This window comes from Exiguobacterium sp. LL15, assembly GCF_024436095.1.
Lineage (GTDB): Bacteria > Bacillota > Bacilli > Exiguobacteriales > Exiguobacteriaceae > Exiguobacterium_A > Exiguobacterium_A indicum.
Genome location: NZ_JANFNX010000001.1, coordinates 203064 through 260734, shown reverse-complemented (window position 1 = coordinate 260734; position 57671 = coordinate 203064). Strand labels below are relative to the sequence as shown.

Annotated in this window: 49 protein-coding genes and 2 riboswitches (1 of these 51 only partly in view); of the genes, 17 read left to right on the top strand and 32 right to left on the bottom strand. The window is 48.2% G+C overall.

Annotated features, from left to right (window positions below):
• On the bottom strand, positions 1-1545 hold the 5' portion of the coding sequence (locus NOM72_RS01200) for an alpha-glucosidase (protein ID WP_174316572.1). It extends 66 nt beyond the left edge of the window; only the first 1545 of its 1611 coding nucleotides appear in the window; the start codon lies at positions 1543-1545; the stop codon falls past the left edge of the window.
• A gap of 148 nt (positions 1546-1693) precedes the next feature.
• On the opposite strand from NOM72_RS01200, the gene NOM72_RS01195 reads away from it, so the two are divergent.
• The 4 genes from NOM72_RS01195 (at position 1694) to NOM72_RS01180 (ending at position 5645) form a co-directional block, all read left to right on the top strand.
• Entirely contained in the window at positions 1694-2881 is a 1188-nt protein-coding gene (locus NOM72_RS01195; RefSeq protein ID WP_058264623.1) for an aminotransferase class I/II-fold pyridoxal phosphate-dependent enzyme, read from the top strand.
• Positions 2882-2943: 62 nt separating this feature from the next.
• A riboswitch (SAM riboswitch) is annotated at positions 2944-3049 on the top strand.
• Between the two features lie 84 nt (positions 3050-3133).
• A complete protein-coding gene (locus tag NOM72_RS01190) occupies positions 3134-4147 on the top strand; it encodes a methionine ABC transporter ATP-binding protein (RefSeq protein ID WP_255997435.1) in 1014 nt (337 codons plus the stop codon).
• On the top strand, positions 4137-4802 hold the full coding sequence (locus NOM72_RS01185; RefSeq protein ID WP_023469366.1) for a methionine ABC transporter permease: 666 nt from the start codon (positions 4137-4139) through the stop codon (positions 4800-4802). Before NOM72_RS01190 ends, NOM72_RS01185 begins: the two co-directional genes overlap by 11 nt.
• 27 nt (positions 4803-4829) lie before the next feature.
• The gene (locus tag NOM72_RS01180) at positions 4830-5645 is read left to right on the top strand and encodes a MetQ/NlpA family ABC transporter substrate-binding protein (protein ID WP_214859349.1); all 816 of its coding nucleotides are present in this window, start codon (positions 4830-4832) and stop codon (positions 5643-5645) included.
• Positions 5646-5704: 59 nt separating this feature from the next.
• Here the strand turns inward: NOM72_RS01180 and NOM72_RS01175 are convergent, their stop codons facing one another.
• Complete coding sequence (locus NOM72_RS01175; protein ID WP_255997432.1) at positions 5705-6205, bottom strand: GNAT family N-acetyltransferase; 501 nt, start codon at positions 6203-6205, stop codon at positions 5705-5707.
• Positions 6206-6290: 85 nt separating this feature from the next.
• Positions 6291-7169, bottom strand: a complete 879-nt coding sequence (locus NOM72_RS01170) for a CAP domain-containing protein (RefSeq protein ID WP_023469369.1) — start codon at positions 7167-7169, stop codon at positions 6291-6293.
• 348 nt (positions 7170-7517) lie between these two features.
• On the opposite strand from NOM72_RS01170, the gene NOM72_RS01165 reads away from it, so the two are divergent.
• Complete coding sequence (locus NOM72_RS01165) at positions 7518-7874, top strand: hypothetical protein (protein ID WP_255997430.1); 357 nt, start codon at positions 7518-7520, stop codon at positions 7872-7874.
• A gap of 12 nt (positions 7875-7886) precedes the next feature.
• On the opposite strand, the gene NOM72_RS01160 is transcribed toward NOM72_RS01165, so the two are convergent.
• Positions 7887-10637 (bottom strand): chitobiase/beta-hexosaminidase C-terminal domain-containing protein, encoded by a 2751-nt coding sequence (locus NOM72_RS01160; protein WP_255997428.1) that lies wholly within the window; start codon positions 10635-10637, stop codon positions 7887-7889.
• Between the two features lie 129 nt (positions 10638-10766).
• Positions 10767-10946 (bottom strand): DUF2188 domain-containing protein, encoded by a 180-nt coding sequence (locus NOM72_RS01155; RefSeq protein ID WP_035396111.1) that lies wholly within the window; start codon positions 10944-10946, stop codon positions 10767-10769.
• Positions 10947-11546: 600 nt separating this feature from the next.
• Here NOM72_RS01155 and NOM72_RS01150 point away from each other — a divergent pair.
• Positions 11547-13577, top strand: a complete 2031-nt coding sequence (locus NOM72_RS01150) for a thioredoxin domain-containing protein (protein WP_255997425.1) — start codon at positions 11547-11549, stop codon at positions 13575-13577.
• Positions 13578-13777: 200 nt separating this feature from the next.
• Positions 13778-17149 (top strand): SH3 domain-containing protein, encoded by a 3372-nt coding sequence (locus tag NOM72_RS01145; protein WP_255997423.1) that lies wholly within the window; start codon positions 13778-13780, stop codon positions 17147-17149.
• A 316-nt stretch (positions 17150-17465) separates the two neighbouring features.
• Here the strand turns inward: NOM72_RS01145 and NOM72_RS01140 are convergent, their stop codons facing one another.
• The 5 genes from NOM72_RS01140 to NOM72_RS01120 form a co-directional block, all read right to left on the bottom strand.
• Positions 17466-18554, bottom strand: coding sequence for a universal stress protein (locus NOM72_RS01140; RefSeq protein WP_255997421.1), 1089 nt, complete (start codon positions 18552-18554; stop codon positions 17466-17468).
• Entirely contained in the window at positions 18551-19072 is a 522-nt protein-coding gene (gene kdpC / locus NOM72_RS01135) for a K(+)-transporting ATPase subunit C (protein WP_023469375.1), read from the bottom strand. The genes NOM72_RS01140 and kdpC overlap by 4 nt, the downstream gene beginning before the upstream one ends.
• 14 nt (positions 19073-19086) lie before the next feature.
• Positions 19087-21156: a potassium-transporting ATPase subunit KdpB gene (gene kdpB, locus NOM72_RS01130; RefSeq protein WP_255997418.1), complete on the bottom strand. Its 2070-nt coding sequence runs from the start codon at positions 21154-21156 to the stop codon at positions 19087-19089.
• 17 nt (positions 21157-21173) lie between these two features.
• On the bottom strand, positions 21174-22814 hold the full coding sequence (gene kdpA / locus NOM72_RS01125; RefSeq protein WP_255997416.1) for a potassium-transporting ATPase subunit KdpA: 1641 nt from the start codon (positions 22812-22814) through the stop codon (positions 21174-21176).
• A 325-nt stretch (positions 22815-23139) separates the two neighbouring features.
• A riboswitch (cyclic di-AMP (ydaO/yuaA leader) is annotated at positions 23140-23293 on the bottom strand.
• A gap of 241 nt (positions 23294-23534) precedes the next feature.
• Complete coding sequence (locus NOM72_RS01120) at positions 23535-23729, bottom strand: hypothetical protein (RefSeq protein WP_023469379.1); 195 nt, start codon at positions 23727-23729, stop codon at positions 23535-23537.
• A 170-nt stretch (positions 23730-23899) separates the two neighbouring features.
• Here NOM72_RS01120 and NOM72_RS01115 point away from each other — a divergent pair, with 170 nt between their 5' ends.
• Entirely contained in the window at positions 23900-24379 is a 480-nt protein-coding gene (locus tag NOM72_RS01115; RefSeq protein ID WP_214859334.1) for a glutathione peroxidase, read from the top strand.
• A 46-nt stretch (positions 24380-24425) separates the two neighbouring features.
• Here the strand turns inward: NOM72_RS01115 and NOM72_RS01110 are convergent, their stop codons facing one another.
• Both NOM72_RS01110 and NOM72_RS01105 read right to left on the bottom strand, forming a co-directional pair.
• Positions 24426-24995, bottom strand: a complete 570-nt coding sequence (locus NOM72_RS01110; protein ID WP_023469381.1) for a hypothetical protein — start codon at positions 24993-24995, stop codon at positions 24426-24428.
• A gap of 63 nt (positions 24996-25058) precedes the next feature.
• Entirely contained in the window at positions 25059-26129 is a 1071-nt protein-coding gene (locus tag NOM72_RS01105) for a glycerate kinase (RefSeq protein ID WP_255997411.1), read from the bottom strand.
• Between the two features lie 121 nt (positions 26130-26250).
• On the opposite strand from NOM72_RS01105, the gene NOM72_RS01100 reads away from it, so the two are divergent.
• The 3 genes from NOM72_RS01100 to NOM72_RS01090 all read left to right on the top strand — a co-directional run bounded on the left by NOM72_RS01100 (position 26251) and on the right by NOM72_RS01090 (position 31207).
• Positions 26251-29760: a CDP-glycerol glycerophosphotransferase family protein gene (locus NOM72_RS01100; protein WP_255997409.1), complete on the top strand. Its 3510-nt coding sequence runs from the start codon at positions 26251-26253 to the stop codon at positions 29758-29760.
• A gap of 152 nt (positions 29761-29912) precedes the next feature.
• Positions 29913-30596: a hypothetical protein gene (locus NOM72_RS01095; protein ID WP_035396091.1), complete on the top strand. Its 684-nt coding sequence runs from the start codon at positions 29913-29915 to the stop codon at positions 30594-30596.
• Positions 30593-31207 carry a hypothetical protein gene (locus NOM72_RS01090; RefSeq protein WP_152995325.1) on the top strand — a complete coding sequence of 205 codons (615 nt, stop codon included), beginning with the start codon at positions 30593-30595 and terminating at the stop codon, positions 31205-31207. The genes NOM72_RS01095 and NOM72_RS01090 overlap by 4 nt, the downstream gene beginning before the upstream one ends.
• 74 nt (positions 31208-31281) lie before the next feature.
• Here the strand turns inward: NOM72_RS01090 and NOM72_RS01085 are convergent, their stop codons facing one another.
• Positions 31282-32187 carry a Gfo/Idh/MocA family protein gene (locus tag NOM72_RS01085; RefSeq protein ID WP_023469386.1) on the bottom strand — a complete coding sequence of 302 codons (906 nt, stop codon included), beginning with the start codon at positions 32185-32187 and terminating at the stop codon, positions 31282-31284.
• A gap of 163 nt (positions 32188-32350) precedes the next feature.
• Here NOM72_RS01085 and NOM72_RS01080 point away from each other — a divergent pair, with 163 nt between their 5' ends.
• Together NOM72_RS01080 and NOM72_RS01075 are read left to right on the top strand one after the other, a co-directional pair.
• Positions 32351-33562, top strand: a complete 1212-nt coding sequence (locus NOM72_RS01080) for an SH3 domain-containing protein (protein WP_235147599.1) — start codon at positions 32351-32353, stop codon at positions 33560-33562.
• 146 nt (positions 33563-33708) lie between these two features.
• On the top strand, positions 33709-34314 hold the full coding sequence (locus NOM72_RS01075) for an AmiS/UreI family transporter (protein ID WP_255997408.1): 606 nt from the start codon (positions 33709-33711) through the stop codon (positions 34312-34314).
• Between the two features lie 234 nt (positions 34315-34548).
• Here the strand turns inward: NOM72_RS01075 and NOM72_RS01070 are convergent, their stop codons facing one another.
• From NOM72_RS01070 to NOM72_RS01010, 13 genes are read right to left on the bottom strand one after another with little or no spacing between them, the layout of a single operon-like run.
• A complete protein-coding gene (locus NOM72_RS01070) occupies positions 34549-35445 on the bottom strand; it encodes an LCP family glycopolymer transferase (RefSeq protein WP_023469389.1) in 897 nt (298 codons plus the stop codon).
• A gap of 29 nt (positions 35446-35474) precedes the next feature.
• Positions 35475-36245 (bottom strand): hypothetical protein, encoded by a 771-nt coding sequence (locus NOM72_RS01065; protein WP_023469390.1) that lies wholly within the window; start codon positions 36243-36245, stop codon positions 35475-35477.
• Positions 36242-37393, bottom strand: coding sequence for an aminotransferase class I/II-fold pyridoxal phosphate-dependent enzyme (locus NOM72_RS01060; RefSeq protein WP_023469391.1), 1152 nt, complete (start codon positions 37391-37393; stop codon positions 36242-36244). Before NOM72_RS01060 ends, NOM72_RS01065 begins: the two co-directional genes overlap by 4 nt.
• On the bottom strand, positions 37390-38463 hold the full coding sequence (locus tag NOM72_RS01055) for a lipid II:glycine glycyltransferase FemX (protein WP_055969121.1): 1074 nt from the start codon (positions 38461-38463) through the stop codon (positions 37390-37392). The genes NOM72_RS01060 and NOM72_RS01055 overlap by 4 nt, the downstream gene beginning before the upstream one ends.
• A complete protein-coding gene (locus NOM72_RS01050; RefSeq protein ID WP_023469393.1) occupies positions 38444-39064 on the bottom strand; it encodes a sugar transferase in 621 nt (206 codons plus the stop codon). The genes NOM72_RS01055 and NOM72_RS01050 overlap by 20 nt, the downstream gene beginning before the upstream one ends.
• A gap of 15 nt (positions 39065-39079) precedes the next feature.
• Entirely contained in the window at positions 39080-40189 is a 1110-nt protein-coding gene (locus NOM72_RS01045; RefSeq protein WP_255997407.1) for a glycosyltransferase family 4 protein, read from the bottom strand.
• Positions 40177-41520, bottom strand: coding sequence for a nucleotide sugar dehydrogenase (locus tag NOM72_RS01040; protein WP_023469395.1), 1344 nt, complete (start codon positions 41518-41520; stop codon positions 40177-40179). The genes NOM72_RS01045 and NOM72_RS01040 overlap by 13 nt, the downstream gene beginning before the upstream one ends.
• Before the next feature lie 12 nt (positions 41521-41532).
• A complete protein-coding gene (locus NOM72_RS01035) occupies positions 41533-42882 on the bottom strand; it encodes a phenylacetate--CoA ligase family protein (RefSeq protein WP_023469396.1) in 1350 nt (449 codons plus the stop codon).
• Positions 42872-43906, bottom strand: a complete 1035-nt coding sequence (locus NOM72_RS01030) for an NAD-dependent epimerase (RefSeq protein WP_035396066.1) — start codon at positions 43904-43906, stop codon at positions 42872-42874. Before NOM72_RS01030 ends, NOM72_RS01035 begins: the two co-directional genes overlap by 11 nt.
• Positions 43896-45182, bottom strand: a complete 1287-nt coding sequence (locus NOM72_RS01025; protein WP_174316585.1) for a phospholipid carrier-dependent glycosyltransferase — start codon at positions 45180-45182, stop codon at positions 43896-43898. Before NOM72_RS01025 ends, NOM72_RS01030 begins: the two co-directional genes overlap by 11 nt.
• 12 nt (positions 45183-45194) lie before the next feature.
• Complete coding sequence (locus tag NOM72_RS01020; protein WP_174316586.1) at positions 45195-46454, bottom strand: oligosaccharide flippase family protein; 1260 nt, start codon at positions 46452-46454, stop codon at positions 45195-45197.
• A 15-nt stretch (positions 46455-46469) separates the two neighbouring features.
• A complete protein-coding gene (locus NOM72_RS01015; protein WP_023469400.1) occupies positions 46470-48335 on the bottom strand; it encodes a polysaccharide biosynthesis protein in 1866 nt (621 codons plus the stop codon).
• A 21-nt stretch (positions 48336-48356) separates the two neighbouring features.
• On the bottom strand, positions 48357-48992 hold the full coding sequence (locus NOM72_RS01010; RefSeq protein WP_235147600.1) for a YveK family protein: 636 nt from the start codon (positions 48990-48992) through the stop codon (positions 48357-48359).
• A 338-nt stretch (positions 48993-49330) separates the two neighbouring features.
• Here NOM72_RS01010 and NOM72_RS01005 point away from each other — a divergent pair, with 338 nt between their 5' ends.
• Positions 49331-50599: an O-antigen ligase family protein gene (locus tag NOM72_RS01005; RefSeq protein ID WP_023469402.1), complete on the top strand. Its 1269-nt coding sequence runs from the start codon at positions 49331-49333 to the stop codon at positions 50597-50599.
• 28 nt (positions 50600-50627) lie between these two features.
• A complete protein-coding gene (locus tag NOM72_RS01000) occupies positions 50628-51386 on the top strand; it encodes a homing endonuclease associated repeat-containing protein (RefSeq protein WP_023469403.1) in 759 nt (252 codons plus the stop codon).
• Positions 51387-51446: 60 nt separating this feature from the next.
• Here the strand turns inward: NOM72_RS01000 and NOM72_RS00995 are convergent, their stop codons facing one another.
• Together NOM72_RS00995 and NOM72_RS00990 are read right to left on the bottom strand one after the other, a co-directional pair.
• Positions 51447-52442, bottom strand: coding sequence for an ATP-grasp domain-containing protein (locus NOM72_RS00995; protein WP_055969141.1), 996 nt, complete (start codon positions 52440-52442; stop codon positions 51447-51449).
• Between the two features lie 16 nt (positions 52443-52458).
• Positions 52459-52983, bottom strand: coding sequence for a VanZ family protein (locus NOM72_RS00990; RefSeq protein ID WP_255997395.1), 525 nt, complete (start codon positions 52981-52983; stop codon positions 52459-52461).
• Positions 52984-53187: 204 nt separating this feature from the next.
• Between NOM72_RS00990 and NOM72_RS00985 the strand changes: the two genes are divergently transcribed.
• Positions 53188-53607: a helix-turn-helix domain-containing protein gene (locus NOM72_RS00985; protein WP_023469406.1), complete on the top strand. Its 420-nt coding sequence runs from the start codon at positions 53188-53190 to the stop codon at positions 53605-53607.
• 48 nt (positions 53608-53655) lie between these two features.
• On the opposite strand, the gene NOM72_RS00980 is transcribed toward NOM72_RS00985, so the two are convergent.
• The 3 genes from NOM72_RS00980 to NOM72_RS00970 all read right to left on the bottom strand — a co-directional run bounded on the left by NOM72_RS00980 (position 53656) and on the right by NOM72_RS00970 (position 56035).
• Positions 53656-53967 carry a hypothetical protein gene (locus NOM72_RS00980; RefSeq protein WP_023469407.1) on the bottom strand — a complete coding sequence of 104 codons (312 nt, stop codon included), beginning with the start codon at positions 53965-53967 and terminating at the stop codon, positions 53656-53658.
• A 141-nt stretch (positions 53968-54108) separates the two neighbouring features.
• Positions 54109-54846: a class I SAM-dependent methyltransferase gene (locus NOM72_RS00975; RefSeq protein WP_035396050.1), complete on the bottom strand. Its 738-nt coding sequence runs from the start codon at positions 54844-54846 to the stop codon at positions 54109-54111.
• The gene (locus NOM72_RS00970) at positions 54839-56035 is read right to left on the bottom strand and encodes a hypothetical protein (protein WP_255997392.1); all 1197 of its coding nucleotides are present in this window, start codon (positions 56033-56035) and stop codon (positions 54839-54841) included. The genes NOM72_RS00975 and NOM72_RS00970 overlap by 8 nt, the downstream gene beginning before the upstream one ends.
• A 371-nt stretch (positions 56036-56406) precedes the next feature.
• On the opposite strand from NOM72_RS00970, the gene NOM72_RS00965 reads away from it, so the two are divergent.
• Positions 56407-57300 carry a helix-turn-helix domain-containing protein gene (locus NOM72_RS00965; protein ID WP_035396046.1) on the top strand — a complete coding sequence of 298 codons (894 nt, stop codon included), beginning with the start codon at positions 56407-56409 and terminating at the stop codon, positions 57298-57300.
• Here NOM72_RS00965 and NOM72_RS00960 read toward each other — a convergent pair.
• A partial coding sequence (locus NOM72_RS00960; RefSeq protein WP_255997390.1) for a hypothetical protein occupies positions 57301-57671 on the bottom strand: 371 nt, incomplete at its 5' end. It abuts the gene before it with no gap.

The following is a 57671-nucleotide window of genomic DNA, read 5'->3' as shown; positions in this document are numbered from 1 at the left end:
ATCCGGATAGTTTGATATGAGCAACTTTTCCTGTGGTAAGACGAGGGCGGTCTGCATCGGTTCATCATGTACGTTGAGGACGATCCGCCAGACTTCTCCCTCTAATTCCCGCTCATAGATATAGAGATACGGATCATGAAGCGCTAAGTCTCGGTATGTACCGTAGACCATAATCGGATGATCCTTTCGCATCTGAATCAGCGACTTGTAAAAAGCAAGCACGGACGATGGATCTGCTTCTGCTTGCGCGACATTGATGTCCGTATAATTCGGATTGACCGCTAACCATGGTTTACCACTCGTAAAGCCAGCTGCATGTGTATCGTCCCACTGCATCGGTGTACGGGAATTATCGCGCGCAAGTAACTGCATCGATGAGAGCACGACCTCTGGGTCCTCTCCGCCAGCGACGCGCTCCGCGTATCGATTTCGAAAGGCGACGTCCTGATAAAGCGACGGATCCGAGAAGCGAATCCCCGTCATCCCGATCTCTTCTCCTTGATACACGTATGGAATGCCCGGTAACGTATGCAACATCAAACCGAGTAGTTTCGCACTCTCAACCCGGTATCGTTCACTGCCGAAGCGCGTCACTTGTCGTGTATGATCATGGTTGTTGAGGAACTGTGAATTGACACCTAATGGGTATAAGACGTCGTACCAGCGTTTTTGAATCTCCTTGAATCGTAAGAGATCCATCGCTTCCATGTCGTCCGCGATTTCGAAGTGAAACAGTGTCCGGAGTTCTTTTCGTTCGTCACTGACATATAACAGTCCATCTTCTGGACCGACGAACGGAATCTCACCAACTGTAAACAAGTCTTTACCAGCGAGAACATTCGCATGCATCTCCTGCAAGAAGTCATGCACACCTGGCTGATTCCCAAGGTACGAGAGATCAAACGGATTGGCGACATCCTCGAACGACCGTTTTTTGATCAAGTTGATGACATCCATCCGGAAGCCGTCGATCCCTTGAGCAATCCACCAGTTCATCATATCGTAGATTGCTTGCCTCACAGCTGGGTGCTCCCAGTTCAAGTCCGGTTGTTCTTTGGCGAAGGAATGAAAATAATACTGCCCGCGCTCTTCACTCCACGTCCACGGACTTGGCGCAAAGTACGAGCGCCAGTTGTTCGGAGGCGTCTCTTTCGTGCCGTCTTTCCAGATGTACCAGTCATCCTTATCGTTGATCCGCTCACATGACTGACGGAACCAGGCATGCTGGTCACTCGTATGGTTCACGACTAAATCGAGAATGATCTTTAATCCACGGGCATGAGCAGCCGTGATCAACTCCTGGAGATCTCCCATCGTTCCCGCTTTTTTCATGATCTCGTAATAATCGGCAATATCATAGCCGTTATCGACGTCCGGGGAACGATAACATGGATTCAGCCACACGACATCGACACCAAGTGAAGCGATGTAATCAAGCTTCTCGATGACACCTCTTAAATCACCGATCCCATCCCCGTTCGAATCTTTAAAGCTACGCCAGTAGACTTGATAGACGACTGCCTCTTTCCAGTTAGCTCGCTTCATCTTCCCACTCCTCTCCCTACTCTTTATTCCCGCTCCACTTATCTGTACCTGTTTATCCGACAATTTTTTTAAATTTCGAAAAAGTTCTTTTCTTTTGACTGAATATTCGTTATCCTTGACGACAATACCACGAAGGAGGCATTCATCCATGAAACATTTCGCTCCATCCATCGCCATTGATCGGCTTCCTGCTCCCGTCTTCGCTGAACTTGCGAACCGAATCGGTGCTGTAAAAGCTGCCGGACATGATGTCATCACACTCGGTCAAGGAACACCCGACCAAACGACGCCTGTACATATTCTCGATGCCTTAAAACAAGCCATCGACGAGCCAACGAACCTTCAATATCCACCATTTCGTGGACATGATTTTCTAAAACAAGCTGTCGCAAACTTTTACGCGACTGAATTCGGTGTCACGATCGATCCGGCAACGGAAGTCGCGATTCTCCTCGGCAGTAAAGCCGGAATCGTCGCCTTACCGCAGACGATCGTCAACCCTGGAGAAGGTGTCATCGTCCCGGATCCAGGATACCCGGATTACCTGTCTGGTGCAGCACTTGCTGGCGCTTACCCGATTACGCTTCCGTTGCTCGAGAAAAATGATTTCTTGCCGGATTATGACTTACTTGATACGACGGACGTTGAGCGTGCCCGGATGTTGTTCCTCAACTATCCGAGTAATCCGACGGGTGCGACCGCGACGGCAGAAGCCTTCGAACAGACAGTCGCTTTCGCCGATGCCCATGATATCTGTGTCGTTCATGACTTAGCATACGGCGGTATCAGTTTCGATGGTCCGACGCGAAGTTTCTTGCAGACGGAAGGTGCAAAAGACGTCGGGATCGAATTGTTCTCACTCTCGAAACGCTTCAACATGTCCGGCTTCCGGATTGCCTTTGCCATCGGAAATCCGTCCGTCATCTCAAGCATCGAAACGTACCAAGAACATCTCTACGTCAGTGCCTTCACACCGATTCAGCATGCGGCGACCGTCGCCCTCACGAGTGACCAGACGTGCGTCCGTGAGTTAAGTCGCTTGTATGAAACACGACGCGATGCGTTGTTCGCAAAACTCGATGCGATCGGTTGGAGTGGACCACGACCGGGCGGTTCCTTCTTCGTCTGGCTTCCTGTTCCGGAAGGTTATACGTCCCAAAGCTTCACCGATCATCTACTTGACGAAGCACATGTCGCTGTGACCCCTGGATCCTTCTTCGGCGAATACGGTGAAGGCTACGTCCGGATCAGCTTGATTGCTGACGTTGAACGTCTAGAAGAAGCCGTCGATCGAATCGGAACGCTCAACCTGTTCCGGACACCTGTTGCGGAATAATTCTGAAAAAACATTTGACAGATGGGAATCATTTCCGTTAAAGTAAGTCCCAACAGCATAACTACTTATCGAGAGCGACCGAGGGATTAGGCCCAACGACGTCCGGCAACCACCTGTAAGGAACGGTGCCACATCCTACAGAATGATTTTCATTCTGAGAGATAAGTTACGAAATCTTACACTTTCGTCGCTTTTTTCTGGTTGCTCCGCTACTAGGAAAAAGCGACTTTTTTTGTATGAGGAGATGAGCGGATGATTGAATTCAAACATATTACAAAACGGTTCGTTCGAGATCGGACCCCGATTTTTGCATTACGGGATGTCGATTTGACGATTCAAAAAGGAGAAATCTTCGGAATCATTGGCGAGTCTGGTGCCGGTAAAAGTACGTTGCTTCGCCTAATCAACGGGCTCGAGCATCCGACACAAGGAACCGTCAAGGTCGACGGTGTCTCGCTCGGCGGGATGTCAAAAACAGATTTGCGTCAACTTCGCTTGCGGACAGGAATGATCTTTCAGCATTTCCAATTGATCCAGTCGCGCAACGTCGCGGATAACATCGCTTTTGCGCTCAAGGCCGCTGGCGTCAAACGAGCAGATTTCCCGGAGCGGATTCGCGAACTCGTCTCGCTCGTCGGACTTGAAGGATTTGAGACGAACTTCCCGAGTCAATTAAGCGGTGGGCAGAAACAGCGCGTCGGGATTGCCCGGGCACTCGCAAACAATCCGACCGTCTTGTTATGTGATGAAGCGACATCCGCTCTTGACCCCGTTACGACACTACAGATCCTTGAACTGCTGAAGGATTTGAATGAACGACTCGGGTTGACGATCGTCCTCATCACGCATGAGATTGATGTCGTCAAACAGATTTGCCATCGTGTCGCGGTCATGTCGCAAGGTGAAGTCGTTGAAGTCGCCTCAACCTATGACTTGTTCAGTCAAGCTAAGCATCCGGTGACGCAACATTACGTCGATACGGCACTACAAATCGAATTGCCGGAACGCATCTTACAGGCAACCCCAGGCAAGATCATCCGCTTGCAGTTCACGGGCGAGAAGACCGGTGAGAGTACGTTATCAGAAGCGATCCGCCGTTACGATATCTCAGTCAGTATCTTGCACGGCAAGGTCGACTATATTCAAGACGTCGCCTTCGGTGTCCTCATTGTCAGCTTGACGGGATCATCCGATCAAATCGCTCCTGCCCTCGACTGGCTCGCGACGGAACTTCATGCACTCGAGGTGATTCAGGATGTGGCTTGATCGTATTCAAACGATGTTACCTGAACTCTTGAAGGCACTCGGCGAGACAGCATGGATGGTCGGAATTTCACTTGCTTTCGCATTGGTCGTCGGGATTCCGCTCGGAATTCTCTTGTTCGTCACCGACCGCGGATTATTTTTTCAAAACCTTGCCGTCCGCCGTGTTCTTGACTTCGTCGTCAACATCGTCCGGTCGCTACCGTTCATCATCTTGCTGGTTGCCCTCATTCCGTTGACGAAGTTCTTACTCGACAATACAATCGGTCCGACGGCAGCGTCCGTCAGCCTTAGTGTCGCAGCGATTCCGTTTCTCGCACGCCTTGTCGAAACATCACTCCGCGAGATTCCGCCTGGTTTGATTGAAGCAGCAGAAGCATGTGGGGCGAAACCCTTGCGGATCATCGTCAGTGTCCTCTTACCGGAAGCACTCCCTGGCATCATTCAGGGCATCACATTAACGACGATCAGCTTGATCGGCTTCTCAGCGATGGCTGGTATCGTCGGCGGCGGTGGTGTTGGTGACCTCGCGATCCGTTTCGGTTACTATCGCTACGATAATCTCATCATGATCGTGACGATCGTCGTGCTCATCGTCATCGTTCAAAGTATTCAAGCACTTGGCAATCAACTGGCGCGAAAAACAGATAAACGCTAATCATACATGCAAAGGGAGAGTGCAATCATGAAAAAACGATATGCCTTTTTAGCAACAGCCTTACTCGGTGCAGGAGTCCTCGCAGGATGTGGAGACAGCAGCGCTGATGAAAAAGACAAGACGATCAAGATCGGGGCGACGAGCGGTCCGTATAGCGACATGGTCAAACAAGCGATCCAGCCACAACTCGAAAAGAAAGGCTACAAAGTCGAAATCGTCGAGTTCAGCGATTACATTCAACCGAACATCGCCCTCGGTAGCGGCAATATCGACGCCAACTTGTTCCAACACTCGATCTATCTCAAGACGTTTTCTAAAGAAAAGAATCTCGACTTAAAAGGACTGATCACGGTTCCGACAGCACCGATGGGACTATACAGTAAAACAGCGAAGACACTTGACGACGTCAAGACAGGTGCTGAAGTCGCGACGCCGAATGATCCGACGAACCAAGCACGGGCACTGAACTTGCTTGCGGAACAAGGGTGGATTGAACTCAAGCCGGATGCTGATCCTCTGACCGTTTCAGAAAAAGATATCGTCAAGAATCCGAAGAAACTCGTCATCAAACCACTCGAAGCGGCTCAACTGCCACGCGCTGTCGAAAGTGTCGATATCTCAGCCGTTCCAGGGAACTTCGCACTTGCTGCGAAATTCGACTTACTTGATGCGTTAGCACTTGAGACGATGGACGAACAATACCGGAACCTCGTCGCTGTCCAAACGAAAGATGCGGACAAACAAGTCGCAAAAGACTTAAAAGCAGCCGTCGAATCGGACGCCTTCAATGAAGTTATCGAAAAATCATTCAAAGGCTTCAGCAAGCCTGAATGGGCAAACTGATACAAAAAATGACCGGAATTCAAGGAGAGATCATCTCTTTGAATTCCGGTCGTTTGGTGTTAGAACCGATACCACATCAGTTCTTCATCATGATAGGTATCATCGATTTTCAGCGCCCGTGGTTCAATCGCGTATGATTCAAAACCAAGCGACCGGTACAACGCTTTAGCAGCTTCGTTCGTCCGGACGACGGAGAGATGGACTTGCTCAATTACAGGATGCTGCTTTAATGTACGTAATGCCTCTTTTACAAGGTGTCGTCCGACCTGTTGTTTTCGGGCGCGTGGCGTGACGTACATCGCAAATACATTCGCTCGATGTCGCATCTTGAACGGCTCGGAGCAGACGATAGTGACGACACCGACGAGTTCATTTTCATGAAACGCACCAAACGTCATCGACTGTTCGCTTTCAAGACGAGTTGCGTACCGTTCGACGGATCGATCTTTTTCTGATTCATAATCAGAGCCAAATGCCTCAGGATGGTTTCGTAAGGCTTCTAATCGCAACGCTTTATAGAGTACTGCATCTTCTGGATTCAATCGACGGATTTCCAACATCCCTACCTCCTGCCTTTAGTGTAAAACACATCGCTTCATGAAAAAGAGGACGACATCGTGAAATATCGTCCTCCATTTTTCTATTTTAAGGTGTTCGGAAATTAATCGTGAAGTATGGCGCGTTACTCCGGAAAGCCACACCGATGTCAGCTTGTTTGTACTCTTTTTTCAAAATATTTTCTCGGTGCCCTTTTGAATTCATTAAGCCCCAATGTGATGCAAAGACATTCGGATAGCCCATTGATAGATTTTCACCAGCATAGCTGAACCTGATTCCTTCACGCTTCATCCGGTCGAACGGATCACGCCCTTGCGGATCCGTATGTGCGAAGAAATTATTCTTCGCCATATTTTCGCTATGACCGCGTGTCACTGGCTTCAGTGCCGTGTACGGAGCCAACGGATTTAACTTGTAGTCAGCCCGTTCCCAGTTCATCAATCGTAGCATCAGCTTCTCATCCGTCGTTCGTAACGCATTCGAAGCCGTACCATAGAAACCCTTTTTCTTCGCTTCGACGTCTTTCGGAATCGACAGTGTCGCTTTCACCTTATTCCCATCATGTTGGTCGAAGAAATAGGTGACGTAATTCCCCTTCTTCTCATAGACGGCTGCATGATCCAGGTTCAACATGTAGTTCGTGTTGCCTTTACGGTAGGACTTCACTGCGGTCCATCCTTTTTTCTTCAGCGATGATTCCGTATCCTTGTTCAAGACTGCCCCTTGCGTTGTTATACCATTTTTAAATCGGTACTTCCCGTATTCCTTACCGTCCTTCGTCAACGATACGAATTCTTCGCTGGACGTCCGCCTGACTTCCCAGTCGTAACCTGGATATTCACTGCTATATCGATCAATCAGCTTGCCGCCACTTTTCGGATAATCGGCTTCTGCCTGTTCCATTGGAATGTTCTCGTAGCCGAAAAAAGCTACTGCTGCTACTCCGACGATCAACCATTTTTTCATATCTTCGTTTCGCCTCCTTTAATCATTACCTTTATTTTAAAAGAAAATGATTCTTTCGAACAGTCATTGGCTCTTAATTGTCTAAATCACATTTTCCGTTCACAAATTAGACACGTTTTATGAGAACGTTCTCATGTTATTAAAATGCTTTCGTTAAGAGGATTCTTAAAAGTATTTAGTACATATACTAAACCATCTTTCCCTTTTCTTAAAATGTGTGAACATTCTTTTATTTCATCATTCGAGATTTTTGATTGCTCTCGGAATTCTTACTCGGTATCATTAGAATTCGTAAGCCAAACTTTCAATGCTTTTCCAAATAACATAATGAAATGAAGGAGTTGACCTATGGTTTTACTGTATTTCATTTATGAGTCCATCGCCTTTTTACCGATTCAGCAATATTTATTTTCTGGATGGATGATTCTCGTCGTGTTGACGGTTTCATTCAGTTTAGCGAATGCACACGAAGATGTACGATTGAATCAACGACTCGGTTTTGAGTTACTCGTTCCTGGTTCCGGTATGTTGCTTTCCAAACAATTCATTCCTGGTCTCGCCATTATCCTATTTTTGATCATGGTACACTTCACGTATATGTTCCGCGTCATTCCTCTTCCTGTCGCTTTAATCTCGACACTTTCGATTAGCACACTTTCTTTTCTTTCTCTCTTTTTCCCGTCACGCAAAAAAGCGGACCGTTAAGTCCGCTTTTCATCATTGATATTTCGTTGTTTCTTTCAAACGATAAAAATGAGAAAGTTCTAACCAAATCGTTTTCCCTTTTTTCGTCTTCACTTGAATATATGGTCGATCTTGCGATACACGCAGTGCGAGCAACTCACCTTGTTGCTCTCCAGTTGTTCCGCTCGCTTTTAACCAATGACGACCTAATTTCCATTCGAGGAAGATATGTTTTCCTTTTTGAACGGCACGCCATTTTCCGATTTCTGCGATGCCTTTGACCGGAACGGCTGTCTCTGCACCTTGAATCGAGATGATCGCCGGATCGTGGTCACTCGCGCTACCGTCTGCTTCCATATACTCCGAGTTGATGTTGACGATATCAGAAGACGTATAACGTTTTAAGTTGTTCGAGATCAAGATGTGATCGAGCACTTGAGCATTTCCGTTATAGACGTAAGAGTATCGCTCGGATTCTGGAAGATCATCGACTGTATTCCAGAGGTTTTTCCCTTTCAGGATATTTAGCGTTTCTGAGAACTGGAAGTCGTTCAAGTCACCGAGAACGACGACATTCGAGTCTTTGACTTCCGTTTTCAATTCAGAGACAAAATCTTGGACGATGTTCGCGATCGCATGACGCTGGACTTCACTCTTACGTACGACCGGTTGGTTCTTACCGAAGTCAGCTCCGTCGCCACCTTTTGAGTTGAAGTGGTTGACGATGACGTGATACGAATCACCGTTGAAGAGGAATTCCGCGACGAGTGGTTTTCGAGAACTGGCGAAGTTCGGATCCGTCGGCTGGATGCGACCCGGGTTTTTCGTCAGCTTGCCGTTCTCCACCGCAACAGCTTCCGTTGCACCACCTTTTTCACCTGGTGCGAGCGATACACGCGCCGGGTTGTAAAGGAATCCGACACGGATGTTTCCACCCGGCTGTCCACCGTCTTTCTTATCTTCAGGCGCGATGTCCGTATAGGCATAGCGGACACCTGTTTTTGCTTCGATTGCTGCAATCAATGTCTCGAATGATTTTGATGCGTCGACTGTTCCGCTATCCGTCGCACCATCATTATCCTGCATCTCTGTCAAACCGACGATGTCCGGCGTCTTCAGGAATGTCGCGATGCCTTCTGAGACACGATCGACTTTTCCAGCGTCTGCCGTTGAGGCGAAGTTCTCGACGTTGTACGAAGCAACCGTCAAGCGTGATTCCCCCGTCTTGATGTTCGTAGGTTGACGCTCCACTTCGCTCGTGACAAGTTTCGGAAGGTCCGCTGCTTTGGCGAGTACTTTATAGGCCGAATAGTTATAGCTCATGACGCCTTCGATTGTTCCATCGAATGTATCACCAGCTTTCGCACGGTACGACGAGCTGCCCATCTCGACAAAGAGACGTTCTGGGTTGACATTATCCTTCGTCAGGATTGGTGTGCCACGTTTTGTGTAGACCTTGTTTGCGTCTGTTTGTGTCCGAACTGGGATTGTTCGGTTTGCTTGCGGCCCTGTGACGATTGCGTTCGGTAAAGCGACACGCATACCTTCTAAGCTTTCGTATAAATCGATCGCATCTTCTTTTGGATCAAACTGCGCGAAGGAATCATTGTCGACGACTTGCGTCGGAATCAAGACCCCTTTATCACCAAGAACGATACTTGCTGGTAAGCCTTCATTAAGCGCCCCCTTCACGAGATTGACCGTACTGATTTCCGTGACAGCAAGGTCTGTATCTGCTTTATCGCTGTATCCGCCAAGTAACCACTCTTTGACATATCCTGTCGTCGCGATCTGTTGTCCAACAGCAGCACCATGGTTTTTCGCATAGACGAGAATCCCTTCCGATGTCCGGCTGTCGTTATCCGGATTCGGATCTTGCATGTAGAAGTTGTTCGCATCGACGACGTACGTGACGACACCTGTCGTCCGGACGAGTTGATCTGCGTAAGGCGACGTATGCGCAATACCTTGGATGTTGCTGATTTTCGTGATTGGTGGTGCGATATAGTACTTGAATGTCGAAACCGCTGACGTTTTACCGTCCTTGACGGCAACTGCTTGAATCGTCACTTCATCGTTGATTGTAATCGGTGACGTGTACACCGGACTGTCGACAGTTGGTGTCGTGCCATCGACCGTATAATGAATCGTTCCTTCACCTGACAATGTCACTTGATCTCCACGTTCAACTTCACCGACTGGAGAAGCTGTAGGTGCTGCAAGAACGTCGCCCGCTTCTGTCTGATGACTGCCGAGATTCGTCAGTGTATCGACCGGGAAGCTCGTCCACTGTGATGGTTCGTACGTTTTAGCACCAGACGTGACGCCGGCATTCCGGACGAGTGTCGTATCTTTTGCGAAATCCGTTGATGAACCGAGTGGTCCGATGATATCAAGAACAACATCACCCTTTTTCAGTGCGATGGGATCATTTCCGTTGAAGTTCAATGATCCCGTCGTCAATTGTGCTTTTGCTTTGATGTCCGCATTCGCACTCGAATTCGCGATGACGAACGTCTTCCCTGGATCCACTTTCCCCGATAGTGTGATTTTCGCTTCTGACGGTCCACCGTTCGTATATTGAACGAGTGTATAGTCTGCTAAATCAATGATTTGCCCCGACCCATTGTATAGCTCGATAGCCTTATTATTACTTGTTCCTTCTATGTATTCAGACAAGATGACGCCTTCGCCTTCTGCCCCGACAAGACCCGCTTGTGGAAGGATTCCTGCTGTTAATACTCCGGCCAATGCCCACTTTCCAAACGTACTGCCGTATTTCATGATGAGACCCCCTATTGAATTTTCTGACACTTCTTCATAATATCAGATTATATTCTCAATAGTGTATATTTTTCGTAAAAAAAGATACCATCCTTCGTAAATGAAATGAATGGTATCGCTTACAAATTTTTATTGTTCGTCTTTGTGACTTTCGTACCATTTTTCAGCTTGCGATGTCGCGATCGGAATGGCGCGTCCCTCTTCATAGCCGTCTTTTAATAACGCGTTCGCGATCTCGATCGCTTTTTTTCGAAGTGGCGGATCAAAGTTCTTGAATGACTCCGGATAGTCGTTCTCATTCCATGGCATGTCGTCACCCCCTTCTTTCAGCATTACCCGAAAAAAGGCACAAAAAAAACGCCTCATCAGCGTGTCGTTGTTTTTGGTTGTCATGAGAATCGAGGATTACAGGTGATCAAAACACCTGAAACGACGAAAGCCCTACCTCTCTTTCGTTGTTACGGCTCCTTGGCCGCGCCAGCTGAATCAAGCATTTTAGCAAGAATCGTGATGCGTCTGCAACGGACGCATGATACTGGGATTTTTAGAAATAGCTCGGGAATGAGCGGAAAAGTATCGATTGGAAGGTTTATCTTGCTGGGTCAACTTCTCCTCGTAGTATGAAGAAGGACAAAATAAAAGCGATGACTTATGTCTGACTCATTTGTCAGTAGCGGTCTAAAAATCCTGACCTGTCGATTTAATTGTATGATATGGATTGAAGATTCTCACATGAGTGATCATCCCCGATTCATGACTTATATTAATCTATCACACTTTCTTTTATAAAGTCAATCTTTCTTTTTAAAAATCGTTTTCTCCTGTCTCAGAATTGGAGTTGCACCTGCCGTAAAAGCCGAGTATCGTGAAGAGGACTTATTATTATAGAAGAAACGAGGGAAATCCATCATGTCGAATCGACTTATCCATGAAACGAGTCCCTACCTATTGCAACACGCTCATCAGCCTGTCGATTGGTACCCGTGGGGCGAAGACGCCTTCACTGCCGCTCGAGAAAGCGGCAAGCCGATCTTTTTATCGATTGGTTATTCGACGTGCCATTGGTGCCATGTGCTGTCTCATGAGAGCTTCGAAGATGAAGAAACGGCACGACTCTTGAACGAACGCTACATCGCAATCAAGGTCGACCGGGAAGAACGTCCTGACATCGACCATGTCTACATGACGGCGGCTCAAGTCATGAACGGACAAGGTGGCTGGCCACTGAGCGTCTTCATGACAGCGGACCAGCAACCATTTTACATCGGCACGTATTTTCCGAAGACGCCTCAGTTCAACCGCCCGAGTTTTCGTCAGGTGACGCTTCAGCTCAGCGAGCAATTCCGCCGTTCACCAGAAAAAATCGCACAAGTCGGTCAGAACATGTCGCAGACGCTTCGCGACGTATTGCAGCCTACGACGTCTACCCATACTTGGAATGAATCCATCATTCACGAGACCTTTGATCAAGCGATGCGCCAATTTGACCGTCAACACGGTGGATTCGGCGAGGCACCGAAGTTTCCGTCGCCTGCCCTGCTTCGTTTCTTGCTTGATTATTATCAATACGCGGAAGACGAGACGGCGCTCCAGATGGTCATGCGGTCACTGATTGCGATGCGTGACGGCGGGATGACGGATCAAGTCGGCTACGGTCTGTTCCGTTATACGGTCGATGCCAAATGGGAAATTCCTCATTTCGAGAAGATGCTGTACGACAATGCTTGGTTTGCAACCCTATGTATCGAGACGTACCAAGTGACCGGACAAATCCGCTTCCGGCGCTACGCGGAAGAAGTACTGACATTCGTAGAGCGTGAGTTGTCTGCACCGGACGGCACCTTCTACGCTGCACTGGATGCGGATAATGAAGGAGGCGAAGGACATTATTATACCTTCACGGCAGCTGAACTGACGGACTTACTCGGACCAGACGCACTGTTCCCGCGCTTCTACCATGCCTCCCAGTCCGGGAACTTCGAAGGAAGGAATGTCTTTTACCGGACAGGACAAACACTCGAGATGTTCGCACGTGAAATCCACTTGTCACCTGCTGAGACAGCAGCGCAACTCGAACGCGAGCGACAAATTCTTCTTCGTGCGCGAAGTGAACGCCCGCGACCATTTTGTGATGATAAGCGCCTGACATCGTGGAACGCGATGATGATCTCGACGTTCGCTAAAGCCGGTCGTGTCTTTGGTGAACCGCATTATACACGTGTCGCCACGCGTGCGATGACATCACTCGAGCGATTCGTCCGCACGGAGAATCAACTTGCTGTTCATTACCGAGATGGACAAGCGACCGGTCACGGTTTCCTCGATGACTATGCGTACTTGATCGATGCACATCTTGAACTATTCCAATCAACACGACGGGCGCTTCATCTAAAGGAAGCTTTAGCATTCGCAGATGTGCTGCAGGACCAGTTTCAAACAGCAGATGGTTATTTTTATCTGACTTCGTCACGCTCCGATGAGCTACTCGTTCGCCCACTCGATCTGTATGATGGCGTCACACCTGCTGGAAATAGTATTGCCTTAAACGCTTTCTTCACGCTTAGTCGTCTGACCGGGCGTCTCGTTTATCAGGAAAGTGCCGAACGGGCGCTCACAGCTTTAATCGAAGAAGTCGAGCAACAACCGACCGGATTTGCCTCCCTTGTCAGTACCTTCACCTACCGGCAGATGGAACCGAAGGAATTGATTATCTTGATTCCAGAAAACGTAGACATCCCGGTCGAAATCGAGCAACTGCAACAGTTACGCTTACCGGAAGTTGCGTTGTTAATTGGTACGAAGCGTGACCTTTTGCCGCACGTCTCTTTGCTCGCGGATTATCCAGAACCAGAAGAGCCAACGGCGTATCTCTGTCATGATTTTACTTGTGAACGCCCGACGACGAATTTAACAGAAATCCTCGCACGTCTCACTATCTGATCCTATTCCCTCTTGTTTAAACAAACAGGAGGGTTTTTCAAAAAACTAAATCCCTTTTTTCAAAAAAACCCAATATTTTCTTCATAAAAATCCGATATGGTCGATAGTAGGAATAGGCATAAGTACGTACACCTTAGACCAGACATCCTAGAAGCCGATTCCGTCCGCTTGGACGAATATCTACTAGGAGGAAAGATACTTTGAATACGACATCCATCTCGAAACCTTTGAAGGTGTTCGCGAGTCTTCTTATCGTGTTTAGCATCATTCTATCATCTCTACCGATAGTGAACGCAGCAACAACGAAAGTAACGGCTTATCGTCTATCGGCAGATACGGATCTGTATGATAAGACGACATCTTCACGGAAACGCTTGTTGACGATCAAGACCGGAACGGTCGTTTCATCCGCATATGATGCCGGAAGCTACAAAAAAGTAACATATGGCGGAAAAACGGGATATGTCGCTTCAAAATATTTAGTGTTGTATGAGAAAAAGCAAACGATCTCTGGACAACGCTATATCGTCTCTACGAATACGGCGATTAAAAATGCGGCACGCACGACAGCAACGACAATTGGTACCTTGCAAAGTAAAGATGTGTATTATACGACACAACGGATTACCGATCCATACGGCAAAACGTGGTATCGCCTGAACTACGCAGGAAAAACAGGATATGTCCTATCTGGTGCCACTCCTGTTTCCTATCAGAAGATTGCGAACGAAACATCACGTACGACGGATACCTACACGCTACATACTTATGCAGGAACGGGTTATCCAAAAGTCGAATCGATTCCAGTTGGGACAAACGTTGAAGTAGTCGGAAAAATCGACGGCTGGTATAGCGTTCGTCACGGCAAAAATAGTGGATACATGCACCGTGACGCTTTTTTACAAGTCTCTAAACAAAGTGTCAAAACGATTCCTACTACACGTGTTCTCTTGAAGAAATCCGTCGAAATCAAAGCATCTGCCTCTTCGACGAGTAAAACGATTGCTTCTTTAAAAACAGGCGATGCGTATTACACGACGACACTTGCAACGGATTCTCGAGGTAGCACGTGGCACAAAATTAAAAAAGACGGTCAAACCGGTTATCTTTTAGCGAATCAAGGAACGATCGTGAATTATGAAAGCCTGAAGAACGTCTCTTTCGTCACAACAGCTAAAACGACACTTCGCTCTTATGCAGGCAGTTCGTATGCAGGAATCAAGTCGATTCCGGCCGGTGCGAAACCGCTCGTCTCTGGTCGAATCGGTACATGGTATCGTGTCACGTACGATGGTGTAACAGGATATGCGTCGGCTTCGACGTTTAAGACAGCAGCCCTCGTCCAAACCATTTCAGGTACACGTTTCGCCGTCACATCATCCACCGATATCTTAGTCGCTCCTGAAGCAGATGCGTTTAAAATCGCTACGCTTCAAGAGGGTGATATCTATTACACGACACGTCTCGTCACACTTGGTTCTAAAAAATGGTATCAGATCAAAAAAGACGGAAAGACCGGTTACATCGCTTACGGAACAGGAGAAAAAGTCTCCTATCAAGCGGATGCCGTGACGATGAAAACAACCGACGCTACAGGATTAAAGTCTTATGCTGGCGTATCTTACGCTTCCATCAAGTCTATCCCAAGCGGTACGAAGGTATCCGTAACAGGGTCTATCAATGAGTGGTACCGTGTGACGTATGCAGGAAAAATCGGATATGTTCATCAGGATGATTTGAACGAATATATCGTAACGTCTACGATCTCAGCAGCGCGTTATGTATTAAATACATCCATCGACGTCAAAACGACGTATCAGGCGGATGCCGATACATGGAAGACGCTAAAAAGCGGAGATGTCTATTACACGACGCGCCTTGTCACGAACGGTCACGGTCAGTCGTGGCATCGTATTTCAGTAGACGGGAAAACAGGATACATCCGAGCGAATCAAGGAAGTCCGATTTCATACCGTAAGATTTCAGCCCATCGCTATAAGACGGTACAAACGACTTCTCTGAAGTCATATGCTGGTCCGACATACAGCGAAGTCTCATCGCTTACGAAAGGAACAGTCGTACAAGTGAATGGTTCAATCGGGACATGGATGAACGTAAGTGTTAATGGAAAAACAGGGTATATCGATGGCGCTCTTTTAACACCTTATACAGAAACGAAAAAGATTAGTGGCGCTCGTTTCCTCGCGAACGAGAACTTAATCATTCGAAATTCACCTTTAGAAGAAGCAACAGCACTTACGACACTAGCTAAAGGAAACGTCTACTACACGACTTCACTGATTACGTCACATACGAATAAACAGTGGCATAAAGTAACGATCAATGGAAAAACAGGGTATGTCGATACGAACGCATCTACAAGTAAGATTGACTATGTATCGAAAGATTCGTTATACGTCCGAGCTACAAGTCCTACTCCACTTCGCTCGTATGTCGGAAGTTCCTATCAAGTCGTGACGACGATTCCTTCGAACGTCGTCGTCAACGTCACCGGACAAATCGGCCAATGGTATAAGATTTCCTATCAAGGTAAATCAGGCTATGCGTATAATGGAACACTTGTAACGACATCTTCAAAACTAAATGTCTACAACTCCATTGCGACACCGTATACATTTGATAACTTCATCAGCACTCAAATGAAGTTAAATCCTTCACCTCAAACCGATTTGTATAAAAATAAGATGATGTATGTCAGCTCGATGTATGTTCGATTCGGTGGATCAGAAGACCCAGTCAATGGTACACTCGCGACCGTATCGTCAACGACACCACTCAACATCCGATCGGGTGCGGCGACGGATAGCCATATTTATGGACAATTCCAGCCGAAACAGATGATTAAGGTCTATCAACGAATCGGTGATTTCTATACGACGTATCCGCGTGTTTACACGTCTTCCACTGGATACTGGACACTCGGTTGGTTGAATGCACTCGAGTCCGATGTCCGGAACGTCGCTGACCCATTAAAAGTCAGCCGCTCTTCAAAGGAATTCTTCCAATTCCTTGATTTATCGAAGACGACAGGCGCATCTGCCGCAACATTAGATAAGATCATCAGTACAAAAGGCATCTTTGGTAAATGTACGACTGGAAGCTGTGGACAAGCATTCATCGACGCTGGTACAGCCTTTTCCGTCAACGAAATCTACTTGATCTCCCACGCGCTACTTGAGACAGGAAATGGAACGTCAACTTTAGCGAATGGAGTCATGTGGAATGGAAAAATGGTCTACAACATGTACGGCATCGGTGCTATCGATTCAGATCCAATCAACGGTGGAGCAAGGACAGCTTACGAAAAAGGATGGTTCACACCGGAAGCAGCCATCATGGGTGGAGCCGAATTTATTGGAACCCAATATATTCACCATGCATACAATCAAAACACACTCTATAAAATGCGCTGGAACCCAATGAATCCTGGTCGTCATCAATATGCGACAGACATGGGATGGGCAGCGAAACAAACGACTCGCATCTATGATTTATATCAACAAATGGATAGCTATACAGCTGTCTTCGATATTCCAGTCTTCGCTCGTTGAGGAAACGATGAAGCCGAGTCTTTAAATCATTGAAATGATTCCAACAAAAAAAGGAAAGACCGTTCTGGTGACTTCACTGGAACGGTCTTTCCTTTTTGATTGATGTAGAACGAAAAATGTCATCCTCCACTCCTACAGGATCAGAAAGCGCACGCGGCGCTTTCGTCAGGGTTAGGTAAGACCCGGCAGACCGCATCAAATGCAGGGATGCCGCGGCTTACCTCCCGCCCTGAGGACAGGGAGAATGACCGACTCGTTCGTCTTGTGAAACGACAAACTTCGAAGAGAACCCCTGCATTTACGCGGAAGGGCTCCCCTAGCGTTCCATGTCATCGGCAACGATTTGGATATCGATCCCACGGACATGACGCATGATTTCATTGATGATCGACCCGCGCCGGACTTCCTGCCAACGGGTCCGTGCAGATTGACCGAGGACGATTTGAGTGATGCGATGATGCTTGGCAGCTGCCGTGATCGCTTGGGCGATCGAGCGCTCGCCTTGGATTCGGATTAGAACTTCTGCTCCGAACAAGGAGCCGCTCTCGCGTACCATCGCTAAGACTTCTTTCTGTTTCGCATTCAATTGATTTTCCGCTGCCGGTAAAATCGTTAGGACATACAGTTCTGCCTTCAATCGACTTGCCATGCGAAAGCCGCGATAGATCAACTTCCGCGCGTTGTCGTTGAGTTGGATACAGACGAGAATTCGTTCTTGTAGCGACGCCGGATCTTTTTCGATCAGCAAACGTGATTGATAGACTTGATCGTCGACTTCGTCCGCGACCTGACGCAGCGATAGCTCACGTAAGCTCGCAAGATTCTGAAGCGAGAAGAACGAATTCAAGCTCTGTTCAATCTTTTCTTTTTTGTAGATCTTTCCTTGCTCGAGTCGTTCCCGTAACGTCTGTGGCGTGACGTCGACGAGTAGAATCTCATCGGCTTCCCCGAGAAACGGATCCGGGATGCGTTCCCGCACTTCGACACCCGTCACTTCCTTGACTTTAAAGAGCAAGCTTTCGAAATGCTGGATGTTGACGGCCGAATAGACATTAATTCCTGCTTCAAGAAGTGCTGCGACATCTTGATAGCGTTTCTTTCGTACCGATCCTGGCGCATTCGTATGCGCCAGTTCATCGATCAGAACGATATCGGGGCGACGGGCAATGATCGCGTCCACGTTCACCTCGGGGAATGTCTTGTCCTTGTAGACGACTTCAAGTAGCGGGACTTGTTCGAGTTGCCCGACCATCTCCGCCGTCTCTTTTCGACCGTGCGTCTCAATCAGACCGATGACGACATCCTTGCCTTCAAGCATCAATGTTCGTGCATCGGCAAGCATCTTATACGTCTTTCCGACACCAGGAGCTGAGCCGATGTACAGCTTCAGCTTTCCTCGTGTCATGACTTACTCCGATCAAGGGCTAAGTTCAAACGCAGGACGTTGACGTAATCATGTGTTCCTGCTTCCTTCGTGATCAACTTCCGTACTTCTTCACGCGACAGGTCGCGCGCGGTTGCGATACGCTTCGCCTGAACCAAAGCATAATCGACTGAGATGTGCGGATCGAAGCCAGAACCGGATGTCACGAGGGCATCGTCCGGAAGCGAAGCGCCGTCCACTTGGTTCTGTTTCTGTAATTCCGCCATCTTCGTGCCAAGCTCCGGGTTCGACGCTGCTAGGTTATCCCCAGCAGACGCTCCCGCTAATTGATCGACCGCTGATGGACGTCCGTGAAAATACTGTTTCGACGTGAACGGCTGGGCAATCAATTCCGATCCGATGAATTTTCCGTTTTCTTGTACTAAAGAACCTTCAGCTTTATCCGGTACGAGTAGTTGACCAAACAGGGTCAATAAAGCGGGAAAGACGATCCCGCATAACGCCGTGACGAAGACCGTCACACGAATGGCTTGTTTCATGATTCGTTTTCTCCTTAGAGGATGCTTGCAAGCAAGACATCGATGATTTTAATCCCAATGAATGGAACGACGACACCGCCAAGACCGTAGATCAGTAAGTTACGACCGAGTAATTGATCCGCCGTCATCGGTTTATAGGTAACTCCTCGCATCGCAAGCGGAATCAACATCGGAATGATGATCGCATTGAAGATCAAGGCAGACAAGATCGCGCTCGTCGGGGAATCAAGACGCATGATATTGAGTACTTCCATCTGCGGGATTGCGACCATGAACATTGCCGGGATGATCGCAAAATATTTCGCGACATCGTTTGCGATCGAGAACGTCGTCAACGCTCCTCGTGTCATCAAGAGCTGTTTCCCGATTTCGACGACTTCGATGATCTTCGTTGGGTTCGAATCAAGATCGATCATGTTCGCCGCTTCTTTTGCGGCTTGCGTTCCGCTGTTCATCGCGAGTCCGACATCGGCTTGAGCGAGTGCCGGTGCATCATTCGTTCCGTCTCCTGTCATTGCTACGAGGTGACCGGCTGCTTGTTCCTGCTGGATGACACGAATTTTATCTTCCGGCTTACATTCCGCGACGAAATCATCAACGCCTGCTTCGCGGGCGATCGTTGCTGCCGTCAACGGGTTGTCACCCGTACACATGACCGTCTTGATCCCCATCTCACGCAACCGATCGAATCGTTCACGCATGCCCGGTTTCACCGTATCCTTCAAATAGATGACGCCAAGGATCGTTGCGTCGATCGCTACGACAAGTGGTGTTCCACCAAGACGAGAAACTGCATCTACTTTCTCTTGCAAATCATTCGGAATGGTTCCACCTTGTTCCTTGACCCATTCTTGAATCGCTTGCCCCGCCCCTTTCCGTACGCGGCGACCATCTCTTAAGTCGAGTCCGGACATCCGTGTCTCTGCGCGGAACGGTACGATCTCTGCTCCATCTAACCAGTGTTGTTCCACCGGCATCGCGCGAAGTTCAGCGAGTTCAAGAACGGAACGTCCTTCTGGTGTCTCATCAGCGAGTGAGGCGAGGATTGCCCCCTCGAACGCCTGCTCAGCAGTGCGTCCACCGACTGGCGTGATCTCCGACGCCATCCGGTTACCGAACGTGATCGTCCCTGTTTTGTCCAGGATGATCGTCTGGATATCGCCTGCTGCTTCGACCGCTTTCCCGCTCATCGCGATGACGTTGAAGCGGGTAACACGGTCCATTCCGGCGATTCCGATTGCTGACAGTAAGCCACCGATCGTCGTCGGGATCAAACAGACGAGTAAGGCGATCAAGATCGGACCTGACAGATCAAATCCAAGGTAGTTCGTAAAGACAGGTAGTGTCATGACGACAAGTAAGAAAATCAATGTCAAGCTCGTCAAGAGCGTTGATAACGCGAGTTCGTTCGGTGTCTTTTGACGACTTGCGCCTTCAACGAGGGCAATCATCTGATCGAGGAATGACTCACCTGGATTACTTGTGATCCGGACTTCGATCTCGTCACTGACGACGAGTGTGCCGCCGATGACCGATGAGAAATCACCGCCTGCTTCTTTGATGACGGGTGCGGATTCACCGGTGATCGCCGATTCATCAATCGAAGCAAGTCCTTTGATGATTTCACCGTCACCCGGTACATACTCTCCTGCTCGGACGAATACGATATCGCCCTTCCGAAGTGTCGCGGACGAAACGCTTTGAATCAGTTGTCCGACACGTTTACGTGCCATGACATCCGCTTTTGACGCTTTCAGTGAGTCCGCCTGGGCTTTCCCGCGTCCTTCCGCGATCGATTCCGCGAAGTTCGCGAACAAGACCGTTAAAAAGAGGATGATACTGACCGTCAAGTTAAAGCCACGCATCTCATCAATGAAGATCGTATAGCCGATTGCGAGCAAGCAGCCGATCCAGACGACGAACATGATCGGTTGTTTGACCATGTTGACGGGATTTAATTTTTTAAAGGCATCGATCGTCGCTTGACGCGCGATCGAGCCACTGATTGCTGATTTGGATTGGTGTTCCGGCTCCCCGTTCGGTTGGTGTTCCTCGGGCGTCGGACGCATGATTCGTTCCATCATATGCTTTTATCTCCTGTTCACATCGTCAGCCAATCCGCGACCGGTCCAAGTACGAGCACTGGCAAGAATGTCAATGCACCGACGAGTACGACCGTACCGAGGAAGACTGTTCCGAAGAGTGGTGTGTCTGTCTTAAACGAAAATTCATCTTGCGGAACCGATTGCTTCGCTTTAAGCGAACCTACGATTGCAAGCATCAAGATCAATGGGATGTAGCGTCCGAAGAACAACGCGAATGATGTCGAGACATTCCAGTAGACGTTTGCGTCGCCGAGTCCTTCAAAACCGGATCCGTTGTTCGCTGTCGCGGACGTGAACTCATACAAGACTTGCGACAGTCCGTGATAACCTGGGTTCGAGATGCCGGCGACGCCTGGTGCGACGTACATCGAGATCGCCGTTCCGACGAGAATCAGGAAGGGCGGCACGAGTAGCGCGATCGCGATCATCTTCACTTCGAACGTCTCGATTTTCTTCCCGAGGAACGTCGGTGTCCGACCGATCAAGAGACCTGTCAGGAAGACTGCGACGAAGGCATAAAGTAAGACGTTCAGGAATCCTGCACCTGCTCCACCGTAAACGACGTTGAGCATCATATTGCCGAGTTGGATCAATCCTGCGAGCGGATGCAGTGAGTCGTGCATCGCGTTGACCGCACCAGTTTCAGCTGCCGTCGTAATTGAACTGTAGAGCGCCGTTCCGATTTGACCAAATCGTAATTCCTGACCATGCGCTGTTGGATTCGCAAGTAAGCTCCCTGCCATCCCGACCGTCATCATGATGAAGAGAAGCGTCATGACACTAAGGAACAGTCGCCCTTGTTTCGCTGAACTGATGATTTTTCCGTAAGCGATCGGAAGTGACATCGGAATCAGTAGCATCAAGAACATCTGGATGAAGTTGACGAACTGGTTCGGGTTCTCGAATGGATGCGCTCCGTTGGCACCAAAGAAACCACCACCATTGTTTCCGAGCTGTTTGATGACTTCAAAAGCAGCGACTGGTCCGCGGTAGATCAACTGTTTTGCTCCTTCGAGCGTCGTGACGCTGACTGCTCCTCCAAATGTCTGAGGTACACCGAGTAGGATCATCGCTAAACCGAAGACGAACGAAATCGGTAAGAGAATTCGGAAGATGAAGCGGAAGAAGTCGGCATAGAAGTTACCGAGTGGTTTGTTCGCAAGACCACGAATGACAGCGATACAGACCGTGAATGCCATCGTCGGAGCGACGAACAACATCGTTCCGAGGACGAACGTTTGCGAGAGATACGAGAGTGCCTCACCCGAATAATGTTGTTGATCGGTATTCGTCATGAAGCTGATCGTCGTATGCAGCGCCGTAGACCAGTCGAGATTCACAGCATCGTTCGGATTTAAAGGTAGACTGCCTTGGAAGCGAAGTAACAAATATCCACCGATGAAAAATAATAGGTTAACGAGCAAGAGGCTCTTCGAATAGCCGACCCACGATTGATCGTGTTTCTTTTCATCGACACCGAGTAATAACAACAGTCGTCGTTCGACCTTACCGATTTTATCGACCCGACGCTCTGCGACAGGTGCGAAGTATACTCCGATGTAGCGACCAAGTAAGACCGCCGCACAAAGTGCGATGACGAGTAGGATCCAAAATTGGATCATGAATTGAGTCCACATGTTTTTCTTTTCTCCCTATGCGATTAGAATTTTTCTGGATACATCAGACAATAACCGAGATACAAGAAGACGAGGCAGCCCGTCGCCAGTAAAAACCATGTCATTTGCGGTCACCTGCTCTCCACTGGACGCGTTCGATCAGATGAATCATCCCGAACGTCGTGCCGAAGAAGAAGGCAAGCAGTAAGATACTCCACAGCTCTCCCATTATGAAATTACCCCCATATTATTCAATATTTTTACAATTAAACACGACAAAAAGGCGATGTGAGGCGAAAAACGGCCCCAGCATCGCCTTAATAACTTGGCATACTGAAAAAGAGTCGTTCCCTCCTAAAAACGCCTGCGAGGTTAGCTGTCGGATTCGGGCATACCTAGGAATTAGCCCTACCTTTCCCGTTCGGAAAGGATTCACCCCGTGTCACGGTTCGTGACGGTTGGGTCCCCCGCTTCAATCATGAATTCGGCGTACTTTGAGATCGAAGCATTAACATGTTAGTGTTCGTTGATGAGATGGATATTACTCCGATTTTTTAAGGTTGTAAATAGAAAAGTTGAAAAAAAAATAGTCTGATTTTTTAATGACTTACTTTTGAAAAATAGTGTTTTTCGTCCCTATGCTATAGAAGAAAAAAAACCGCAGAAATCGATTCCTTCATCTAAAATGGAGGAGCTCCATTTTAGCGAGAATCGTTCCGCGGTTTCATGAACAAACAATGATTATGATTGCTGATTCATTTTGGCATGGACCGTCAAAGGAGCTAGCATCGTCACCCATAGGGCAACCACTCCAGAAACAAGAATCACAATATCGCGTTCGAATCCAAGCGTCAGTAAGGTAATACAACTTCCGACGAGGACGAGACAAAGCGTCGCGATCATGACGAACCGCGATTGTTTCAACATTTTTCTCATGTGGCATCTCTCCTTTCCTTCCATATTCCTTTTCATCGTAACAAAGATTCGTCGAAAAAGCGTCGCTGACACCCGATTGTGATGTTTCTGTCATCTCGCAAGTAGCGATAGAAGACGACGGGAAAACGGATTTGTTACACTGGAGAAGTACTTAAAAAGGGGGAATCGATATGTTACAAGATCATTCATTTCAACGCGTCGACGGAACATCGTCATCCTTAAGTGACTACCCAGCTCAAGCATGGCTGATCGTCAATACAGCCAGCAAATGTGGCTTGACGCCACAGTTCGAAGGACTCGAGCAATTGCATCAAGATTACCGTTCACAAGGATTGACCGTACTTGGTTTCCCATGTAATCAGTTCGCGAACCAAGATCCGGGAACGGACGAGGAGATTCAGTCTTTCTGCCAAGTCAACTACGGCGTGACGTTCCCCGTCTTTTCAAAAATCGATGTCAACGGTGAGCAAGCACATCCGTTATTCGAAGAACTGAAAGCACAAGCACCAACGACGGACGGTGCAACAGACATCGAGTGGAATTTCACGAAATTCCTCGTGACCCGTGATGGAGAAGTGACGCGGTTCTCTCCAAAAACGAATCCAACTGATTTGACGGCAGCGATCGAACGATTGCTCGTTCAAGTCTAAAAAATAAGCTTCCCTCCTTCTATCTTGAAGGAACGGAAGCTTATTTTCATGTTGTCCCCGGCTCGAGATGACGACTGATCATCTCTTCCGCCAATCGTTTGACGTCATCGATATCGCGCATTTCCGTGAACGGATGCCCCCAGACGATCAGCTCTTCGATTTCTTCAATCGGTTGCGTCGTATAGCGTGTACCATCGGCAACGAACTCTTGCGCAATTGTGGATTCAAAGGCAGCATATTTTAGGAGCCACGGCTTTTCACTTAAGATCTTTTGCGCATGTTTCGCTTGCTTGAACGAAACATCGCCGACGAGGACGACCGGATCGAATCGTTCGTGGAGCGGATGCGTATATTGAACAGAGATCAGCAATCCATGTTGATTCGTTTTTTCTTGTTGCCGGACATACGTCCGTGTTAAAAAGTGCGGCACGAGTGACTCCGCACTCTCCTTTGTCTGATGGATGCTCAGACCATGCTCCGTTTGGACGACTTCCGGGAGAACCGGTTCGTATCCACGGTTTGCTAATTGTTGATCAAGCTCTTTAAATAATAGCAGGGTATGTTCGACCAATGCTCGAACTTGGCGAAACGATAATTGAATCGATTGATTGATCATACGATGACCTACCTTCTCTAAAAGTATGGCAATATACAGTTATTTACCCAAACTTTTCCGACTTCATCCCTGTTCCCGTAAAAGTTCTTTTAGCCAGATTGAGGTCTGCTCTGTTAAGCGAGCAAATGTCTGCTCTTTGTCTAACGTAACGGGTCGATCGACATGAATCGATCGACAATCCAGCGCACCGGGTATCTTTTCTTCGACGATACCCGCAAGAATAAGACATGGAACTTGAGCGATTCCAGCAGATCGCACGATTTCTCCTGTTATTTTCCCTAATTGACTTTGGTGATCGACTTTCCCTTCACCAGTCCAGACATAATCTGCTTTCCGTAATCGTTCTTCGAATCCTATATACGTAAGGATGGACTGGGCACCGGATACGATCGTTCCCCCGACAGCATGAATCGCACCACCCAGTCCACCTGCGGCTCCTGCACCTTGAATATTTTCTAGCTTAAGAATCGTTTCCATTTCTTTCAATCGTTGATCTAAATATTCAATCTCATTTCGTCGCAACCCTTTTTGGGGTCCAAATAGATATGCTGGACCGTCTTGACCAGAGTAATGGGAACGAACATCGACCAATGCCTCCAACGAAAATGAAGCGTCTATACATGTCAGCCGTTGCGTCTCGACTAGCGGATTCGTGTGAAACCGAATCGGACGATCTTCCTCATCTCGTAAAGAACATCCCATTTCATGTAAAAAACCAAGCCCGCCATCTGTCGTTCCTGTTCCTCCAAGAGCGACTCGAATCTTTGTCATGCCTTTTCGGCGTAACGTCTGGACGAGATGACCGACTCCTTTGGTGTGTAGCAAAAACGGATCGTCTGTTTCATGTCTCATCGATAATCCGCATATCTGTGCGACTTCAATGACGGCTTCTTGTCCATGTTGCGCATACATCACTTCACAAGGGCGTCCGGCTAAGTCCATCGTCCACTCCGTCCGCATCTCATAGCCCCCTGCCGCGTACACGGTGAGTGTTCCTTCTCCTCCATCAGCGACAGGCGATTGATCGATGATCGCGGATGGATCCCGTTGAAGAATACCTGCAGCGACCGCCTCTGCCGCTTCTTTCGAAGCGAGGCTTCCTTTGAACGTATCCATTAAAATCAAATGACGCATTCTTCACACCTTCTTTATAAGTTAATCCGCCTTTTTCTGTAACCACTTACATTTACTTTTATGGTATGTTATTGTGTGTTAAAAATACCATCTTCTTTTACACATATTAGGAGGTTTTGTTATGAATGTATCACATCTGTTTTTGAGAATGGCACGGTCCGGTAAAACGATCTTACCGAAACGCTCTTCTTCTAAAGAACGGAAGACTAGCAAACAGCAGATCACTCTTATGTCGGACGAACATGCTTTATCCTTATCGGGTCATTTGACCGATCCGGATTTAGTCGTCGAGTCCCTTTGTATTTATGACCGGAATCAGCTCCTCGTCACGGAGCTCGTGAATCATCAAGCACGTTCAACCTTTTTCCGATTCGAATTCAATCCATCCCATATTCACCTTCTGATCGACCACCTCATTCAGCATCAAGACACTCACCTAGAACAAGAAGATTTTTTAGAAGAATCAGCTCTTACACCTGAGACGTTACTGCCTCATGGTCGATTTTCCCTATATCTCAAATATCGTAAACCGCTTGCGGCCATTCCACCGGAAACACTTGAGAAGTGGCAAGAGAGCGGTCTTCCTTCGCGATCGACCATTACTAATGAGTCATATGTACGAGAAATTACATTAGGTCGTTTCTTACGTACTACTATTCCTTCACCACTCTCGCCTCTTTTTGATGAAGCGAAGCAACATCGCGTCTTTTTTTACACAGACTTGAAAGGAAACATCCGATTATTGCTCAACAAGGAACCCGTCATTAAGTCACGGCTTCAGATTGATCGGATCGATAAAAAACACTCTCACGAAACACATATCGAAGGGAAACTTTTTTCACGTCATTCTTTTTTAAAGAAAGGACAGCTCATCCTCGTCCATCGTGAAACCGGAGATCGGATCGCACTGCCTGTTGATTGGTTCTATGATCAAGAGGCAAGTCAACGTCGGTTTGGTCTATATCGCTATACGTATCGCACACAGATTGATTGGTCCGCCTTACAATCGGAACGTCTTCTCCATGAAGGCATCTACGATAGCTTCATGGAACTGACCTACTACCATCGTCTGATCCCTCGCCTCGTCCGACTCGGAAGAGCTCGTTACATCACACGTCATCTCACAACGGAACTCACTGGGCGCAACGCGACACATACGATGCATGTCACACCTTATTTCACTGTCGGTCATCGGAATCTCTCGTTTGAATTAAGTGCGTTCACGAACGAAAATTATCGTTACCTTGAGCATATGATGACGTTTGCCCCTCTCTATCGTCTCTTTGCTGACCGAAAAACATGGTTGATCGGGGAAAGACCTTATAAAGCACAAGATAACGGGTATCACTTTTTCCGGTTCATGCGCGAGCAACGTGCAGAACATCCTGCTTACTACGTGATTGATCCAAATTCACCTGAGTATGATAAGGTCGCGATTCTTGGAAATACCTTGCCTTTCCGTTCGAAAGAACATATTTATCGTTCGTTCATGGCAAGTAAATTCGTTGGAACCCATCATGCCGACTATCTTTATCCCCTTCGCTCACCGCGATTCAAGCGAAAAATGAAAGCCGACCGGATCTTCATTCAACATGGAGTACTGGGCGCTAAAAATATGGAGAATCAGTACGGCAAATTCGCGTTATCGTTCGATACCGATCTCTTTTTAGTGAGTTCTGAACGGGAACGTCGATTGGTCATGCAGGATATGGGCTATCGTCAAGACGAGATTCGAATTACGGGGCTCTCACGCTTCGACGCCCTCTTGAACGGTGACACGCCCGTCAAACGGCAAATCTTGATCATTCCGACGTGGCGTTCGTGGTTGCAAACACCTATTCAGTTCTTGGAATCGGACTATTTCGCACAGTACTCCGCTCTTTTAGAACACCCGCGCCTCCATGAACTCGCACACGACCATGATTTGGAGATTTTGTTTTGTCTACATCCGAATATGCAACAGTACGCGAGCCATTTCGAGCGTTTCCCAGTGACCGTCATCTATCAAGGCGAACGGGATGTCCAAAGTTTGTTGAAGGAGAGTCTCTTACTCATTACAGACTACTCGAGCGTCGCCTTTGATTTTAGTTTCTTAGGACGACCGGTTCACTATTTCCAATTCGATGCTCGCAGATTCATCGGTCCGGTCGGTTCGCACCTTGATTTAGCGAAAGAGTTACCCGGTCCCATCTCGACTACAGTCGATGATTTAATCGCTGACCTCGAAGCGACGGCCTCACGTGATTTTGCGATGCTTCCATCTTACAAGGAGCGGGCTGCGGTCTTCTTAAAACCAACAGAACAGTCTTATTCCGAAGATATCTACCAAACGATTCTTGATTACAAACAGCAGCGCCATGTTTGGGAAACGATACAAACAAAAGAAGCATCACTCGTGTTATTCCGACTTTTCCGTCGGAGTCGCTTCTATTTCCCAATCATGAAAATCAGCTATCGCTTGATGAAAAAATTACCGGTACAAGAAAATAAAATCGTGTTCGAGAGCGGGCTCGGTAAACAGTACGGTGATAGTCCCCGTTATATCTATGAAGAATTGCGTCGCCTCGGCAGCACCCATCAAGTCATCTGGGTGCACAATAAACGACTCTATCTCGGGGATGATCATGTTAACGTCATCAAACGTCTGTCACCTCGCTACTTTTATCATTTAGCGACGGCCAAGTACTGGGTGAACAATCAAAACTTCCCTCATTACATGACCCGACGTAAAGAAACGACCTATATTCAAACATGGCACGGCACACCACTGAAAAAGATGTTATTCGATTTAGAGGAAATTCATGGTCGAGACGCCGGTTATGTCGACCGCGTCACCCGTTCGATCCAACAATGGAGTGTGCTTCTTTCGCCGAGTAGTTATGCGACAGCGATCTTTAAAAGTGCTTTCCAGTATGAAGGAACGATCCTTGAATCCGGCTATCCACGTAATGACTTATTCTTTGCAGATGCTACGAAAAAGGTCGACGACCTACGAGCACAACTGAACATTTCGCCGGATAAGAAGGTCATCTTATATGCTCCTACGTTCCGGGATCATCATGCATTAGGAAACGGAAAATTTTTCTTTGATTACCCGTTCGAATTCAGTCGTGTCGCTGAAGCACTAGGGGATGACTATGTATTCCTCATTCGGACCCATGTACTCGTGACGAAAAAACCGAAAATTCCAAGTGAGTATCGAGAACAGTTCCTCGATGTCACCAACTATCCCGACATCCAAGAACTCTATTTATTAACTGATTTATTGATCACTGACTATTCATCCGTCTTTTTTGATTTCGCCAATCTTAATCGTCCAGTCCTGTTCTATGCTTATGACCTAGAGCTCTATCGCGATACGTTGCGCGGTTTCTACTTGGACTATCAAAAGGACTTACCTGGTCCGATCATTGAAGAGGAACTGTCCTTTTACGAGGCACTGGCGACGATTCCGTCTTGGTCGAAGGATTATCAAATAAAGCTCGATCATTTTCGGGAAACGTTCTGTGCGAAAGAGGATGGACTTGCCGCTAATCGCGTAGTACGCACCTACTTCTTGGATGATGCTCCACTCGAAGCGTCCGAGACAGCGGAAGGAATCTTCGTAACGGATCCGTTGAAAAGTACGTAAATGAAACAGTAAAGAACTCATCCATTATCAAGCTGGATGAGTTCTTTTTCATGCTTTGATTACGTTTTCAATTAATGATAAGATGGAAATGATTTCAATAAATAAGATACCGACAAGAAATTGAATTTCATACACTTAGGAGGACTTGTCTTATGGAACGTTGTTCACTTTGCGGAACACCTCTAGGCTACGAGGATGACGCGTGCTCCTATTGCCAGCATCCCGTCATCGCACGGAAGCGTCCTGAAACGGAACCGACTTCATCTGCATTTCGTCCTGTTCTACTATGCATAATCATTTTTTTCGTCTTAATGACCTCGAGTTTATTTTGGTATATGACGAAAGATGCCTCTTCTTCAGAGGTCGTACCTTCTCCAGTCCAGACATGGAGTCTCTCGGAATGGTCAGATGAACAGGTTGCCTATAATCAAACCTATTCGAAAAATAAACCGCCTACATCGTATGATGTATTACGTTTCGTCCGTCAGTATACAGGAACCGTCCCTGAACTCATCACCTTTTCAACACGTTATGATTCGATCGAGACATTCTCTTCGATTCAATATATGTCTTCTCGCGCATTCAAATCTGAACTTCAGGCACTGACCGCTCTACGCCAAAAAGCAACTTCTGCTGCACCACCCCGCATTCACACAGTTGAATTCCAGGATTTTTCATCCGATGGTTCCATCTATGAACTTCGTACGCTAGAAACGTATCAAACGACACAAGGAAACGAGCCTTCATTTGTCACCTATCGCGTGCAGTATCGTATTCAACTGCATACGGATCATCTCCAAATCACGCACACTACACGAACTGAGGTGAAAACATGAGATATACATGGATGCTTCTTTTCTGTTTGATTTTATCAGGTTGTAAAGAGACACCCTCTAACGTTCAAAGGGAAATGGAGAACGATGCCTACACTCAAGTCGTCGAGCGCGCGACAACTGAGCAGGATAGTCAAGCGGCTCAAACGATGGTGAAGTTGGAGCAACAGTTCGCTAGCTATCATTTCAAAGAAGTAATCCGAACTGCCCGTACGATTGAACAGTCTGATTTAGCACCGGATCACCCGATTCGTGAACGGGCTCAGTTGATTGAACAAACCGCTCAAGAGAAAATCAAGCAAGTCCGGCAGTTTGAAGGAACGTATGAAGTGGAGCGAAGTACTTTCGAAAATGAACCGTTTGAAGGGAGCGGTCGTATCCACGTTTCGTTTGATTCACGAAATACCTTTGTCGCATCCCTTCAATTCGATCACTTCGGAACAGCTGGATCTTTTCGAAACGATACAGAAGTCATTCGATTCGAGCCTGACCTTTCAGCTCGCCTTTTCTTTTCAGAAGGAAGTGTGACCTATCGATTCGTTCGTTCCTCGCTTCGTCTGACCTTCGAAGGACCAGGCGGAAAAAAGACGTATCAGCTTTATGAGGTGACGTGATGGTAGAAGACCCATTCCTCGATTCCATCCATAGAAAAGCCGTACTCTTCTTGATTCCAGAGTACGGCTTTCGTTCATCTCATCACATGTTGATAGATGTGATGACAGAGTTCATGAGTTTCTAAACTATCTGAAGCCGTGACGGACGCAGACGGCTCACCCGCTATCGTTTTCAAGAATGCATCAATCAAGGCAATGAATCCTCTTCGACTCAATGTCGATTCCCAGTTATCTAGCGGATAGACAAGCGTTCCTTCACTCGTTTGTCGTTCGTGCATCGTCACGTCTGTAGCGATCCGCTTTTCATGCGGTCCCATCACTTCTACCCGCTCTTCCGTGACACCATTGTTCCGGTTCATCACTCCGATGGCAGTAATTCCATTTGATTCGAATTGAATCGTAACGTGATGCAACCCACTCGTATCCTGCTTACTCCGGATATGCAGGTTTTCGATTTTTCCACGTCCCGTCAAATAGCGCAGCGTATCCGCAACATGGATGAAATCATCAAACAAAAAAGGTTGCGCGCCCTCAACAGAAGGCGTTCGATTTTTTTGCATGATGATCATATTCGGGGATTCAACTTCTAACAGGCGACGATGTGCGGACGCGAATCGTCGATTGAATCCTGTAATGAACGGGACCTTCTTTTCCTCTGCCAATTGAACCAGCTCCCGAATTTCCTCGATGTTCATCGAAATCGGCTTATCGACGAATACAGGCACCCCTGCTTCAAGTGCTTGCTTCGCTTGTGTTGCATGCGCTTTTGTTGCGGAATGAATCATGACAGCATCCATTCCCTCTGACAACGCCGCTTCTAAAGTCGGAAACGTACCTGAAAAACGATACATCGATTGCCATTTTTTCGCTTTTTCCTCTTCGCGCGAAATCAAATGAATGTCCACGTCTTCTCTTGCGGCATATACAGGTAAGTATGCTTTTTGTGCGATATCTCCGATACCTACTACGGCTAATTTCATCTACTATCTCCTCCATTCATCTGCTCCATTATTCCCTTTTCATCACTATTATATTCGAATGCATCAATTTTTTTGAAAACAAGTGAATTTCCTTTTTTTGTTTTATGATGAATCTATATTTTCAAAAAGGAGGGAATGATTTTTTATGAAGCCATTTTTTCGAATGAGTCTGATACTCCTGATCCTGTTTACACTTTTCCTACCAGCTTTACCGGCGCAAGCTGCCAGTTATCAAGTCGTCGTCACATCCAAATCCGGAGGAAATATTCGTTCTAAACCAAGTACGAGTTCCTCTGCAACTATCGTTCGCCTCGCTGCGTATCAATCGAAATTCACAGCAGTATCGTATTCGAACGGTTGGTACAAAATCAAAGATGGCGGCACCTACCGTTATCTGTCCAATCAAGTCGCAAAAAAAGTGACCGGTCCGAGTACATATGCTCTCGTCGTCACCTCTAAGTCTGGCGCGAACATTCGCTCCAAACCAAGCACGTCCTCTAGTAAGACGATCGTTCGGCGTGCTGCTTACAAGAGTGTGCTACAAGCAGTCTCCTATTCCAAAGGATGGTATAAGATTAAAGACGGAGGAAAGACACGCTACGTTTCCAATCAAGTCGTCCGAAAGAAAACAGCAGCTAGTAAATACCCGGTTGCCTCTTTACGCTATTTTCAACTCGGTTCTACTTCCTATATTACGACGAAACAAAGTAATGTCCGACGGTATCCGGCAAGTACGACCAAGTTGTTGACTGCCATCGTCGGATACGAAGTAGCCGCTCGAAACGGTACACTGGATCAACCTTTTACGCTCACGTATTCCATGATTTCAGTACCGTATGGTAGCAGTGTGGCGAGTTTACGCTCGGGAGATCGTGTCACGATGCGCCAACTCTTGAATGGCATGTTGATTCGCTCGGGTAATGATGCCGCTAAAGCGATTGCCGTTCGGACCGCGGGTTCTGAATCAAAGTTCGTTTCGTTAATGAATAGTCGTGCTCAAGCACTCGGCATGACAGCAAGTCATTTTTCTAATCCACATGGTTTTCATGAATGGAATCACTATACGACAGCTGCCGATATGCAAAAACTCGCGAACACATACGCGAATTATAGCTACCTGATTACAGTAAGCGGTCGAAAATCATATAAAGCAAGCATCAAAGGACCTTACGCTCGGACGTTAAAGTGGTATCACACGGATAAAACCTTACCTAAGGAACCTCGTATTTATGCGAGTAAAACGGGATATACTCCTGAAGCGAACAATACGCGCGTCTTTTTCCTTAAAAAGGGGAATGTCCGTTATGGATTGGTCACACTCAAAGGTACTCCCACTCAAACGGAAACGACACTCCGCTCTGTCTTAAAACAGTAATTGCTCAATCAACAACCTGATTCCCTTTCCGGGAGTCAGGTTGTTTTTCATTTTGTCTCTAAAATTATGCTTGCGCTGAAAACGAATTCATCTTAGAGTTAAGTTTAGAATCAGACGTCTGACGTCTTAATGAAGGAGAGTTTTACGTGGGAAATGTCAGTTTGTTATTTGGGGGCGTCGCGCTCTTTTTAAATAGTTTGACCTTGTTCGGAAAAGTCGATCTCCGTAGCGCGGGTGTCTTCAGTCTCATCACCGGTTTATTGCAGACGTTCATCGCAACCTATCTCGTCATCGGTGCCGCTGGCGATCCAGCGTTGACGTTCGGATACGCGAGCATCTATCTGTTTGCCTTTACGTACGTTTACGTCGGGATCACGTTCTTGTTTAATCTCGACGGGAGCGGGGTCGGTTGGTTTTCCTTGTTCGTTGCGATTGCCGCCTTGTTTTATGCGTTCGTCAGTTTCACGACGAATGACATCATCGTTGGTGTGACGTGGTTGTTCTGGGCGTTGCTCTGGAGCCTGTTCTTTCTCGGAATGGGAATGAATCGCCCGATTGATGCAATCACTGCCCGTGTCGCCCTCGTCTTGAGCTGGTTGACATTAATCGTACCGGCACTGATCGGGCTTCGATTCGGCTACTTCAGTTCAGCATATCAATGGTTATGGAGCGGTGCTGCCCTTCTGACTACCGTCTATTTCCTCTATACGATGATGAAATTCTCGATGCTTCGGATGATCCGGTCGTCGTGATACGCTCATCGATTCATCAAAAAAAGATGTCCATTTTCGGTTATGAATCGGAGATGGACATCTTTTTTTGTTTTATTTGTAGTATACGTCAAACGAAAAGTAAAATAATTTGTTCGCTCGACATCGCTTCCTAGGGAAAAACAAGCAAGAGTGACCCTGCAGCGAAGCGGTACGATGCTTGTCCCAGGAAAACGATGCGAGACGAACAAAGCATACGCTCGTTCTTGCCTCATGTCATTCCAATGCTTCCTTTAGTTGAGCTTGAACTTCTTTCAACGACTTGTCCGTCGGATGCCAGTAGTAGATTCCGTCCGATTCGATTCCCCCTTTCCCGTCGAGTGATAAGGTCTCGACATTTCGTAAGGCATCCCGGTAATCCGTCGCGACGGTCCGGGCAACGGAAAATGGTACGTTCGTCTTGACGTTTTTCCCGAGTGCGTCGAGGACAGCATTGAAGCGACGAATCGAGAAGTCCTCCGTCATCTTATCGGTGACCGCCTGAACGACTTGCCGTTGACGGATCTGTCGTCCAAAGTCACCGCGTGGATCATCATAGCGCATCCGCGCATAGGCAAGTGCTTCTTTCCCGTTCAGCGACAGTTCCCCTTTTGGAAATTGCATCTCATAATATGAGAAATTGATATCGTTCTCGACGGTGACACCATCGACGGCATTAACGAGATCCGTGAACCCTTCTAAATTGATTTCTGCGAAATAGTCGAGTCGGATATCCAGCAGATGACTAACCGTGTCGAGTGCCATCTGTGGACCACCGAAGGCATACGCATGATTGATCTTATCGTTCGATCCATTGCCGATGATTTCTGTTTTCAAATCACGCGGGATACTGATCATTTGGCTCTTATTCGTCTTCGGATCAATCGTTACGACGATGATCGTATCACTGCGTCCTGTCTCGTTTTTTCGTTGATCGACGCCGAGTAATAAAAAGGAGAGCCCTTTTTTCTGTTCGACGGCTTTCTCTGTCTCGACGCTCGCCTTGACTGGCACTTGGACTTGAACTTCTTTCATCGTCTGGCTCGCTTTATGGTACACATACCCGCCTGAACCGAAGAGAAGGAGCAGGCATATCCCCGTCAGTGTCAACACGATCCATTTCCACTTCTTCATCATCCATTCCCCTTTTCTTCGATCTGAATTCAGGACGGTCTCTGCGCTTCAAGTACGAGCAACGCATTGCGCCAGCTACCGAACAAAGCGGTGATGACGCCGATGCTTGGCGCATCACGTCCGATGCTGAACCGTTGGTAACTTGCGATCGTCAGATGTTCCGTTTCTTTTGCAGCTGCGGCGAGCACGTCGAGTACCTCCTCTTCCCGCCAGCGTTTTCGCGGAAATTCGATGCCGATGATTTCAAGGGCGTTTGACCAAGAGCCGTACCGGCGAGCAATCGTTGCGACGGTCGGACGATTTTGACCAGCCGCCCACTTCGTGTAGGTCTGGCTCGTCAAGACCGGCAAGGCACCTTGCGCTTCAAGTAATGACTCGATGATCCGTTGTTCCATTTCCTGGATGCGTTCCTTTAAGATATCCGCTTCTGACAATGCCTGCTGCCACGAGTTGAATTGATGGACGATATCCGTCAGGCTAGGTGCTTGCTTTTGTTGCGCCCATTCGCGGTACGTCGCGCTCGTGAAAGGATCGAGTTCCTCCCGTGCCTGACGCAAGGCGTCAATGATTTCCGATTTCGTGAACGTCAAGCGGGCTTGTCCGATGCCAGCTCGTTCCAAGGCGATCTGCCACGACCCAAACAGCATCAGGATTTCCGCGACGCTTGGATGAGTGGTGTTCAATTGCCAGCGGAAATAGGTATTGGCCGTCAATTCATTCTTCCCGTTCGCAGCGAGACGGAGTGCGTGGATCGCTTCCTCCATATCGCGCATGACGATGTCCCCTTCCCATATATTCATGACTGGACGTTCCGGCGTACGTTCGTCTGTAAGGTATGACGAACGTTTCGGATGACGACGGCTTGTTCGGTGAACGTCATTTGTGAAGCAGACGGGAGGCAGATGCCGTCTTCAAACAGACGACGGCTGACATCCATCCCTTCTGCTGTGATGAATGGTACGTCGCGATAGACGGGCTGCAAGTGCATCGGTTTCCAGACCGGACGGGACTCGGCATTCGCTTGTTGTAGCGTCTGGATCATCGCATCGCGTTGCACTTGACCACCTGGTAAGAGAAAAGCACTGAGCCAACGGTTGGCGAATGTTCCGGTCTGCTCGACTTGCGACGTGACGCCGCCCGGTGCAAAGGCACGTTCATAACGATCAAAGATCTTCCGCCGCGCATCGACGCGTTGATCGATGACTTCGAGTTGACCGCGTCCGATCCCAGCAGCGACGTTGCTCATCCGGTAGTTGTAGCCGACTTCCGTATGCTCGTAATGGAGGACCGGTTGTCTCGCCTGTGTCCCGAGATAGAAGGCACGTTCGATCAAGGCTGGATCATTTGCGACGAGCATTCCACCACCTGACGTCGTGATGATCTTGTTGCCGTTGAAGGAGTAGATCCCGAACGTCCCGAATGTCCCCGTCATCCGCCCGTTGACGCGTGTTCCAAGTGACTCTGCCGCGTCTTCGATCAACGGAACATCGTACTCTTCACAGAGCGCAGCGATCTCCTCGATTTGTGCCGCGACTCCGTATAGATGAACGACGATGACGGCTTTCGGAAGTTTTCCTCGCGTTGCCGCCTGGATCAACGCGCGTCGGAGTGCGACAGGTGACATGTTCCATGTCTCCTCTTCCGAATCGATCAGGACGGGACGAGCACCGACGTAACGAATCGGATTCGTCGAAGCGATGAACGTCAAGGACTGACAGAAGACGTCATCCCCCGTCGTGACACCAAGCGTCGCGAGTGCCAAGTGAATGGCTGCCGTACCACTGCTCGTCGCAAGCATTGCGCGAGCTCCCGTGTAGGCTTGCATCTCTCGTTCGAAGGCGTCGACGTTCGGTCCAAGCGGTGCGACCCAGTTCGTCTCGAGTGCTTCCGTGACGTAACGTGCTTCTTGACCACTTAAGTGCGGGATGGAGAGCGGGATGTGTTTCATGATGTTTCCTCCCTTCGAGGTGACAGCTGACGGAGCGGCGTCCGGTAGATCGGGAACCACTGTCCTGTCTCGATTTCCGGATGTTGTTGTTTGATTTGTCGCGCGAGCCGGTCATAAATCGTCGGATCAAGAATCGATGTCCCGAGTCCAAAAAATGTTCGATTTGCTTCACCAAAGGATCGTTTGTAGGCGAGTAAGCTATCTGCATCGGATCGTGTCGTTCCGCCACCGAGATGTAACGCTTGAAGACCAGCTTGTTTTGCCCAGCGAATCATCTCCGCGAATAATAGATGATTCGGGCGAAGCGACAAGTAGGCAGGATCTGAAGCACCGAGATGATAATGTGCGAACTGGCGACCCGTCAGGACGATGCACCCAGCGATGATCCGCCCCTCTTGTTCAGCAAGCAACAGGATATTTTTGATCCGTCCTTCAGCGAAGTGATCGAAGTAGGTCTGATCAAAATAATACCGCGCATCCGCTTGATGTTTGTCCATCGTCATCTGATAGAGACGGGCGAAGTCCGAGTACTCTTCCGGACGTCCGAGGCGAATCGAGACGCCTTCGCGACGTGCTTTCCGGATGTTACGTCGCGTCATTTGCGAGAATCCACCTTCAATCGTCTCGAACGGATCCGTCAGCTCAAGTGTCACCGTCGGCTGCAAGATATCCGTTTGATGGCACCAGTGTTGACCGAGTTCCTGATTGTGTAGCAAAGGGTGGAAACGAACCGTCTCGGTGACGATTCCGGTTTCACGACAGTACTGTTCGAATCGCGCGCGGGCTTCGCGAATCTGATCAAGTGACCAGATACCCATGAAATAAGGACCACCATAGCCGTACGGCGTCGTGATGTCCTCAAAGCGTGTGCCTGGAATCGGTCGCCGCAAGTACGGATAGATCAACGTCCCAAACTCCGTCGGATAATAAAATAATTCAGGAATCTCATCGGGCCCCTTCGCAAGTTCGAAGTAAGCATGTTCGTAATAACAATCGAGTTGATAGGTCGCGACGAGTGCGTCCCATTCGCGTGGATCCCGAATCAACCGTTCATCGCTTAGCGACATCATGGGGAACACCTCCGTCGAGACCCTTGAACTCACCCATGCCGGTCTGGTGAGCCGTCGAGTTCCCTTCTGACGAGATGACCATTTTGAACGTCTTGAATAGGATGTAGAGATCCAGTCGGAATGTATGATTGGCTGCATACCATTGATCTTGCTCGAGGCGTTGCTGCCACGTCGTTGCGTTGCGACCGTGAATCTGTGCCCAGCCTGTCAGACCAGGTAAGACATCGTGTCGTGCCATCTGCTCCTTCGTATAATGGTTCAGATAGCTGACGAGTAACGGACGCGGTCCGACGAAACTCATCTGTCCGCGGAGGATGTTTAAGAACTGCGGGATCTCATCAAGGCTCAAGCGACGAATCCACTCGAGCGATGCCGGAATCCGGTCCGCATCCGGAAGGAGTTTTCCTTCGTCATCCGTTTCATTCGTCATCGTGCGAAATTTATAGATTTTAAACAGCTCGCCCTTGTAGCCAGGGCGGACTTGATTGAAGAAGATCGGTCGTCCGAGCTTCGTATAGATGACTAAGGCGACGACGGCGTAGACAGGAATCAGGATGAGGATGGCGATTAGACTAACCGTGAAGTCAAATGTGCGTTTCATGATGACGTCCTCCTTTTACATAGCTGAAAAGAGATCAAGTTGTCGTTTGATGACGTCGGCTTCGTTGAAATGTTTCATGGCACGGTCAAATCCATTCCGTCCCATCTCATTGGCACGGTCCGGTTGTTCGACGAGGGTATTCATCCGGTTGGTGAGCTTCGCGATGTCGTGGACTTCAACGAGATACCCCGTTTTCCCCTCGACGACCTCTTCGCGGCAGCCGCGGATGTTTGTTGCAATGACGGGCTTTGCGCTCGCCATCGCTTCGATGATCGAACGTGGGACGCCTTCGCGATGCGACGGTAAGACGAAGGCATCGACTTGTTGGAACAAGCTCGGTATGTCTTCGACGAACCCAAGGTAATCGACATTCGGAATCTCGCGAATCCGTCGTAAGAATAAGTGTTTCGTCGTCTGATCCCGCTCGCTTGCCATCATCTCACCAGCGATGACGAGACGGGCTTCCGGGTGGCGATAGACGACGTCCTCGAACGCATCGAGCAGTTCGAGAATCCCCTTTTCTTCGACGATCCGACCGATGAAGAGGAACGTAAACGGCGCTCCGGCTTCACGTGGTCGTGGGTAGAAGCGGGTCAAGTCAATCCCATTTCCAAGGTGCATCAGGCGGGTATTCGCCTTAAAGCGTTTGCGCTGAGCGAGTTGATAATCTTCTTCGCTTTGGAGGAGAAGGTAATCGGTCGCGAAACGAGCTAGCCACTTTTCAACGGAATACGTCAGCTGGTACGTCACCCGCCCCATCTTCTCGTGGAAGTAAAAGCCGTGTGCCGTGTAGACGATATGCTTCGTTCCGGCCCGTTTTGCGGCGACGCGTCCGAGGGCGGCAGCGACTGGTGTGTGGACATGGACGGCGTCGTAGCCGTCCTCCTTCAAGATTCGTGTGATTTCTTGGATCGTCCGCCAGTTACTCGTCCAGTCGATCCGGCGCTCGATCGGGATGTCGTGCATCCGGAATCCCTTTGCAGCCAGTTTCACCGAGGCACCGGTGTCGGCACAAGCAATGCCGACGTCGTGCCCGGCGTTTTGTAAAGCGAGTAAGAGCGGCTGTAACATCGTCTCTGCCGTCGTATCAAGGGCACAGACCTGAAGAATTTTTAAAGGCGCCATACGTGGACCCCCTCTGGCTGTTCTGACCGTGGCAACATGCCTTTGATGTCGACGACGATTCCGCGTCCGACCTTCAGTAAGTGTTGCGCTAGATTCCAACCGCCTTCGACGTATTCTTCGTGTGAGACGGCGAAGATGACGACGTCGGCTGGTTTGAGTTCGCTCATCTCGAGCAAGTCGATGCCGTACTCGCGTTTCGCCTCACTCTTTTCGACGAGTCGATCCGTCACTTGGACGTCAATGCCGAACTCTTCGATTTCGCGGACGAGGTTCGCGACTTTCGAGTTCCGGATATCGCTGACGTTCTCCTTGAATGATAAGCCGAGGATCGTGACACGAGCACCGAGGACCGGCATGTTCTGTTTAATCAGGTTCTTGACGAGCGCTGTTGCGATGAAGCGCCCCATCGTATCGTTGATCCGGCGTCCGGCGAGGATGACTTCCGGGTGATAGCCGAGCGACTCGGCTTTCATCGTTAGATAGAATGGATCGACGCCGATACAGTGACCACCGACGAGACCCGGGCGGAACGGAAGGAAGTTCCATTTCGTACCGGCTGCTTCGAGGACTTCGAGCGTATCAATGTCCATCCGGTCGAAAATGATTGCCAGTTCGTTCATCAAGGCGATGTTGAGGTCGCGCTGTGTGTTTTCGATGATTTTTGCGGCTTCTGCAACCTTGATCGACGAAGCCCGGTGGACACCGGCTTCGACGACCGCTTCGTAAACTTCCGCGACGATATCGAGTGTCTGTTCATCCTGAGCCGAGACGATTTTTTTGATCGTCTTGAACGTGTGCTCGTGGTCACCCGGATTGATCCGCTCCGGTGAGTAGCCGACGAAGAAGTCGACACCAGCTCGTAAGCCGGATGCTTCTTCAAGGACCGGGATACAATCTTCTTCCGTCGCTCCTGGGTAGACCGTCGACTCATAGACGACGATATCGCCTTTATTGAGCTGGCGACCAACGAGGTGTGAGGCGCGTAAGAGCGGCGTCAAGTCTGGTTGATTCTGCGCATTGATCGGTGTCGGAACGGCGATGATGATGAAGTCACTCGCTTGCAGTGCTGATGGATCCGAGACGTAGTCGACGGTTGCGTTCTTCAACGTGAACGGACTCAGTTCGAGTGTCGCGTCGATTCCTTCTTGCAGTTCTTGAACGCGTTGTTCCTTGATGTCAAAGCCGACAACGGCTGTTTTTTCGCCGAAGGCGACAGCGACGGGAAGACCGACGTATCCGAGTCCAACGACGGCAATCGAACGGTTGGCAATGGGAAGTGAACCAGTTTGGGCTGCTGTCGTATCTACGATGTGTTTGACTGCCTTGTTCATGGTGGGTTCCTCCTATTTCATCGACTGTTTGACGATCAACGTTTTTCCGTTCGGTTCCTGTTTGACTTGTTCGACAGGCTCAAGGACGATTTTCATCTCGGATCCGAGCAACTTGCGCATCTCGTTCAAGAGGATCTGCTCGTGTTTTGGACGGAAACGCTTCGCATCTGGAATATACCGAAGTGTCACGTGATTGAGCGCGTGCTGCTCGACTTGGAGTCGCAAGACGGAGTTCGGAAGTTCTCGGGCAATCGTCGTGATATCCCCTTCGAACACCTTGCCCCGCTTTTCGCTGACGATATAACTCGTTCCCCGTCCATCGATCGAAGCGATGACTGGTCCGTTTAGTCCACAGCTACAGGTCTCGTCACTGAGTGTCATCCGGTCACCGATCCGGTAACGAATCAGTGGTGTGCCGCGTGTCGTAAAACACGTGACGACGACTTCGCCGTCCTCTCCATATGGTTCGATGATGCCCGTCTCATGATGGAGATGAAGTTTTCGATGACTGCATTCTGAGATGATTGGTGCGCCTTCTGAAGAACCATATTGATCGAAGACCGGTGCGTTGAAGGCTTCCTCGAGAACCGAGCGCATCTCCTCCGTCACCGTTTCCGATGTCGGGAAGATGGCGATCAGCGGGATATCCAGCTTTATATGATGCTTCAGCATATAGCGGGCGATTTCGACCATCGCTGTCGGTGTGCCGTCAAGTGCTTGCGGCTGGAATCGATTCAGCTCCTCGATGTAGGCCGGGAAATTCTCTTCCTTCATGTGAAAGATCGAGACGAGCAACTGATTGAGTGGTCGGTTCATCCGCCAGAAGATTGGTTTCTTTTGATCGACAGCTGTCAGCGTCCGTCCGGTGAAACTCGCTCGGCGCATTCCGGCGTGGAAACCATGACGTTCTTTGAAGTAATCGAGATGTGCCATCCGTTCCTGGACATCCTCGCGCATGAACGCCACTTGAAGTGACTTCCCGCTCGTCCCCCCCGTCCGCCCTCGAACCGGCGCATCGACGCGGGACATGAAGGCGTCATTGTTTTGACGAAGTGTTTCTTTTTCAAGGATTGGAATTGTCTTCAGTTGCTCGAGTGACGTGAACGGTAATTGGATATCATGTTCGTGAAAGAGTTGCGCGTAGTATGGCGTATGCGTTGCAACAAAAATGAGAAAGGCATTCAAGCGATCGAGTTGTTCCGCTTTATAATCCTGCGTCCGATCTTTTTTCCGGAGTTCCTTCATCTTCTGTTCATAGAGGGGACCGTATCGTTCTTGCATTAACTTCCGACCGTATAAGGAGGTCAGCCAATTTTGGATAAAGATTGGGGACCGATAGTAGAATTCCTCTTTAAGCGCCATCTTGAATTTCCTCCTTCAGCAAGTAGTGACTCTCGTACCAGTCGATGAATGCATTGACGCCCGCTTCGACCGTCGTCTGTGGACGGTAGCCGATCGTCTCGAACAGTGATGAGACGTCAGCAAAGCTTTCTGGAACATCGCCTGGTTGAAGCGGCATCCCGTTTTGGATTGCCGTCTTGCCAAGGCGCCGCTCAATCAAAGCAACGAATTCATTGAGACGAATCGGGCTGTGACTGCCGATGTTATAGACACGATACGGAACGTTGCTGCGGTCCGGTAAGGGATTTGAGGCATCGAACGATTCATCGACTTCCGGTTCAGTCTGGAACAGGCGGTAGATGCTTTCGATGATGTCGTCGACGTAAGTGAAGTCCCGCCCCATCTCACCGTAGTTGTAGAGGTCGATTGGTTTGCCTTTCGCGATTGCTTCCGTGAACTTGAACAGTGCCATATCCGGGCGTCCCCAAGGACCATAGACGCTGAAGAAGCGAAGGCCTGTCGTCTTGATGCCGTAGAGACTGCTGTAGGTGTGTGCCATCAGTTCATTCGCTTTCTTTGAAGCGGCGTAAAGACTTAGCGGATGATCGACGGCATCCGTCGTCGCAAACGGCATCTTCGTATTCGATCCGTAGACGGAACTTGAGGAAGCGTAAATCAGTTGTTCGACTGGGTAATGCCGACACGCCTCAAGAATCGAGAGAAAGCCGACGATGTTTGACGTCATGTAGACGTCCGGTCGATCGATGCTATACCGTACCCCAGCTTGTGCTGCCAGATGGAGAACGAGATCGATCGATTCCTGTTCGAAGATCCGCGCGACGGCTGCTGTCTCTTCGAGTGAGACCCGGTAAAACGTGTAGTCCGTTCCAAGTTCAGTGAGCCGGGCTTCTTTTAACGTCGGGTCGTAATAGTCGTTCACTTCATCGAGTCCGATGACCCGGTAACCCTCCCGGATGAAACGACGTGCGGCGTGAAATCCAATGAAGCCTGCGATACCTGTAATTAAGATCGTTTTATTCGGCACGGTGTTCGACCTCCTCGAAGTAGTGGCGCGCTTGCCAGCGCATGTAGTGAACGGATGTGTAGACGATGAGTAACATCGGGAACAACTTATACCGGTGTCGGATGGCCGTTCCGACATTGCCGGTTCCAAGACCGAAGATGACGGCGTTAAGTGCAAAGAGAAGGAAAAAGAAGAAGAGGACGCTGCCGAACGGATGCTGACGGATCAGTTTAAAGGACCGGACGATCGCAAAACAGGCGATGAAGTAGAAGACGGCGTCAAGGAAGAAAATCAGAATGTTCATGACGCTCGACCATTGCCACGGGAACGGTGAGAACAGGAAGTAAATCGTTCGAATCGGCGAGTAGAGAATCATGTCAGCTGGACCTGTCACCGTCAATCCGTTCAGATAAGCGGAGCCGCCACGGTCGTAACTCATCCCGCTGAACAACTGACCGTTTTCTGAGACGTGGGTGAACTTTGCAAACAAGACATCCTGGAAGCTGTAGACGATGAAGCCGACGATCAGTACTTGAAAGATTAGTCGCCGCACCTTCGTCGGTTCAAAATCCATTCGTCGTGTCTCATGGCTATAAAACGAGAAATAGACGAGTAAGACGATGATGCCGACTGCAAGTCCGGAGTGGAACATTGTACTAACGAAGTAGCCGAGATACGCGAGCGTCATATACCATCCGGACTTCTCTTCCGTCCAGCGCACCATGTAGTAAAGTGTGTAGACGATGCCCAGAGCGACGATCTGGTCACGCAAGAGAATCGGTGAGAGCAACAATCCTTGTGGGAAAAATGCGAAGATTAGTGTAGCTGCGAACACGTATCGTTCCGGTAAGCGTAACCGTTGTAGCGTCTTCGCTAGGATGACGACAGCGACGACGCCGAGGATGACGTTGAAGAACTGAGCGAGAATTCGTTCCGGACCGAACATCAGGTAGAAGATTCCGAGAAACTTGGAATAGGTGCCGCGAACGACATCATTGAAGGTCGACGGATCGGTGAAGATTTGGACACCTTCGAGATGAAAAGCTTCCGTATCGTCCCCACTGTGTGGCGGTAAGCGAAACAGCTCGAGATCGATGAACATCAGAACCAGTCGGACGAAGAAAGCGGTGATGAAGATGAGAAAGAGTGGCGTCGTCTCTGCCTGACGGAGTAGATAATAGAGAAACAACACCGAGTTGATGAGCAGCAAGGCGGTCACGTAGGTGTCCGGGAAGAGCGACCGGGCGAATTGACAAACGAGCGCTTCGATGACGATGAGTAGTAGGATTGGTCGCATCTTCTTCCCTCCTTAGCTGCTTTGTTCGACGACGAGCGTGACGTCCCGTGGATACAAGGATCGATACAGTGCTGGTAACAATAGGACGATCTGAGTAACGGCGCAGAGGGTGTAAGCGATCGTCGCACCGTATAGACCATACAGCGGAATCAACAGGCTGCAGGCGATCAGGTTGACGACGACACTACCGAAGATCGAGATCGTCTGGATCCGAAATTGCTGGAAGCCGGTCAAGAGTGCCTGAATGACGGTCGAGTTGTAGAAAAAGAGTGAGGCGACCATCATCAAGACGAAAATCAAGTGGTATTGAACGAACGACGCGTTATAGAAAATCGTCAAGCCCCACTTGCCGAGGAAGATCGCTCCGACAATCAACAGGATGCCGACGACGTTCGTCATCAGTAACATCGAGCGGGTCAGCTTGCGCAGTTCCGGTAAACTTTGACGTTCACCCGTCTCAGACGAGAAGTTCGGTAGTAAGACGGCGATCAAGGAGTGGATGAACAGACTGCCAAGTACGAGTAGATAGGCGATGCTAGCGTAGTAACCGAGCTCTTCCGTTCCGATTGCGTGACCGACGAACAATCGTGGAATGTTTGCGTTCAAGGCGATTAGAAGAGCGACGAAGCCGAGTGGCATCGCTTTAAGGAACAGCTCCTTGCCTGACCGGTACCGTAAGTCAAGCGCTTGATTGTCAAAGCCGCGACCAATGCGGCGAATTGTCGGTAAATCGTATGCGAGTAGCATGATCAAGTTTCCAGCGATCAAGGCGAGTACGAATCCGTGGATTGAATGGGTCGTAAAGAGGACGAGTGCTGCGCCCGAGACGTTCAAGAGACTCCGGAAGATTTTCGAGACGGCGACTTCCTTGAAGGCAGTATGTCCTTGCAAGAAACCGTAAGCGAGATCAGCGAACGATTCCATGTACTTATTCAGGTAGACAAGCAGTGTCAGGAGTAAAATGTCCGCTTCACCGAAGAAATAATAGACCCCAAGGAGGACGAACACACCTGCCGAGAGGAGTGAAAAACGAGTCTTGATGAAGAGCCAGAAGTTCGTCAGTCCAGCCCGTTCTGCCGTCAGGATCGTACTGGCGTTCAGCCAACAGAACATGACGATCGGTGCGGTGATGGCAAGGGCGTAGTTGAAATAACCGATGTTGAGCGGTGTGCTCCATTTGATCAGGAGCGTCAAAATCATCCATTGATGGAGCGAATACGCCGTATCGGCAATGAAGATGAGATTGAAGCGGGACAGCCGGGCCGTTTTCATCGTTTCCCCTCCTCTCTATTTGCGAGCGATCCGCATCGTCGGTGCTACCGGGTCGGCATCGGTTTCGTTCGTGACGTCTAACAAATACTGGCGGAGTACCTCGTCCTGACCGAGCGCTTGGGCGATCTCACGCAAGTACGGGTCGACGGATCCAAAAGGTCGTGTCTTACCGACAAGGATCTTGTCGAAAACGAGTTCGTCATGCACTTCATCACGAGCGAGCAGTTCCTCGTAGAGTTTCTCGCCTTTTCGAATGCCGCTGTAGACGATTGGGATCTGCTCTTCCGTGAATCCACTCAAGTGAATCAAGTTCTTCGCGAGTGTCGTGATGTGGACCGGTTCACCCATATCGAGGACGAACACTTCGCCACCTTTTGCGAGGACACTCGCTTGAATGACGAGACGACTCGCTTCCGGGATTGTCATGAAGTAGCGTGTCATCCGGGGATCGGTGATCGTGATCGGTCCGCCTTTCGCGATTTGTTCCTTGAACAGTGGAATGACGGAACCGCGGCTCCCGAGGACGTTTCCGAACCGGACGACGGCGAACGTCGTCTCGCTGTTACGTGCCATCTGCTGGATGACCATCTCGGCGATTCGTTTCGTCGCCCCCATCACACTCGTCGGATTGACGGCCTTATCGGTCGAAATCATGACGAAGCGTTTGACACCAGCCGCTTCCGCCGCTCGAGCGACGTTGCGTGTGCCGTAGATGTTGTTCTTGACGGCTTCGCTTGGGTTATCCTCCATTAGCGGCACGTGCTTGTGGGCTGCCGCGTGATAGACGAGATCCGGCTCGAACCGTCGCATGACTTCAAGCATCCGATCACTGTCTTGCACATCGGCGATGACGGATTCGAACTGGATGTCCCGACTGAGACACTCGAGTTCCCGGCGGATCAGATAGATGCTGTTTTCGCCGTGTCCGAGAAGGATGAGCCGTTCAGGACGGAAGCGAATCAGTTGTCTGCAAATTTCGGAACCGATCGAACCACCAGCACCGGTGACGAGGACGGTCGCGCTATGAACGCTTCGTTCGATTTCCGTAATATCGAGTTCGACCGGTTCGCGACCGAGTAAGTCAGCGATCGAGACTTCACGAATTTGTTTGATCGAGACCTTTCCGGACGCCAGTTCGACGAGCATCGGTAACGTATGCGCTTCGACTTGGGTTTGTTTAATCCGGTTCAGCAATTCAACCCGCTGCGGATACGGTAACGATGGGATCGCGAGAACGACTGCTTCAATCTTTTGTTCCTCGATGATGCATTCGAGTTGGTCGATTGCTCCGATGACGGGAACACCGTGAATCCGCATCCCGCGTAGTTCAAGCGAATCATCCAGTAATCCAACGACGTTTAAGATATGCGATTTCTTTTGTTTCAGTTCTTTTGTGATCATCTGACCGGAGGCACCGGCACCGATGATCAGCGTTCGTTTGCCGAGCGTCTTATTGTCAGGAACGAGTCTTAAGCTACGTCCGCGAATCAACAACCGGACGAATAAGATACCGTTTAAAACGAGTCCGGTCTGCAGGAAGATCGCTCGTTCGACCGCGAAGTCGAACAATGCGTACTCAAGTCCTAGTAAGACGAAGCTGCTGGCGAGGACGACGACGAGGAGAACGGCGAGATCACGAAGGCTTGCGTAACGCCAGATGATTTGATAGAAGCGCATCCAGTGTGCGACGAACGTGAGGGCGACCCACTGGATGAGAGCGATTTCGAGTGCATCCTGCAACTCGAAGTTGACGGTGAGATGGAGCGGATTAAAGAAGTAGAACGTAACGACAGTCGCGAGTGCGATGATTCCGGCGTCGATCAGGCGAAGGAGTCCGATCTTCAACTGCCGACGGTACGGGGTGAGCGGGGAATGCTGCATGACGGTGTCTCCTCTCCTCTCTCATGAATGGGTGCGGGGAATTGCTTTCGGATAACTATCAGTGGATTCACGTGTCGCTTCCTTTTTGCTTAACGAGCGAGAATAGACGATCAGGAGTCCGAGCATCAGACCAAGGACGCCACCGATCCCTGTATTCATCAGAATGTTCGGTGATACGGGGTTCGTTGGAATCCGTGCACTCGAGAACACTTCCGTCTTACTCGTATTAATCAGTTGCGGGAGATAGTCCTGGAAGACTTCCGTCATCGTATTCGCTTGAATCGCTGCCTGCTCCGCCGAACGATCTGTGACGGATAAGGCGATGACTTGCGAATCGAGATTACTCGAGACCGTCAGACGATCCGTCAAATCGAATAACCGCTTGTCGGTGACGTTCATCTTTTGGGCGACCTGATCGACGACCTCTGGGCTTCGTAAGATATCTTGATAGGTACTGACGAGTGTCGGCGTCGATGTCGCCTCAGCGTTCGCTTGAGGAACGACGAGGATGTAGGCCGTCGCCTCGTATGTCTTTGGAATGACATACATGCTGAGTGCATATCCAGCACCCGCGAAGAGAATCATGAAGAGTGCGAGTAGCCACCAGCCGCGTCGGAGCGTCGTCAAATGATCTCCGAAGGTTTTTCTTTGATGCATCGAGCTCACTGTTGTTCACCTCTTTCTGACTTGACCGAATGGATGGACATTGGTTATATCTACACCTTATTTCCAATCGAATCCCAAAACAATTAGAGCTTGGTGGAAATGATTATATTTTTTTCGGTAGCTATCTCGCTTGCGCAACACTAGTTCACCGTATGAATTCATGTCACGAAAAAAACGCGATTCACGAAAAAATGATCACGTTTTTCTTAATCTTTTTTCATTTATCTGCATGATGTTTTGAAAGATAAGGGTAAATACCAATTTGATGATTAAAAAGTGTTCAAATCGGTAATAAGTCCTATATGAAGGGTGGATAGTCTTTAGAAATCATGTTAAAATCAGCCAATATACCCACATCGTTTGCCTTATCCATCCTAGTCGCTTGGATCATGCTCGATGCTTGGATTCGTCCCTTATCCTTCACGGACGAAGTGTTGCCGAAACAGTGGTCTCTTTGGTTGCTTCCGGTCTACATCGTTCTGTTCAGCGTCTGTTGGCTCATCTTACGACCGTTCTATCGCGCCAATCGGGCGAGAGGACATCAAATCGCACTAATTTTTCTGATTTATCTGACATTTCATATCGTTTTTTTCTTCTTTAACACGAATACGGATCGTATTCTTGCTTCGCTTTACCTCATCTCGACTTGGCTGTTCGTTGGCATCGTCTCTTCGCTCTCGCGTACATCAATCGAACAATGGCAACGGCTGTTGTGTCACTTTCTTTATGGACAAGCCGTCTTTCTCGCTTCCTATGCCCTCATCGTCTCATTTGGTTCAGAGTATGTTCCGGTCGAAAACCTGCAATGGCTTCGGATCGGTCCTTTGTCATTTCCTCAACTGTACGTCGGGGAACAAGGTTCATTCCTTCGCCTCGCTGGTCTGATGAACAATCCGAATACGCTTGCAGCATGGCTTGTTCCAGGCGGACTGTTTGCTTGGTTCTACTTGCTCAAACAGTTCCCGCGTCGGCAAAGCTTTCTGCACGCCGTCCTCCTCCTTCTCATCATCGTCGCGTTACTCAGAAGCGGTTCGCAGACAGGAATCTATTCTTTTCTCCTCCTTGCCCTGCTGACGAGTATTCGAATGGTTCCGGGAACGAGACAGCGGGTGCAGGTGACAGCATGTTACGTAACGGGCAGCTTGATCCTCCTAGCCGTCTTTACGTTTCAAGGACTGCTTCCCCGTTTGCTCAGTCTCAACGGACGATTGACGCTTTGGCAAGCCGGATGGCGCGCTTCCGCTGATTCGCTTTGGTTCGGGCACGGGATCGGAAGTGCCCCACGCGGACTGGAGGAACAACTGAACGAACAAGTTCTCTATACGTTCCACAGTACACCGATCACTTATCTCTATGAATTTGGACTCATCGGTTGTTTGCTGTACGGCGCAGTCTTTCTGTATCTGTTCTATCGACTGTTTCGGATTCAGACAACGGATCTCGCGTTTCTCGCACTGTTGCTTGCAAGCTGGCTCGGACTACTTCAATTCACGGAAAGCATTCTCGTTAGACCGAGTGGATTTTATTTTATTTGGCTCAGCCTTCTCGCTTATACGTCGCTTCGTCGACTTCCACCTCACGACAGTACCCACACCTAGAGCACCTACATGAAAGGGGTATGACATCATGAAGAAATGGACAGAACAACAAGTCATCGATAGCCTAATCGAAGCTAGTATCGAATATCCCGCTCTCGACGCAAAGACGTATGCGCGCTGGTCGGTCGGAAAAGACATTCCATCGATCACGACGATCATCAATGTATTTGGCTCTTGGCGTGAAGCACTCCAAGCGGCTGGTCTCTCATCAATCCGTCCGTACTTTTCAGATGAAGAGATTCTTGCTTTCATCAAGGAAGCATCGACACGCTTACACCCGTTCCATAGCAACAGCTACCGGGAATGGGCAAAGGCGAAACATGGCCCCTCCTTGACATTGATCAACTTACGCTTCGGTTCTTGGTCACGTGCACTCGAAGAAGCACACATTGAAATGACACGTTCTATCTCGATGACAGAAGAACGTATTATCACGGCACTGCTCGAAGCTTCAGATGTCCTTCCACGTCTGACGACACAGACGTATGCGATTTGGGCACAAGAAAACGGACATCCGACAGTCGCGACGATTGCCCGTAAATACGGTTCATGGGCAGATGCCCTCGCTTGCCTCGACATCGCACCGCCTCGCCGGAAATGGGTCGAAGAAGATGTCCTTGAAGCACTGCGGCAGGCACAAGAAGAATTACCTTCCCTCAGTATCATTCATTACCGGAAATGGGCAGAAGGTCGCTCGGTTCCGAGTACCTCGACGATCAACGCTCTCTTCGGTAGCTGGACCTCCGCCGTGCAATGCCTCAAGCGTGCACGCGTCTCTCTTTCTTGATTCTGCTCTTCTACCTAAAAGGAGTGGTCCAGTCTCGACCGGATCACTCCTTTTTCGTGCCTATGATTTTTTGATTTGCTCAAGCAGCGAGGCAGGCAACAGCGTCACCGTATCGTGCTTCAATAAATAGATGTCTTCCACATACGCTCCGATGCGTCGGGGATTACGTTGCCCGTGGAGATTGTTTTGAATCGCTTTCGGAAAATTGACGCCACATTCATACGCATGCGGGTACCCCCCACCGAATCGCGGATTGATCTCTGATAGGTAGAGCGTTCCGTCCACATCGAACAGGTCAAAATCAAGCGGACCGATAAGACCGGTTCCATCTAAGACCTGCTCGACCAGTTCAAAGACATCATCGCGTTTAACGGAACGACTCTTGTCAGTTTCTCCTGCACGCATGACGAGTTTCTCCTTGATGAAGATATCGGTCACTTCATGCGTCAGCCAGTCGACATAGACATCGACACCGAGCTCTTGTCCTCTTAAGTATTCTTGAATCAATAAATCGGGATAGGTAGCGAATAATCCTTCGACGACCTCAAGTGAAGAAACCGCCTGGACATGGAGACTGGCACTCCCATTGCGTGGTTTGACGAAGACTGGGAACTGGACCTCCCCTTGCGCAAGTGCGCTCCGGAATGCTTCGAGCGTCACGTATGTCCGCGCATGCGCGATCCCTTCCGCGACACAATACGTATACATCGCGTACTTGTCGAAACAGAGACGACAGGCATCCATCGGTGAGACGAGGACCGTGACACCGATGGCTTCAAACTGTTCCGTCGCCGCTGCAAGTAACTCCAGTTCAGGATCAATCAATGACAATAATGCTGTCACCTGTTCCCGCTGGCACAATTCAAGTAAATGCTCGATATAATCCGGTGCATCGATCCGTGGTACGAGATGATGGCGTTCCGTCATATAGAGACCCGGTGCAAGTGGACTACAATCCGCGGTACTGACATGACCGTTTGACATCTCACGGACAAAATACTCGACCAGTTTCGTCCGACGACCAACGCTCGTCATCAATAAATGGGAAGTCTTCATAAGGCAGTCTCCTTCGTTAAAAGTGATGCCTGTTCTTTTCGTGCTGGAAGGAAAGACTTCCTGCTTGGCGTCGTACTTTTTTCCTATAGACGAGTAGATAACATCCGATTCCAATTAATGCCCCCATTCCATCGAGTAAGACATCTTGAATGAGTCCTGTCCGGTCCCCTGTCAAAATCTGATGAAACTCATCAAAGACCGCTACCGTGATTGCTAACGAATAGGCAAACAAGACGGCCAGTCCTGTCGTTAGGCGACGACGCGTCAAATCAATCAATCCCACACCTAACACAAGAAATGTTGAGACGTGAGCGGCTTTTCGAATGAAAAATTCAATGAAGCCACTCCGTCCGAGGGCAGCGACACTGACTTCTCCGTGATACGAGAAAGAAATGAAACGCAGATGATCGACGAATCCTAACGGAATGAAGCGCGATAACCTTGGTTTGATGGATTGTGCCTGGTACGGCATCGAACTTGAGATAAAGAGGACTAAGAGAACGGCGAGGACAACATAGCCAGACCATGTAATTTTTTTCATGAAGACACTCCTTTTTTTCACATACACCTTAGAATAGCATGTGATTTACCTCAGCATGACTATCGTTTTAAAAGCCAAATTTAGTATTTCACTATCTTTTTATTTCCTTATTCAAACGTTTTTTACATTTCAAAGGTTTCTCCCGTACGATAAGTGGTTAATTAGTACTATACACGATGACCTGAGGAATAGGAGTGAAGCGCTATGAATCGCGCACTTGGAAAAAAAATCATGCAACTACGAAAACAGCACAAGTACACCCAAAAGCATCTAGCCGAAAAATGCGGTGAAACTGCGACGACGATTTCCGCATATGAACGCGGACAACGGATGCCAACTCCCCAATCCCTCGAACGCTTAGCACTTGCTTTAAATACAACAATCATTGATTTGATTGATCCAAAGCATGTTCAGCACCCATCTCTGAATGAATTCATACAACAAGCGCTCGAACCGACGAAACCTCTTGATTTGAAGCTCGTATTAGAGGATTTACTTGTTCACTTGAGCTTATCTAAAGAAATTTATTTCGATGGTAGACTGATCTCAACTACAGTTCGAGAAGAGATGGCGACTTCGATTGATCATGCGTTAAAACGCGGATCAGCATCGATCGAAGCCTAAAAAGATAAAAGGCATGGGGCGTAATCGCTCCCATGCCTTTTTTTTGGATTAATCGGTTTTTACGACATGATCGATGTACAATTGATTTTCTTCATATGTTGCCTCCAACAGCCTTCGGAAAAAAGTGTTTTGTTTAGTTTTCTCCGAAACAAACACACGATCATATCGTTGATGTGTCTGTTTGAGAAGACTGAATTTTAGCGTTCGAAGTTCTGAAGAAAAAAACAATTGAATACCGTGATGTCCGAAAGCATCCATTGCTCTCGATTCTTCTAAGAAGTGAAAGGATTCGTCTGGAAACAAAGTCTCAATGAACGATAGACAGCTTTTTTGAAAGGTAGTTTCGTTCTGATTTTCCATGATGGTCCGGCTCCTCTTTCTCATGATGTACTTTGAATCGTAATACAAAACTTCTGTATCTCAATACCCTGCCTTTAGACCTATTCAAACTAAACTAGGAGATATATTTTTAATTTATTCTCCTTCTATTCTATCAAAAGCTTATTGTTTATTGAATTCAAGAACGACAATTGTTTTTCCTTCATATATTGATCGACCTTCATAACGAGAGAGTTTCGCGAATTCAAATAAGGTTTCAGGTTTGTATAAGTAATCGATTGCATAGCTTACTTTTTCTTCGCTACCTGATTTTAAATACGCATTAAATAAGAGTCGTTCGCCATCTACATGATGACCAAAGAACATTAAAGTATCATGTATCCGTCGAGTCGAAATGGACTGCTCTGATTCTCTTAGATAAGGAATATCGTGCAACGAAACGAGCAGTTTTCCATGTACACCTAAAAGTTGACGTATGTTCCGAAAGAATAATAGCAGTTCCCCACGGTTGTAATGCATGATGGTCGTACCAGGAAGAACGATCCGATCAAAGAATTCAGGACCTACGACGTCTGTCACATCATGGCTCCAGCCATATACTTTATGACGGTACGGTGTATCGATTTGATGTGTCCGAATCATTTCTGACTCGATCAAATATAAATCGTATCCTTCATCAGATAAGAGATTAAAGAGTTTTGGATCGAACGTGCCGTAAAACAGAACCTTCTCTTCTTTTTGTAGATAGCGTCGATAAAACGTCAATTCATCAATTTCTGTGACTTGCTTCGCTTCTTGATACAGTTGCCCAAAACGTTCATCCGCATAAACGTGATCGAGTACTTCAACACGTGAATAGCTTCCCTTTCTTAAAAATGGACCAAATAATACGTCACTCATGATACATCAACTCCTTATAGTATCGAATCGCTTCTGCATAGTCTGCTCCAAGTCGTTCTGGTAATACATCAAATTGTTCTTTTTGATCAGCTTCAAGAATCCACAAAAATGCTTCGTTCGTTTCGAATAGTTGCATCGATGTTAAATCGAAAGCGAAATACCCCTCTTCGTTTTGAATACCAATCAACGTGAGTGGACCGATACGCCCAATCGTTCGTGGTAATTCTAAATCTGAATAGGGTGTAACAAATCGACTTTCACCTGAAAATGATCCTGCGAGTTGATAGAGTAACGGAAATAACTCGAGTTCCTTTGGTGTGGCCATCGCCTCTAACTGCCCTGCTCTTTGCTCAACCATTAGAGAAATGTCCGAACTCAACCGATCGGTTTTCTGTCGATCCGCATAGATACCATCTTCAAAGAAAAAAAGACGGTGTGAACTGTTCGATCCAGCTTGTGTCGCATAATCCAATATACCGGCGAATCGTTCGTTTTGAATCCACCCGGTATCCTTCCAGCGCTCCAACTGATGAGCGAGTTCTGCCCGAGATAAAACATCAAGTCGTGTTTCAAGCGGAGGGGACAAGGTATCAACGAAAGCAAGAAGGACTGGCGTCCGACTCATTAATTCAATGATTGGTAGATCGTGACGCATCGGATGATCGAAATACACGATACTATTCACTGTCATCGATGTGAAAAAAGATGCCGGAATACGATTCAACAATGAGCTATCTTCGATATAGACATGCCGCAGCGGTTGTGGTTGGAATAGTGAAACATATCGATGAACGCCCGTCATTAAAGACAATAACTCGTTTTGAACGATGGGAAGCACTAACTTTTCATCCTCAAATATGAGAGGTAGTTCTAAACCATTTAGAAAATCGGGTTGTCCAAATACGATACCACCTTCCGCTCGAATTAAATGAAACTGAACGTGAAGCATCTGCTGCTGCAAATAAGCAACCAGTCGTAATGTACGTTCTCCTTCACCCTGTAGAATAAAGAGATAATGTTCATATTCTTGAAAATCCATATAATCCAGTAAATCCTCGAACGTATGCATGTCGTAATCAAAAACATCTAAAGAAAAACGATGGGTTTCACAAAAGTGTCTCATCGCTGAAGAGGGACGTGAGCGTTGTAACCAACCATCCTGTTCTGATACGATCGTAATTCCTATCATGTGATTGCTCCTTTCTGATGAAAATCATGCAAAAAGGACTTCATCCCACATACGAATGAAGTCCTTAGAATGATTCAAGCAGTCTTGTTTCTATCTTTCTTAGACTTAGCAATGGTTTGATCCATTTCCCGATGAGCCAAGGGGGCGACTGAGACGGTAGCAGCATTGAGACACCAAGCGCAAGAAGTCATGTTACGTCGCGTTTCTTTTAAGATGAGTGTCATGGGTGTACCCCTTTCTGAATCAAATACGGCGGGCGATGAAACATTGATATGAAATCAAGTAAATCTATGGTATCCCTTTGCAATCACTTCTATAATAGAAATGGATACTGAGTAACAGTTCAATTTTCATGAAAGGACGAGGATCCAATGGATCATTTCACGTCACCGCAAATTGGTTTGGCGTTACGCCGTCTGCGAAAAAAACATAATCTAACGCAAAAGGATTTAGCAAACGGTATCTGCAGTCAAGCAGAAATCAGTAAGATTGAGAGTGGCACACATTCCCCAACAATCGAATTGTTATATGCGCTATCCCGAAGGTTACAAGTTCCGATTTCTGCGTTTCTAGATCCCAATCGTCAACAAGATTCATTAAAGACGATCGATGAAGACTTACTACATCGTTTTAGAAATCAAGACTTTGAGTCGATCTATAAAGAGAGTCAAAAGATTTTAGAGCAACATGATTCTTCTTTTGAGTTTGTACTACTGTACAAATACTACTATTACCTTTGTTCGTATCGGCTTCAAAAAATTGATTATCGAACCTGTATCGTTGAGCTTCAAAATTTATCAGCAGATTATCTAACTTCTCATTATTCACCCAGTATGCTGATTCGTATTAAGTCAGCTATCGCGAATCTATACTCTGAAAATAAAAGTTATCAGCATAGCATTAATGTTTATGAGGAAATCCTCAAATTAAATTTTGATAGCGATGATTTAGTAACAGAAAAAATTAGAATCACCTATAATTTTTCTAAAATCTTATTAGATTTCTCTAAATATGAACAAGCTCTGCAATTGATTGATGAAGCAATTGAAGAAAGCCTTAATTTTAAAGACATGTCGGTATTAGGACAGTTATACGCTCAAAAGGGAGATTGTCTTGAGAAGTTGGGCGCGACTAAAGAACAAATTATTGGTGCCTATGACAAAGCGTATTTTTTGTTCGAACTACTCAACATGAATCAGTATAAAAAAATCATTTCTTCTATTCGAAGTGATTTTTTAAAAAATATTGTTAGTCAAAATAGTTAATTATGCTCGTGTTGTAGAATATTCAAGTGGAATACGTTCGATCGCTACGTCACGTTTGACTGAGTACTCAAGTGGAATACGCTCGATCGCTACATCACGTTTGACTGAGTATTCAAGTGGGATACGCTCGATTGCTACGTCACGTTTGACTGAGTACTCAAGTGGAATTCGTTCGATTGCTACATCACGTTTGATCGAATATTCAAGTGGGATACGTTCGATTGCTACATCACGTTTGACCGAATATTCAAGTGGGATACGTTCGATTGCTACATCACGTTTGACCGAGTATTCAAGTGGGATACGTTCGATTGCTACATCACGTTTGACCGAATATTCAAGTGGGATACGTTCGATTGCTACATCACGTT

Coding starts and splice junctions, on each gene's coding strand:
- NOM72_RS01195 (WP_058264623.1), top strand. CDS start 1,694: ATGAAACATTTCGCTCCATCCATCGCCATTGATCGGCTTCCTGCTCCC.
- NOM72_RS01190 (WP_255997435.1), top strand. CDS start 3,134: ATGATTGAATTCAAACATATTACAAAACGGTTCGTTCGAGATCGGACC.
- NOM72_RS01185 (WP_023469366.1), top strand. CDS start 4,137: ATGTGGCTTGATCGTATTCAAACGATGTTACCTGAACTCTTGAAGGCA.
- NOM72_RS01180 (WP_214859349.1), top strand. CDS start 4,830: ATGAAAAAACGATATGCCTTTTTAGCAACAGCCTTACTCGGTGCAGGA.
- NOM72_RS01175 (WP_255997432.1), bottom strand. CDS start 6,205: ATGTTGGAAATCCGTCGATTGAATCCAGAAGATGCAGTACTCTATAAA.
- NOM72_RS01170 (WP_023469369.1), bottom strand. CDS start 7,169: ATGAAAAAATGGTTGATCGTCGGAGTAGCAGCAGTAGCTTTTTTCGGC.
- NOM72_RS01165 (WP_255997430.1), top strand. CDS start 7,518: ATGGTTTTACTGTATTTCATTTATGAGTCCATCGCCTTTTTACCGATT.
- NOM72_RS01160 (WP_255997428.1), bottom strand. CDS start 10,637: ATGAAATACGGCAGTACGTTTGGAAAGTGGGCATTGGCCGGAGTATTA.
- NOM72_RS01155 (WP_035396111.1), bottom strand. CDS start 10,946: ATGCCATGGAATGAGAACGACTATCCGGAGTCATTCAAGAACTTTGAT.
- NOM72_RS01150 (WP_255997425.1), top strand. CDS start 11,547: ATGTCGAATCGACTTATCCATGAAACGAGTCCCTACCTATTGCAACAC.
- NOM72_RS01140 (WP_255997421.1), bottom strand. CDS start 18,554: ATGACACGAGGAAAGCTGAAGCTGTACATCGGCTCAGCTCCTGGTGTC.
- kdpC (WP_023469375.1), bottom strand. CDS start 19,072: ATGAAACAAGCCATTCGTGTGACGGTCTTCGTCACGGCGTTATGCGGG.
- kdpB (WP_255997418.1), bottom strand. CDS start 21,156: ATGATGGAACGAATCATGCGTCCGACGCCCGAGGAACACCAACCGAAC.
- kdpA (WP_255997416.1), bottom strand. CDS start 22,814: ATGTGGACTCAATTCATGATCCAATTTTGGATCCTACTCGTCATCGCA.
- NOM72_RS01120 (WP_023469379.1), bottom strand. CDS start 23,729: ATGAGAAAAATGTTGAAACAATCGCGGTTCGTCATGATCGCGACGCTT.
- NOM72_RS01115 (WP_214859334.1), top strand. CDS start 23,900: ATGTTACAAGATCATTCATTTCAACGCGTCGACGGAACATCGTCATCC.
- NOM72_RS01110 (WP_023469381.1), bottom strand. CDS start 24,995: ATGATCAATCAATCGATTCAATTATCGTTTCGCCAAGTTCGAGCATTG.
- NOM72_RS01105 (WP_255997411.1), bottom strand. CDS start 26,129: ATGCGTCATTTGATTTTAATGGATACGTTCAAAGGAAGCCTCGCTTCG.
- NOM72_RS01100 (WP_255997409.1), top strand. CDS start 26,251: ATGAATGTATCACATCTGTTTTTGAGAATGGCACGGTCCGGTAAAACG.
- NOM72_RS01095 (WP_035396091.1), top strand. CDS start 29,913: ATGGAACGTTGTTCACTTTGCGGAACACCTCTAGGCTACGAGGATGAC.
- NOM72_RS01090 (WP_152995325.1), top strand. CDS start 30,593: ATGAGATATACATGGATGCTTCTTTTCTGTTTGATTTTATCAGGTTGT.
- NOM72_RS01085 (WP_023469386.1), bottom strand. CDS start 32,187: ATGAAATTAGCCGTAGTAGGTATCGGAGATATCGCACAAAAAGCATAC.
- NOM72_RS01080 (WP_235147599.1), top strand. CDS start 32,351: ATGAGTCTGATACTCCTGATCCTGTTTACACTTTTCCTACCAGCTTTA.
- NOM72_RS01070 (WP_023469389.1), bottom strand. CDS start 35,445: ATGAAGAAGTGGAAATGGATCGTGTTGACACTGACGGGGATATGCCTG.
- NOM72_RS01065 (WP_023469390.1), bottom strand. CDS start 36,245: ATGAATATATGGGAAGGGGACATCGTCATGCGCGATATGGAGGAAGCG.
- NOM72_RS01060 (WP_023469391.1), bottom strand. CDS start 37,393: ATGAAACACATCCCGCTCTCCATCCCGCACTTAAGTGGTCAAGAAGCA.
- NOM72_RS01055 (WP_055969121.1), bottom strand. CDS start 38,463: ATGATGTCGCTAAGCGATGAACGGTTGATTCGGGATCCACGCGAATGG.
- NOM72_RS01050 (WP_023469393.1), bottom strand. CDS start 39,064: ATGAAACGCACATTTGACTTCACGGTTAGTCTAATCGCCATCCTCATC.
- NOM72_RS01045 (WP_255997407.1), bottom strand. CDS start 40,189: ATGGCGCCTTTAAAAATTCTTCAGGTCTGTGCCCTTGATACGACGGCA.
- NOM72_RS01040 (WP_023469395.1), bottom strand. CDS start 41,520: ATGAACAAGGCAGTCAAACACATCGTAGATACGACAGCAGCCCAAACT.
- NOM72_RS01035 (WP_023469396.1), bottom strand. CDS start 42,882: ATGGCGCTTAAAGAGGAATTCTACTATCGGTCCCCAATCTTTATCCAA.
- NOM72_RS01025 (WP_174316585.1), bottom strand. CDS start 45,182: ATGCGACCAATCCTACTACTCATCGTCATCGAAGCGCTCGTTTGTCAA.
- NOM72_RS01020 (WP_174316586.1), bottom strand. CDS start 46,454: ATGAAAACGGCCCGGCTGTCCCGCTTCAATCTCATCTTCATTGCCGAT.
- NOM72_RS01015 (WP_023469400.1), bottom strand. CDS start 48,335: ATGCAGCATTCCCCGCTCACCCCGTACCGTCGGCAGTTGAAGATCGGA.
- NOM72_RS01010 (WP_235147600.1), bottom strand. CDS start 48,992: ATGCATCAAAGAAAAACCTTCGGAGATCATTTGACGACGCTCCGACGC.
- NOM72_RS01005 (WP_023469402.1), top strand. CDS start 49,331: ATGTTAAAATCAGCCAATATACCCACATCGTTTGCCTTATCCATCCTA.
- NOM72_RS01000 (WP_023469403.1), top strand. CDS start 50,628: ATGAAGAAATGGACAGAACAACAAGTCATCGATAGCCTAATCGAAGCT.
- NOM72_RS00995 (WP_055969141.1), bottom strand. CDS start 52,442: ATGAAGACTTCCCATTTATTGATGACGAGCGTTGGTCGTCGGACGAAA.
- NOM72_RS00990 (WP_255997395.1), bottom strand. CDS start 52,983: ATGAAAAAAATTACATGGTCTGGCTATGTTGTCCTCGCCGTTCTCTTA.
- NOM72_RS00985 (WP_023469406.1), top strand. CDS start 53,188: ATGAATCGCGCACTTGGAAAAAAAATCATGCAACTACGAAAACAGCAC.
- NOM72_RS00980 (WP_023469407.1), bottom strand. CDS start 53,967: ATGGAAAATCAGAACGAAACTACCTTTCAAAAAAGCTGTCTATCGTTC.
- NOM72_RS00975 (WP_035396050.1), bottom strand. CDS start 54,846: ATGAGTGACGTATTATTTGGTCCATTTTTAAGAAAGGGAAGCTATTCA.
- NOM72_RS00970 (WP_255997392.1), bottom strand. CDS start 56,035: ATGATAGGAATTACGATCGTATCAGAACAGGATGGTTGGTTACAACGC.
- NOM72_RS00965 (WP_035396046.1), top strand. CDS start 56,407: ATGGATCATTTCACGTCACCGCAAATTGGTTTGGCGTTACGCCGTCTG.